This is a genomic window from Burkholderia sp. BCC1985, from assembly GCF_905339915.1.
In the GTDB taxonomy this organism is placed as follows: Bacteria; Pseudomonadota; Gammaproteobacteria; order Burkholderiales; family Burkholderiaceae; genus Burkholderia.
On the sequence record NZ_CAJPGY010000018.1, the window covers coordinates 56326 to 113996 of the forward strand.

Annotated in this window: 47 protein-coding genes (1 of these 47 running past the window's edge); 26 read left to right on the plus strand and 21 right to left on the minus strand. The window is 63.6% G+C overall.

Annotated features, from left to right (window positions below; all coding sequences use genetic code 11):
* Window positions 1-750: the 3' portion of a P1 family peptidase gene (locus U4Z31_RS19960; RefSeq protein ID WP_321811179.1), read on the plus strand. It extends 342 nt beyond the left edge of the window; 750 of the gene's 1092 nt are visible here — the last part of the coding sequence; its start codon lies off the left edge, out of view; its stop codon occupies window positions 748-750.
* On the plus strand, window positions 747-1574 hold the full coding sequence (locus tag U4Z31_RS19965; RefSeq protein WP_321811180.1) for a M55 family metallopeptidase: 828 nt from the start codon (window positions 747-749) through the stop codon (window positions 1572-1574). Before U4Z31_RS19960 ends, U4Z31_RS19965 begins: the two co-directional genes overlap by 4 nt.
* A gap of 35 nt (window positions 1575-1609) precedes the next feature.
* Here U4Z31_RS19965 and U4Z31_RS19970 read toward each other — a convergent pair whose 3' ends face one another.
* On the minus strand, window positions 1610-2389 hold the full coding sequence (locus tag U4Z31_RS19970; protein ID WP_321811181.1) for an alpha/beta hydrolase: 780 nt from the start codon (window positions 2387-2389) through the stop codon (window positions 1610-1612).
* Between the two features lie 142 nt (window positions 2390-2531).
* On the opposite strand from U4Z31_RS19970, the gene U4Z31_RS19975 reads away from it, so the two are divergent.
* Window positions 2532-3311, plus strand: coding sequence for an AraC family transcriptional regulator (locus U4Z31_RS19975; protein ID WP_044842914.1), 780 nt, complete (start codon window positions 2532-2534; stop codon window positions 3309-3311).
* A 461-nt stretch (window positions 3312-3772) separates the two neighbouring features.
* Here the strand turns inward: U4Z31_RS19975 and pcaG are convergent, their stop codons facing one another.
* Window positions 3773-4366, minus strand: a complete 594-nt coding sequence (pcaG, locus tag U4Z31_RS19980) for a protocatechuate 3,4-dioxygenase subunit alpha (protein WP_044842915.1) — start codon at window positions 4364-4366, stop codon at window positions 3773-3775.
* Between the two features lie 3 nt (window positions 4367-4369).
* Window positions 4370-5077 (minus strand): protocatechuate 3,4-dioxygenase subunit beta, encoded by a 708-nt coding sequence (pcaH, locus tag U4Z31_RS19985; protein WP_124484995.1) that lies wholly within the window; start codon window positions 5075-5077, stop codon window positions 4370-4372.
* Window positions 5078-5354: 277 nt separating this feature from the next.
* Here pcaH and pcaQ point away from each other — a divergent pair, with 277 nt between their 5' ends.
* From pcaQ to U4Z31_RS20000, 3 genes are all read left to right on the plus strand, one after another.
* Window positions 5355-6368 carry a pca operon transcription factor PcaQ gene (gene pcaQ, locus U4Z31_RS19990; protein ID WP_321811182.1) on the plus strand — a complete coding sequence of 338 codons (1014 nt, stop codon included), beginning with the start codon at window positions 5355-5357 and terminating at the stop codon, window positions 6366-6368.
* Window positions 6369-6475: 107 nt separating this feature from the next.
* Window positions 6476-6835, plus strand: coding sequence for a type II toxin-antitoxin system RelE/ParE family toxin (locus tag U4Z31_RS19995; protein ID WP_321811183.1), 360 nt, complete (start codon window positions 6476-6478; stop codon window positions 6833-6835).
* Between the two features lie 70 nt (window positions 6836-6905).
* Complete coding sequence (locus tag U4Z31_RS20000; protein WP_044842919.1) at window positions 6906-7202, plus strand: XRE family transcriptional regulator; 297 nt, start codon at window positions 6906-6908, stop codon at window positions 7200-7202.
* A 96-nt stretch (window positions 7203-7298) separates the two neighbouring features.
* Here U4Z31_RS20000 and U4Z31_RS20005 read toward each other — a convergent pair whose 3' ends face one another.
* From U4Z31_RS20005 to U4Z31_RS20015, 3 genes are all read right to left on the minus strand, one after another.
* Window positions 7299-8573, minus strand: coding sequence for an APC family permease (locus U4Z31_RS20005; protein WP_124484993.1), 1275 nt, complete (start codon window positions 8571-8573; stop codon window positions 7299-7301).
* Window positions 8574-8711: 138 nt separating this feature from the next.
* On the minus strand, window positions 8712-13214 hold the full coding sequence (locus tag U4Z31_RS20010; RefSeq protein WP_321811184.1) for a DEAD/DEAH box helicase: 4503 nt from the start codon (window positions 13212-13214) through the stop codon (window positions 8712-8714).
* A gap of 290 nt (window positions 13215-13504) precedes the next feature.
* On the minus strand, window positions 13505-14029 hold the full coding sequence (locus U4Z31_RS20015) for a metal-dependent hydrolase (RefSeq protein ID WP_321811185.1): 525 nt from the start codon (window positions 14027-14029) through the stop codon (window positions 13505-13507).
* Between the two features lie 401 nt (window positions 14030-14430).
* Here U4Z31_RS20015 and ggt point away from each other — a divergent pair, with 401 nt between their 5' ends.
* Window positions 14431-16152, plus strand: coding sequence for a gamma-glutamyltransferase (gene ggt / locus U4Z31_RS20020; RefSeq protein WP_321811186.1), 1722 nt, complete (start codon window positions 14431-14433; stop codon window positions 16150-16152).
* Window positions 16153-16276: 124 nt separating this feature from the next.
* On the opposite strand, the gene U4Z31_RS20025 is transcribed toward ggt, so the two are convergent.
* Window positions 16277-17200, minus strand: coding sequence for an alpha/beta fold hydrolase (locus U4Z31_RS20025; RefSeq protein ID WP_321811187.1), 924 nt, complete (start codon window positions 17198-17200; stop codon window positions 16277-16279).
* Window positions 17201-17536: 336 nt separating this feature from the next.
* On the opposite strand from U4Z31_RS20025, the gene U4Z31_RS20030 reads away from it, so the two are divergent.
* Together U4Z31_RS20030 and ppk2 are read left to right on the plus strand one after the other, a co-directional pair.
* Window positions 17537-17986 (plus strand): winged helix-turn-helix transcriptional regulator, encoded by a 450-nt coding sequence (locus U4Z31_RS20030; protein ID WP_124665981.1) that lies wholly within the window; start codon window positions 17537-17539, stop codon window positions 17984-17986.
* 220 nt (window positions 17987-18206) lie between these two features.
* Window positions 18207-19157 (plus strand): polyphosphate kinase 2, encoded by a 951-nt coding sequence (ppk2, locus tag U4Z31_RS20035; RefSeq protein WP_044842926.1) that lies wholly within the window; start codon window positions 18207-18209, stop codon window positions 19155-19157.
* A gap of 55 nt (window positions 19158-19212) precedes the next feature.
* Here the strand turns inward: ppk2 and U4Z31_RS20040 are convergent, their stop codons facing one another.
* A complete protein-coding gene (locus U4Z31_RS20040; RefSeq protein WP_321811241.1) occupies window positions 19213-19500 on the minus strand; it encodes an H-NS histone family protein in 288 nt (95 codons plus the stop codon).
* Between the two features lie 221 nt (window positions 19501-19721).
* Window positions 19722-20309: a YigZ family protein gene (locus U4Z31_RS20045; RefSeq protein WP_321811188.1), complete on the minus strand. Its 588-nt coding sequence runs from the start codon at window positions 20307-20309 to the stop codon at window positions 19722-19724.
* A gap of 726 nt (window positions 20310-21035) precedes the next feature.
* On the opposite strand from U4Z31_RS20045, the gene U4Z31_RS20050 reads away from it, so the two are divergent.
* Window positions 21036-22133, plus strand: coding sequence for a porin (locus U4Z31_RS20050; protein WP_321811189.1), 1098 nt, complete (start codon window positions 21036-21038; stop codon window positions 22131-22133).
* A gap of 120 nt (window positions 22134-22253) precedes the next feature.
* Window positions 22254-23174 (plus strand): LysR family transcriptional regulator, encoded by a 921-nt coding sequence (locus tag U4Z31_RS20055; protein WP_321811190.1) that lies wholly within the window; start codon window positions 22254-22256, stop codon window positions 23172-23174.
* Between the two features lie 156 nt (window positions 23175-23330).
* Here the strand turns inward: U4Z31_RS20055 and U4Z31_RS20060 are convergent, their stop codons facing one another.
* The 7 genes from U4Z31_RS20060 to U4Z31_RS20090 form a co-directional block, all read right to left on the minus strand.
* Complete coding sequence (locus tag U4Z31_RS20060) at window positions 23331-23624, minus strand: putative quinol monooxygenase (RefSeq protein ID WP_124484984.1); 294 nt, start codon at window positions 23622-23624, stop codon at window positions 23331-23333.
* A gap of 133 nt (window positions 23625-23757) precedes the next feature.
* Complete coding sequence (gene pqqE / locus U4Z31_RS20065; RefSeq protein ID WP_415750293.1) at window positions 23758-24930, minus strand: pyrroloquinoline quinone biosynthesis protein PqqE; 1173 nt, start codon at window positions 24928-24930, stop codon at window positions 23758-23760.
* The gene (gene pqqD / locus U4Z31_RS20070) at window positions 24902-25177 is read right to left on the minus strand and encodes a pyrroloquinoline quinone biosynthesis peptide chaperone PqqD (protein WP_044842933.1); all 276 of its coding nucleotides are present in this window, start codon (window positions 25175-25177) and stop codon (window positions 24902-24904) included. Before pqqD ends, pqqE begins: the two co-directional genes overlap by 29 nt.
* Window positions 25174-25926: a pyrroloquinoline-quinone synthase PqqC gene (gene pqqC / locus U4Z31_RS20075; protein ID WP_044843142.1), complete on the minus strand. Its 753-nt coding sequence runs from the start codon at window positions 25924-25926 to the stop codon at window positions 25174-25176. Before pqqC ends, pqqD begins: the two co-directional genes overlap by 4 nt.
* 103 nt (window positions 25927-26029) lie before the next feature.
* Window positions 26030-26941, minus strand: a complete 912-nt coding sequence (gene pqqB, locus U4Z31_RS20080; RefSeq protein ID WP_321811191.1) for a pyrroloquinoline quinone biosynthesis protein PqqB — start codon at window positions 26939-26941, stop codon at window positions 26030-26032.
* Between the two features lie 84 nt (window positions 26942-27025).
* A complete protein-coding gene (gene pqqA / locus U4Z31_RS20085; protein ID WP_124485082.1) occupies window positions 27026-27097 on the minus strand; it encodes a pyrroloquinoline quinone precursor peptide PqqA in 72 nt (23 codons plus the stop codon).
* Between the two features lie 399 nt (window positions 27098-27496).
* Entirely contained in the window at window positions 27497-29698 is a 2202-nt protein-coding gene (locus tag U4Z31_RS20090) for a glycoside hydrolase family 3 C-terminal domain-containing protein (protein WP_321811192.1), read from the minus strand.
* Between the two features lie 445 nt (window positions 29699-30143).
* On the opposite strand from U4Z31_RS20090, the gene U4Z31_RS20095 reads away from it, so the two are divergent.
* The gene (locus U4Z31_RS20095) at window positions 30144-30470 is read left to right on the plus strand and encodes a hypothetical protein (RefSeq protein ID WP_321811193.1); all 327 of its coding nucleotides are present in this window, start codon (window positions 30144-30146) and stop codon (window positions 30468-30470) included.
* Entirely contained in the window at window positions 30467-32896 is a 2430-nt protein-coding gene (locus U4Z31_RS20100) for a glycosyl hydrolase family 28-related protein (protein WP_321811194.1), read from the plus strand. Before U4Z31_RS20095 ends, U4Z31_RS20100 begins: the two co-directional genes overlap by 4 nt.
* 373 nt (window positions 32897-33269) lie before the next feature.
* Here U4Z31_RS20100 and U4Z31_RS20105 read toward each other — a convergent pair whose 3' ends face one another.
* Together U4Z31_RS20105 and U4Z31_RS20110 are read right to left on the minus strand one after the other, a co-directional pair.
* Window positions 33270-33620, minus strand: a complete 351-nt coding sequence (locus U4Z31_RS20105; protein ID WP_321811195.1) for a hypothetical protein — start codon at window positions 33618-33620, stop codon at window positions 33270-33272.
* A gap of 81 nt (window positions 33621-33701) precedes the next feature.
* Window positions 33702-35165: a hypothetical protein gene (locus tag U4Z31_RS20110; protein WP_321811196.1), complete on the minus strand. Its 1464-nt coding sequence runs from the start codon at window positions 35163-35165 to the stop codon at window positions 33702-33704.
* A gap of 1314 nt (window positions 35166-36479) precedes the next feature.
* Here U4Z31_RS20110 and U4Z31_RS20120 point away from each other — a divergent pair.
* Complete coding sequence (locus U4Z31_RS20120; protein WP_321811197.1) at window positions 36480-37622, plus strand: acyltransferase; 1143 nt, start codon at window positions 36480-36482, stop codon at window positions 37620-37622.
* Between the two features lie 271 nt (window positions 37623-37893).
* Here U4Z31_RS20120 and U4Z31_RS20125 read toward each other — a convergent pair whose 3' ends face one another.
* Window positions 37894-39099, minus strand: a complete 1206-nt coding sequence (locus U4Z31_RS20125; protein WP_321811198.1) for a polysaccharide biosynthesis/export family protein — start codon at window positions 39097-39099, stop codon at window positions 37894-37896.
* Between the two features lie 800 nt (window positions 39100-39899).
* On the opposite strand from U4Z31_RS20125, the gene U4Z31_RS20130 reads away from it, so the two are divergent.
* From U4Z31_RS20130 to U4Z31_RS20185, 12 genes are all read left to right on the plus strand, one after another.
* The gene (locus U4Z31_RS20130) at window positions 39900-40946 is read left to right on the plus strand and encodes a dehydrogenase (RefSeq protein ID WP_321811199.1); all 1047 of its coding nucleotides are present in this window, start codon (window positions 39900-39902) and stop codon (window positions 40944-40946) included.
* Window positions 40943-41524: a D-sedoheptulose 7-phosphate isomerase gene (locus U4Z31_RS20135; RefSeq protein WP_321811200.1), complete on the plus strand. Its 582-nt coding sequence runs from the start codon at window positions 40943-40945 to the stop codon at window positions 41522-41524. The genes U4Z31_RS20130 and U4Z31_RS20135 overlap by 4 nt, the downstream gene beginning before the upstream one ends.
* Window positions 41521-42252, plus strand: coding sequence for a sugar phosphate nucleotidyltransferase (locus U4Z31_RS20140; protein WP_321811201.1), 732 nt, complete (start codon window positions 41521-41523; stop codon window positions 42250-42252). Before U4Z31_RS20135 ends, U4Z31_RS20140 begins: the two co-directional genes overlap by 4 nt.
* Window positions 42242-42814, plus strand: coding sequence for a D-glycero-beta-D-manno-heptose 1,7-bisphosphate 7-phosphatase (gene gmhB, locus U4Z31_RS20145; RefSeq protein WP_321811202.1), 573 nt, complete (start codon window positions 42242-42244; stop codon window positions 42812-42814). Before U4Z31_RS20140 ends, gmhB begins: the two co-directional genes overlap by 11 nt.
* A gap of 171 nt (window positions 42815-42985) precedes the next feature.
* Window positions 42986-45271 (plus strand): GNVR domain-containing protein, encoded by a 2286-nt coding sequence (locus U4Z31_RS20150; RefSeq protein WP_321811203.1) that lies wholly within the window; start codon window positions 42986-42988, stop codon window positions 45269-45271.
* Between the two features lie 128 nt (window positions 45272-45399).
* A complete protein-coding gene (locus tag U4Z31_RS20155; protein ID WP_321811204.1) occupies window positions 45400-46581 on the plus strand; it encodes a glycosyltransferase in 1182 nt (393 codons plus the stop codon).
* An 11-nt stretch (window positions 46582-46592) separates the two neighbouring features.
* Window positions 46593-48026: a DUF6418 domain-containing protein gene (locus tag U4Z31_RS20160; RefSeq protein WP_321811205.1), complete on the plus strand. Its 1434-nt coding sequence runs from the start codon at window positions 46593-46595 to the stop codon at window positions 48024-48026.
* On the plus strand, window positions 48023-49261 hold the full coding sequence (locus U4Z31_RS20165) for a hypothetical protein (protein ID WP_321811206.1): 1239 nt from the start codon (window positions 48023-48025) through the stop codon (window positions 49259-49261). Before U4Z31_RS20160 ends, U4Z31_RS20165 begins: the two co-directional genes overlap by 4 nt.
* Entirely contained in the window at window positions 49258-50502 is a 1245-nt protein-coding gene (locus U4Z31_RS20170; protein ID WP_321811207.1) for a glycosyltransferase, read from the plus strand. The genes U4Z31_RS20165 and U4Z31_RS20170 overlap by 4 nt, the downstream gene beginning before the upstream one ends.
* A 132-nt stretch (window positions 50503-50634) precedes the next feature.
* The gene (locus tag U4Z31_RS20175; RefSeq protein WP_321811208.1) at window positions 50635-51837 is read left to right on the plus strand and encodes a glycosyltransferase; all 1203 of its coding nucleotides are present in this window, start codon (window positions 50635-50637) and stop codon (window positions 51835-51837) included.
* Between the two features lie 231 nt (window positions 51838-52068).
* Window positions 52069-53898, plus strand: coding sequence for an alpha/beta fold hydrolase (locus tag U4Z31_RS20180; protein WP_321811209.1), 1830 nt, complete (start codon window positions 52069-52071; stop codon window positions 53896-53898).
* A gap of 32 nt (window positions 53899-53930) precedes the next feature.
* A complete protein-coding gene (locus U4Z31_RS20185) occupies window positions 53931-55292 on the plus strand; it encodes a hypothetical protein (protein WP_321811210.1) in 1362 nt (453 codons plus the stop codon).
* Window positions 55293-55396: 104 nt separating this feature from the next.
* Here U4Z31_RS20185 and U4Z31_RS20190 read toward each other — a convergent pair whose 3' ends face one another.
* A complete protein-coding gene (locus U4Z31_RS20190; protein WP_321811211.1) occupies window positions 55397-56944 on the minus strand; it encodes a mannose-1-phosphate guanylyltransferase/mannose-6-phosphate isomerase in 1548 nt (515 codons plus the stop codon).
* Complete coding sequence (locus tag U4Z31_RS20195) at window positions 56941-57525, minus strand: drug:proton antiporter (RefSeq protein ID WP_321795991.1); 585 nt, start codon at window positions 57523-57525, stop codon at window positions 56941-56943. The genes U4Z31_RS20190 and U4Z31_RS20195 overlap by 4 nt, the downstream gene beginning before the upstream one ends.
* Between the last annotated feature and the right edge of the window lie 146 nt (window positions 57526-57671).

The window sequence follows — 57671 nt, forward strand, 5'->3', positions numbered from 1 at the left end:
TGGCCGACCGTCAACCCGCTCGTGTTCGAGTGCAACGACGGCTATCTGAACGACATCCAGGCGTTCGCGGTGACGGCCGCGCATTACGACGAAGCCTGCAATACCGCGGCGCGAGATTTCGCACGTGGCGCGGCAGGCGCCGGGCGCGGGATGTCGTGTTTCGACCTGAAGGGCGGGATCGGCTCCGCGTCGCGCGTGGCCGTCGCGGCCGGCAGGCCGTATACGGTCGGCGCGCTGGTGCTCGCGAATTTCGGCCGGCTGCCGATGCTGACGCTCGGCGGCGTGCCGGTCGGACGGATCGTCGCGCAGCGGCGTGCCGCCGCCGACGCTCAGCCGACGCACGCGGCGCCGCCCGAGCAAGGCTCGATCATCCTGCTGCTCGCGACCGATGCGCCGCTCGACGCGCGGCAACTGTCGCGGCTCGCGCGCCGCGCGGGCGCGGGGCTCGCCCGCACCGGCTCGGTCTACGGACATGGCAGCGGCGACATCGCGCTCGCCTTTTCCACCGCGTACACGATCGCGCACGATGCGTCGACCGTCGCGCTGCCGGCCCTCGTGGCCGATGCGGCGCTCGACCCGCTGTTCATGGCCGCGGCCGAAAGCGTCGAGCACGCGATCGCCGACGCGCTGCTGCAGGCCGTGACCGTGACCGGCCGCGACGGCCACGTACGGCAATCGCTGCGCGATGCGGTGCCGGATCTCGAACGGTTATTCAACGCAGGCAACGAAGGACGTCCGAGCCATTCATGAAGATTCTGATCTCGACCGACATCGAGGGTGTCGCCGGTGTGTTCGCCCTCGAGCAGACGCGTGCCGGCAATCCGGAATACGAACGCGCGCGCCGCTGGATGACCGCCGAGGCGAACGCGGCGATCGAAGGCGCGTTCGCCGGCGGCGCGAAGGCCGTCTGGGTCAACGATTCGCACGGCGGCTTCCGCAATCTGTTGCCCGACGGGCTCGATGCCCGCGCCCGCGTCGTGCTCGGCAAGCCGCGCATGCTCGGGATGATGGCGGGCCTCGAGCAGCAGCCCGACCTCGTGTTCATGATCGGCTTTCATGCGAAGTCGCAGACGCGCGGCGTGCTTGCACACACCATCAACAGCTTCGCGTTCACGCAGGTGTGGCTGAACGGCGTCGAACTCGGCGAAGCCGGGCTGTACGGCGCGCTGGCGCGCGAATACGGCGCGCACGTCGCGCTGGCGTCGGGCGACGACGTATTCGCCGAGGAAACCCGGCCGCTGTTTCCGGACGCGCGTTTCGAGACGGTCAAGACGGCCGGCGGTGCATCGAGCGGCGACACGCTCACGCCGGCCGCGTCCTGCGCGCGCATCGCGACCGCCGCACGCGAAACGGTCGCGCATGCGCTGTCGTCCGGCTGGCGCGCGACAGCGCACCGGCCCGCGCCGGCCGCTTGCACGCTGCGCGTGCAGACGGCCGCGCTCGCCGATCTGTTCTGCGTGCAGCCGTCGCTCGAGCGGGTCGATGCGGTGACGCTGCGCTTCGACGGGCCGTCGGTCGAGCACGTGGTGCGCACGCTGAACAGCCTGTCGGCCATGTCGTTCATGCTGCGGTGATGCGTGCCGACCGGATGGCGCCGATGCGCGGCGCGTCACGTACCGGGCGCGCGGTCTGCCGCCGTGTCGAGCAGGAATGCTTCCATCGCGGCGACCAGCGCGAGCGGGGTTTCGTTCATCGGGTAATGACCGGCATTGCGCAGCACGTCGACGGTTGCGCGCGGATAGCGCCGCAGATAGGTGCGCGCCATCAGCGCCGCGTCGAACGCCGGGTCGTGCTCGCCGATCAGCACCTTCACCGGATGGTGGCCCGTGATGTCGTCGCTGAAATCCGTGTCGGCCCACGCGCGGAAGTACGCGCCGAACGCGTGCGGCGACGAACAGGATGCCGAATACGCGGCTTTCCACTCGACCCAGGCGGCGGGCAACCGGCCGCCGGTGCTGCGATCGATGATGGCGCGGCGATCGGCGAGGTGGTCGGCGGCGCGTTCGAATAGCGCGCGTCGCGCGGCGTCGAACGGCAGGCCGCCGCACGGCACCGGCGCGATCGGCACCAGCGCGCGCACCCGGTCGGGCGCCGTGGCGGCGACCTTCTCGATCGCCATGCCGCCCATCGAGTGGCCGACGAGGCTGAACGTGCGCCAGCCGAGCGCGTCGGCGAGGGCGAGCGTGTCGGCGGCGATTTCGGCGATCGAGTACGCGCCGTGCGCGCCGCGCATGCCGCCGTAGCCGCGGTAGTCCATGAACACATAGGTGAAGCGTTCGTGCGACAGCCACGTCTCGACGGGCTCGAACGCACGCGCGTCGCCGAACCAGCCGTGCAGCACGAGAACAGGGTGGGGGCCGTCCCCCACGCGATGAAACGTATTGGGCATCTCCGCTCCGAAGAAGTCGCTATCCGGTCGATGCGGCCGTCGGGTCTTGCGGCCATCCGGCCGCGCAAGCGTGGAGCGGATCGTAGACCGATCGAAGGTGACCCGCCTTCGATATCGGGTCATTCATGATGGAATTCGGGCCTTGAGAAATACGCTGCTGGATCCCTACGAAGACATTCCCCGTAGCGTCGTGGTGACCGCCAACGACTACGCGGCGGGCACGACGTTTCCGGAGCACGCACACCGGCGCGGGCAGTTCGCGTTCGCGTCGCGCGGCACGATCAGCGTGTCGACGCCGCACGGCCGCTGGCTGGTGCCGCCGCAGCGCGCGTGCTGGGTGCCGGCCGGCGTGCGGCACGAAATGACGATGACCGGGCCGGTCACGATGCTCAACACGTTCGTGTCGGACGACACGGCCGAGGCCGCGGGGCTGCCGGACCAGTGCGGCGTGTACGGCGTGTCGCCGCTCCTGCGGCAACTGATCGACGATGCGATCGACCTGCCGGCGATGTACGACGTCGACGGCCGGGCGGGCAAGCTGATGGCGCTGCTGGTCGCGGAAATCGCGACGATGCCGCGGCTGTCGCTGCACGCGCCGCTGCCGGCCGACGCGCGCCTCGCGAAGATCTGCAGGCATCTGTTCGCGTCGCCGTCGATCGCGGCCGATCTCGACCAGGTGGCGACCGACGCGGGCGTGAGCCGGCGCACGTTTACGCGGCTGTTCCGCGCGCAGACCGGCGTGAGTTTCGCCGCCTGGCGTCAGCAGGTCTGCATGCTGGCGGCGATTACCCGCCTGAGCGACGGGCAGCCGGTGACGCGGGTCGCGTTCGATCTGGGCTATGCGAGCGCGAGCGCCTTTACGTCGGCGTTTCGCCGCATCCTCGGCGAAACGCCGAGCCGGTATCTGGAGGTTCGCCGCTAGCCGGAACGGAGGCTGCAGCGAGTGCGGCGGCGTGCTCCGGTCGCGGACGAAAAAAACGCGTCTGCCAGGTTTCGGTCAGACGCGCTTGAAGGCACTCGGTCAGAAAAAATGCGCGCTCAGGCAGCGGGGCAGTGTTCGCGCATTGCGGGTGAAATTGTTGCCTGTTCCGATTCAATCCAGTCGGTGTCGGGCGGATAGCAAAGCATACGCCGTGTAACGCGCAAACGATATCGTGCGGGCCCGACGATTCATGTGCTGTCGCAGCATGCGTTTCAATCGCGCGTGTGATGCCGGAGGCGGGAGCAGTCAACCAAGGGCGTCGGCCGTCCCGATCGGGCGTGCTGCGGCACGGCATCGAATGTGGGGGCCCCAAAGCGAAAACCGCCGCACGACGCGATGCCTGTCGGTATCGCGCCACACGGCGGTTCGGTGCGGGCAGCCGGCGTGCGCCGGCTCGCGCGTCACACGTCGAAGAACACGGTCTCGTCCGGCCCCTGCATGCGGATATCGAAGCGGTACACGACGGGCCGGCCCGGTTGCGCGTCGCGCTTCGCGACGAGCGTTGCGCGGCGTTCGGCCGGCACGAGGTTCAGCACCGGATCGGCCGCGTTCGCCGCGGCTTCGTCGTCGAAATACACGCGGGTGAACGCGTGCGTCAGGATCCCGCGCATCATCACCGTCACGTTGATGTGCGGCGCTTCGTCGGCGGCCGCGCGGCCCGGCTTGACCGTCTGGACAACGAAGCGGTGCTGCGCATCGGTGCCCGTGCCGACGCGTGCGAAGCCCGTGAAGCCGGACTTCGCGATGTCGTCGCGCGACGCGGGATAGCGGCCCGCGCCGTCCACCTGCGTGAATTCGAGCACCGCGTCGCTGACGACGTTGCCGTCGCCGTCGAACACCTGTCCGACCAGCAGCACGTGCTCGCCTTCGGCGTCGGGCGTGGCGATCGCCGGCGTGAACAGGCTCTTCAGGTCGTAGTCGTATTGCTGCGGGCACAGGCCGTACGCGAAGTACGGGCCGACCGTCTGCGAAGGGGTTTGCTTCAGCGTCGTCATGGTTCAGCGCTCCATCGGGGTGGCGTCGCGGCCGCGCAGCACGATGTCGAATTCGTAGCCGAGCGCATAGCCTTCTTCGGTGATGTCCATCGAGAAGCGCGAGATCAGGCGGTCACGCGCCGCTTCCGGCGTGCCCTGGAAGATCGGGTCGTACGCGAGCAGCGGATCGCCGGGGAAGTACATCTGCGTGACGAGGCGCGAGCCGAAGTAGTCGCCGAACAGCGAGAAGTGGATGTGATTCGGGCGCCATGCGTTCGGATGGTTGCCCCACGGATACGCGCCGGGCTTGATCGTCAGGAAGCGGTAGCGGCCTTCGGCGTCGGTCATGCAGCGGCCTGCGCCGAGGAAGTTCGGGTCGAGCGGCGCGTCGTGCTGGTCGACCTTGTGCACGTAGCGGCCGGCCGCGTTCGCCTGCCATACCTCGACGAGCGTGTTGCGCACGGGCTTGCCGCCTTCGTCGAGCACGCGGCCGGTGACGACGATGCGCTCGCCGAGCGGTTCGCCGTTCTTCACGGCGTTCTTCGTCAGGTCGTGGTCGAGCGCGCCGAGATCGTCGGTGCCGTAGACGGGCACGTACTGGTCGCGCAGCTTTTCCTTCAGCGGGATCAGCGGGCGGGTCGGGCCGCGCTTGACCGACGAACGGTACTCGGGGTGGATATACGCGGGATGCGACGGCCAGTCGCGCGGCGTGAGGATCGTGGGGGAATCCATCGGGCGTCTCCTGTCAGGTATTTCGCGAAGTGGATGGCAAGACTTTAGCCAATCCGGAAAGTTATGCAAAATGACCTTTTTTCGCGAATCGCATAACTGTTCGTTATGTTTGGCGGCGCTCATGAAAATCCGCCGGACAGGCGGCGTGATCGCGCTGCTGCCCGGCGACCGGATTCCATGCGCTGCGGCGTCATGCGTGGCGCCGCGCCGAATGCTTGGGCCTTTCCGGAAAGTTATGCAAAATGGCGTGATATCACCATTCGCATAACCGCCCGTTATGAATAACCGTATCGCCGACGGCCGCGTCAAATTCCGGCACCTGCAGTGTTTTCTCGCGGTCGCGCAGTTGGGCGGCGTGCAGAAGGCGGCCGAAAGCCTGTCGATCACGCAGCCGGCCGTGTCGAAGACGATCGCCGAACTGGAGTCGATCCTCGGCGTGAAATTGTTCGAACGCGGGCGGCACGGCGCGCAGCCGACCCGCGAAGCCCAACTGTTCATCCCGCACGCGAACGCGTGCGTGCTGGCGCTGCGGCAGGGTGTCGGGCTGCTCGCGCGCGAAGGCGGCGCGGCTGCGGCGACGCTCGAAATCGGCATGCTGCCGACGGTCGCGGCATCGCTCGCGCCCGCGCTGATGAAGGCGTTGACCGCACGCTGGCCGCGCATCGTGGTGCGGATCGCGACGGCTGCCAATACCGAGCTGCTGGAGCGTCTGAAGGCAGGGGCGATCGAATGCGCGATCGGGCGCCTGTCGGAGCCGGAACGGATGATCGGGCTCGCGTTCGAGCAGCTGTACAACGAACCGCTCGTCGCGGTCGTGCGCGCCGGCCATCCGCTGCTGGCGAGTGCCGCGCCGGCCGCCGAGCTCGCGCGCTATCCGGTCGTGCTGCCCCCGTTCGGCACGCTGATCCGCCAGTCGGCCGAGCAGCTGCTCGGCGCGTGCGGCGCGCCGCCGCTGGATTCGTTCATCGAGGTGCTGTCGGTGTCGGTCGCGCGTGCGCTCACGCTCGAGAACGACGCAGTCTGGTTCGTGCCGCTCTATGCGGCCGAATACGACTTGTCGGCCGGCGCGCTCGCGCGGCTGCCGCTCCCGTCCGCGGGCACCGACGAGCCGGTCGGACTCGTGCTGCGCACCGATGCGCAACCGTCTCCCGTCGCCCGGACGCTGATCGACGCCGTGCGCGACATCGCGCAGGCGCGGTTCGGCGATGCGCACGCCCATCGCGCCCCCCGTGGCGCGCGCAAGCCGGCTCGCCGCCAGCGTCGAGACGCCGGGCGGGGCGTGGACGGATGACGTCCGGCTGCCGCTCTTTCACCGTCATTCGTTAGCCATTCGGTCAGTAGCGGGTGTCGTCGTGCTTGGCGTATCGTACCGTTTTTGATACACTCGATGACACGACGATGGCGAGACAGCAGATTCAGATCACGCTCGACGTGCGGTTCTTCCGCACCGCGCGTGGCAACGAGCCGGTGCGCGAATGGCTCAAGGCGCTCGGGCAGGTCGAGCGCAGGGTGATCGGCGAAGAGATCAAGACCGTTCAACTCGGCTGGCCGCTCGGCATGCCGCTGGTCCGGAAGATGTCGCAGGATCTGTGGGAAATCCGCGTGATGTTGCCGCAGCGAAGCGCGCGCGTGCTGTTCACGGTCGTCGGCGACACGATGGTGCTGCTGCACGCGTTCTTCAAGCAGTCGCAGGCCACGCCGTCCGACGATCTCGACGTGACCGTCGCGCGGCTGAAAGCGCTGACGCGCGCCATCTGAATTCCTCCGGCTGCGCCGGCACATGCGATCGGCGATGTGCCGGCCGGCCACGCCATGCACTGGAGTACCCATGACGACCACGAACAACCCGCATATCGGCAGCGATTTCGACAGCTTCCTCGAGGACGAAGGCCATCTCGAAGCGGCCACCGCCACCGCGATCAAGCGCGTGATCGCGTGGCAGATCGGCCAGGAAATGAAGGCGCAGCACATCACGAAGACCGCGATGGCCGCGCGGATGAAGACCAGCCGCGCCGCGCTCAACCGGCTGCTCGACGAAACCGACACGAGCCTCACGCTCGCGACGCTCGCGAGCGCGGCCACCGCACTCGGCAAGCGGCTCAGCTTCGAACTGGTGCCGGCCTGACGCCCGCGGCGCAGCGGTGCGCGGCCGGTTCGCGGTGTGCCGGCGCAGCGCGGCGAGCGCACGTTTGCTCGTCCGCACACGGGCGCCGGCACGCGTTCACGTGCGTCGCCCGGCCATCCGCAGATAAAGCAGCGCACCGCCCGCAAGCAGCAGCGGGCACAAGATGAACCACCCCGTCGTCAGGAACAGCCCGGCGACGGCGACCAGCGAAATCCACGCGCAGCGATATGCGATGCCGCCGCGTGGCAGCAGTTTCAGCGCGGCCGCCGCGCCGAGTCCGTACACCATCACGAAGCATCCGGACGTGACGAGCACGAGCGGCTTCGGACCGACGTCCGAGAGCGTCGTCGCGGCCAGCGCGACGACGGCCAGCACCGCGATCACGCCAAGACTTCGGCGCGGCACGCCGCCGACCTGGCTGCCTTGTGCGAGCCACGCAGGCAGTGCGCCGTCGCGCCCGAGCGCTGCGCCGAGCTTCGCCGCGCCCGCGAAATACGCATTCATCGTGCCGAGCGTGAGCAGCAGCGCGGCCGCTGCCGCCAGCACCTGCGCGTGACCGCCGATGCCGCCCGCGATGAGTTCCGCGAGCGGCGCACCCGACGCGCCGGCCGAAGGCCCGAGCACCGTGACGCTCGCGGCCGCGACCGACAGATACAGAAAGCCGACGACCACGACCGCGATCCCGGCCGAGCGCGGCATGTCGTGCGCGGGCCGGCGGAACTCTGCCGCGAGGTGCGTGATCGCTTCCCAGCCCGCGAAGCTCCACACGAGCAGTGCGGCAGCCTGGCCGACCGCGAGCCAGCCATGCGGCGCGAACGGATGCAGGTTCACCGTGCTCGCATGCGGCGCGGACGCGAGCACGGCGGCCAGCAGCAGCGTGACGAGCAGCGCCGACAGCACGAGCTGCATGCGGCCCGACACCGTGACGCCGAACGCATTCGCGGCCGACACCGTGGCGATCAGCGCGGCAGCCGTGACGATCACCGTGACGTGTCCGCCGCCCGTGACGGCGGCGACGTACGCGCCGCCGAACATCGCGGCGGCCGGCGCGCCGGCCGGCACCGCGAAATAGAAACACCAGCCGACGATTGCCGCGGCCTTCGGCCCGAATGCGCGTCGCGCGTAGGTCGATACGCCGCCCGCGTCCGGATAGCGCGCGCCGAGTGCGGCGAAGGTGGCGGCAAGCGGCCCCGACAGCACGACGAGCGCGGCCCACGCCAGCAGCGATGCAGGGCCTGCAACCTCGGCCGCGAGCGCGGGCAACGCAATGACGCCGGTGCCGAGCACCGCGCCGATATACAGCGCGGCGCCCTGGAAAATCGTCAGCGAGCCCGCGTGATGAACGGCGGGCGAATCGGCATGCGAGGGCATGAAAGGCAGTCTCCTGAAGGCTCGTTATGGGCACGCTCGGGCGCGCAATGAATCGTTCGATGCTACCCGAACGTACGCGGTGCTGCCGCGCGGCGTTCAGTAGTCCGCGATGTGCCGTGTGTCAGCCGATGTCAGGAGTCAGTGGCGGCGTGCGAGCCGCAGGCGCGCATCCTCGCGCGCGACGGGCGACAGCTCGGGCGCGTAATGGAACGTGCCCGCCACGAGCGACGCGACCGGCACGCCGTCGCGGAACAGCACGCGATTGCCGGCCAGCGCGGGCACCTTGTCGCCGGGCAACAGCGTGCCGGCAAGGTTCAGCGGATCGGCGCCCGTCACGCACACGTACTGGCCATCGCCCGGTTGACGACGCAGCTCGCGCAGGACCGGGATCGCTTCCGGCAGCGCGAACTGCTCGCCCGCGAGCCCCGCGACGAAGCGGCCGCCGCGAATCTCGCCGCGCGCTTCGAGACGTTGCAGCACCCGCACGAGTTCGCGCCAGCTCGGCAGCCAGTCGGCTTCGCGTTCGAGCAGCCGCCAGAACACCACGCCATAGCGGCGCAGCAGCGTCCACGCGATGTGTTCGAGCGCATCGGGATCGGTCGCGGGCGCACCGCGCTTCGGTGCCGGGGTTGGCGCATCGTCAGGCGCCGACATGCGTTGCACGAGCGCCCAGCGGCCGGCGTCGTCCATCCCGCCGATCAGCGCGCCACCGCGCCGCGTGCGCGGCGCATAGGTCGCGCTGCGCTTGACCGCGGGCTTCAACAGCGCGCGCAACCCGGCGAAGCTGTCCGCATTCACGAGGCCGGCCGACACGAGTTCGCCGAGCGCCTGCTCGAGTTCGACCGGCAGCATGTGCAGTTCGTCGAGCAGCGCGTCGAAGAACATCGCGCCGTGTGCGGCAAGTGCATCGCGCACCTGCGTCGCACGCGCCGACAGCGCCGGCTGCGCGTCCGGATCGCGCAGCGCCTGCCATGCGCCGAGGTGGCGGCGCGGCAGCAGCACGACCGGCGTCGTTTTCACGGGCGTGCCGGCCGCGCGCGCCGGCGCGCCGATGCGGGTCCACACGAGTTTGCCCGAGCGGCACAGCTCGTCGAGGCCGCCGGCCGTGTAGTCGGTCAGGCGCGCGGGCAGCAGCGCGTCTTCCCATGCGCTCGCCGCGGCTTCGTAGCCTTCGAGCTGCTCGACGACGGCCGCGAGCGCGTCGCGGCCCGTGCCGCGCGTGTCGGGCGTCAGGTGCTGCCAGTGGAACAGGAAGCGCATGAAATCGGCGCGCTCGACCGGCTCGATCTCGCGGCGCAGCCGCTTGACCGTGTAGCGATGAATGCGCGCGAGCAGGTGGCGTTCGCACCATTCGTCGGTCGTGGCGCCCGGCGTGAAGCGGCCATGCATCACGTAGCCTTCGCGCTCCAGTGCGGCGAGCGCGGTCGCGATCGCCGCGGACGGCAGGCCAAGCGGCTGCGCGATGGCGTCGAGCGTCGATGGCCCGAAGCCGGTGAGCCGCGCGCGGATCACGTCGACGAGCGCGGCATCGGCTTCCCAGGGTTGCGCGCAAGCGGCCGGCACCTTCAGCGCAGGCGCGACGCGTGCGTCGGGATGCAGCGCGCGCATGCAGACCAGCCGTTCGACCGGCACCCACAGCACGGCGCCGTCCGGCGTGACGAGTTGCGTCGCACGACGGCGCTCGGCCAGTTCCGCGAGCCGTTCGGGCCAGCCTTCGTGCGCGTGCGCTTCGCCGTCGGCGACGCACGCGAGCGTGAGCAGGGCGTCGTGCATTTCGTCGGCATCGCGTACGAGCGGCCACGCTTCGTCGCGCACCGCATCGATGGCATCGGCGTCGAGCGCCCCCAGATCGTCGGCCGATTCGGGATCACTCCAGCGGCGCGACTGCACGGCCTGCGTGCGGCGCTCCTCGAGCGGCGCGTCGTCGAGGAATGCATAGGGCTTCGCGTTCAGGATCTCGGCCGCGAGCGGCGACGGCGCGGGCAGGTCGCGCGCGATCAGTTCGATCGCACCGCTTTCGATCCGGCGCAGCAGCGCGAGCCAGCCGTCGGTATCCATCGCGTCGTGCAGGCAATCGTCGAGCGTCTGGTCGACGAGCGGATGGTGCGGGATCTCGCGTTCGCCGACGACGTTCTCGACGCATGCGACCTGGTCGGGGAACACGGTCGCGAGCAGGTCGTCGCTCTTCATCCGCTGCAGTTGCGGCGCGGTGCGCCGGCCGCCGGTGAAGCGCGGCAGCGCGAGCGAGGTCGTCGCGTTCCAGCGCCAGCGCACGCCGAACATCGGCGCGTCGAGCAGCGCCTGCACCAGCACGTGCTCGGCGCTCGCCGAGCGCAGGTAGCGCCACACTTCGTCGAGCGCGAAGCTGTGCGCGAGCGACAGCGAAAGAATGATCGCGTCGTCGGTCGCGGCGGCCTGCAGCTCGAAGTTGAACGTGCGGCAGAAGCGCTTGCGCAGCGCGAGCCCCCACGCGCGGTTGATACGGCTACCGAACGGCGAATGGATCACCAGCTGCGTGCCGCCCGATTCGTCGAAGAAGCGCTCCATCACGAGCGTGTCCTGCGTCGGCAGGGCGCCGAGCGCCGCGCGCGTGCGCGCGAGGTAGTCGGCGATCTGGCGGGCCGCATCGGGCGACAGGCGGAGATCGTCGACGAGCCAGCGCAGCGCCGGCGCAAGGCGGCTTGCGGGCGGGGCGATCGCGGTGCCGGCGGGATCGCTTCGCGAATCGGTCGCGGTGTCGGCTTCGGCCGCCTTCCTGGTTTTGCCGCGCGTGCCCGACTTGCCGGCCGTGTCGCCGCCTGCGCGCTTCGGTTCGGCCGCCGCCGTGTGCCGGTCGCCTTCGGCGAACAGCCCATCGAGCCGCGCCCGCAGCCGGCCGACCGCCGCCGACAGCTCGTCGCTGCGCCCGAGCCCCTCGCCGAGCCAGAACGGAATGCCCGGCGCTTGACCTTGCGCGTCCTCGACGCGAACACGGCCGGTTTCCACGCGAATGATCCGGTAAGACTGATTGCCGAGCTGGAACACGTCGCCCGCGAGGCTCTCGACCGCGAAATCCTCGTTGACGGTGCCGACCTGGATACCCTGCGGTTCGAGCAGCACCGCGTAGTCGGCCATGTCGGGAATCGTGCCGCCCGACGTCGTCGCGGTCATCATCGCGTTGCGGCGCCCGCGCACCGTGCCGCCGACCACGTCGCGATGCAGGTACGCACCGCGCACGCCGCGGCGGCTCGTGAAGCCTTCGGCGAGCATCTTCATCACGTCGTCGAAGCGTTCGCGCGACAGGCGCGCGTAGGGCGCCGCGCGCGTGAAGCTCGCGTACAGCGCGTCCTCCTGCCATTCCGCGCAGGCGACTTCGGCGACGATCTGCTGCGCGAGCACGTCGAGCGGTGCCTTGGGAATCCGCAACGCGTCGAGCTCGCCGCGTTGCACGCAATCGAGCAGCGCCGCGCATTCGACCAGCTCGTCGCGCGACAGCGGGAACAGGCGGCCCTTCGGCACGCCGCCGACATGGTGCCCCGAGCGGCCGACGCGCTGCAGGAACGGTGCGATCCCGCGCGGCGAACCGACCTGGCACACGAGATCGACGTCGCCGATGTCGATGCCGAGTTCGAGCGACGCGGTCGCGACGAGCAGCTTCAGCTCGCCGCGCTTGAGCCGCTGTTCGGCGTCGAAGCGATGCTCCTTCGCGAGACTGCCGTGGTGGGCGGCGATCGCGTCCTTGCCGAGACGGTCGGCGAGATGGCGCGCCATGCGTTCCGCGGTGCGCCGCGTGTTCACGAACACGAGCGTCGTGCGATGCGCGGCGGCAAGCGCGGCGATCCGGTCGTACACCTGTTCCCACACGTCGGTCGCCATCACCGGCTCGAGCGGCACGTTCGGCAGTTCGAGCGCGAGGTCGCGTTCGCGCGTGTGACCGGTGTCGACGATCGTGCATTCGCGCGGCGCATCGGCCGGGCCGCCGACCAGGAAGCGCGCGACCGCGTCGATCGGTTTCTGCGTGGCTGACAACCCGATGCGCGGCAACGCGCGGCCCGTCAACGCGTCGAGGCGTTCAAGCGACAACGTGAGATGGCTGCCGCGCTTGGACGACGCAAGCGCGTGGATCTCGTCGACGATCACCGAACGCACGTTCGACAGCATCTGCCGCCCCGACGTGGACGACAGCAGCACGTACAGCGACTCGGGCGTCGTCACGAGGATGTGCGGCGCGCGCTTGCGCAGCGCCGCGCGTTCGGCCTGCGTGGTGTCGCCGGTGCGCACGGCGGTGCGGATCGCCGGCACCGGCAGGCCGAGCTGCGCGAGCGAGTCGGCGATGCCGGCGAGCGGCGCGTCGAGGTTCACGTGGATGTCGTTCGACAGCGCCTTCAGCGGCGACACATAGACGACGAGCGTCGCGTCGGGCAGCGCGCCGTCGTGCGCGAGCGCATCGCGCACGAGGTCGTCGAGCGCGCACAGGAACGCGGTGAGCGTTTTGCCGGAGCCGGTCGGTGCGGCGACGAGCGTCGACCGGCCGGCCTTGATGTGCGGCCATGCGAGTGCCTGCGCGCCGGTCGGCGCGGCAAACGTGCGGCGGAACCACGCGGCGACGGCCGGGTGGAACACGTCGAGCGCGTGGGCGGGGCGGGTGGCTGTGACGTCCATCGGAGCGTTGAAATGGGGTGCGAGCGCGCGGGCGGCCGCGCGCGAATCGTCAGTGTGCCAGACGTCGCGTGCGCGTGCCGGGCACCGCGCGCGCGGGGGACCGCGCGCCGGAGATTCAGATGAGGCGCGGCGCCGGCATTTCAACGGGCGTGCGTGCGCAACGGCACCCGCTCGTTCGCGGGTGCCGGATCGAGGAGAGAAGGAAGTCGGGTTCGACGCGCGCCGGGCGGGTGCGTAGCACGAGGCGTGACGACATGTATCGGCGCGCGACTATGCGCTACGACGTGTCACTACACGCGATGCAGCCAGCCGAGCCAGTGTTCGAGGAACGGCGAGCGCGTCCACAGCGATTGCGCGAGCCACAGCGTGCCGCCCCAGGCGGCGGCCACGACGATCAGGTCGCAATGTCCGCTGTTCCACAGGTTCAGCGAATGGCGCCGCCAGATCCACGGCACGCCGAGCGGATTCGGCCAGTCGGCGAGCAGGTGCATCACGCCGCCGCACGCGAAGCCGAACAGCGGCGCGGCCCACAGCGGATGCGGATGATGCGTGAGCCCGTGCCAGCCCAGCGCAAGCAGCGCGATCCAGCCGATGCCCCAGTGCGTGATGGTGCGGTGCGTGATCCACAAGCGGCGCTTGCGGGTCCACCACGCGACTTCGAGCCAGTCGGGCGCGGTGCCGCCCGCGACGCCGGCCGCGAACGCGGCGAGCAGGCCCGCGTGCCAGGGGCCGGTCGCGCCGGTTTGCGCGACGAGGACGGCGGCGGCGACGCCGGCCGCGAAGCCGGACGCGTGATGCGCATTGTGTGATGCCATAGGAAACGAGACGAAGAAGCGTGAAGCGGCCGCGGACGAGCGCGAACGATCGGGCGCGAAAGCGGGGCGCTATCTTCTCAGATCGGCCTGCTCAACGGGCGGTTCGATCGCATTTTTTTACATGTGCCGGAGCCGCGCAAGCGGCGCGTGCCGTGATTTCCGATCGCGCGGGTGCGCTGCGAATCCGCCGCATGCCATTTCGACTGATCCGCCGGCTCATTTTTTGCTCCGCCGTGTGACCGACCGCACACGATCCACGGCAATTCGTAGTGTGCGGCGAGTTTTCCGGCCGCATTCCCCGATTCACTACGAAACCGGCATAGGGCTGACCGTGCGCCAGCGGCTATAAGCGGATCAGGGGCTATTTCCAGCCCGCCGGAGACCTACATGGGGGACATGCAATGACTACGCTGAATCGCTTCAAATCATCCGCCGTCGTGCTCGCGACGATGGCCGGCATCGGCTTCCTGCCGAACACGCCGGCCTACGCGAAAGGGCCGCAGCCGGCGGTCCTGACGAGCTCGGCGGTCGCGGTGGCCGACAAGTACAGCGCGGACGCCGCGGAGCGGATCTTCAAGGAAGGCGGCAACGCGATCGACGCGGCCGTCGCGATCGCGTTCACGCTCGCCGTCACGTACCCTGAAGCCGGCAACATCGGCGGCGGTGGCTTCATGACGATCTACAAGGACGGCAAGCCGTATTTCATCGACTATCGCGAGCGCGCGCCGCTCGCCGCGACGAAGGACATGTATCTCGACAAGGACGGCAACGTCGTCAAGGGCATGAGCCTGTACGGCCCGCGCGCGGCCGGCGTGCCGGGTACGGTCGCCGGCATGTGGGAAGCGCAGAAGCGTTTCGGCAAGCTGAAGTGGAAGCAGGTGCTCGCGCCGGCGATCCACTATGCGCGCGACGGCTTCGTCGTCGACGAGCAGCTGGCGCAGCGCGGCGTCGACGCGTCGAAGGAGTTCGGCGGCAAGACCAACTTCGACAAGTACTTCGCGTCGATGAAGGCCGGCACGAACTTCAAGCAGCCCGATCTCGCCGACGTGCTCACGCGCATCGCGAACGACGGCGCGAACGGCTTCTACAAGGGCAAGACGGCGCAGCTGATCGCCGCGTCGATGAAGACCGGCGACGGCAACGGGCTGATTACCACCGAGGATCTCGCGCAATACCGCGCGGTGTGGCGCCAGCCGGTGCAGGCGAAGTGGAACGGCTATGACGTGATCACCGCGCCGCCGCCGAGCTCGGGCGGCATCGGCCTCGTGCAGCTGCTGAAGATGAAGGCGGACCTCAAGCAGGACTTCGAGGGCGTGAAGCTCAACTCGCCGCAATACATCCACCTCGTCGCCGAAATCGAGAAGCGCGTATTCGCGGATCGCGCGCAGTATCTCGGCGACCCCGACTTTTACAAGGTGCCGGTCGCGCAGCTGACCGATGACGCGTACATCGCGAGGCGCGCAGCCGAAGTGAGCCCGACGCAGATCGCCGACACCAAGAGCGTGCAGCCGGGCCTCGGCACGTCGATGCCGGAGAAAGCGGAGACGACGCACTTCTCGGTCGTCGACAAGTGGGGCAACGCGGTGTCGAACACGTACACGATCAACGGCTATTTCGGTTCGGGGGTGGTCGCCGACGGCACCGGGATCGTGCTGAACGACGAGATGGACGACTTCTCCGCGAAGCCGGGTGTCGCGAACATGTTCGGCGTGGTCGGCAGCGACGCGAACGCGATCGAGCCGAAGAAGCGTCCGCTGTCGTCGATGTCGCCGACGATCATGACGAAGGACGGCAAGGTGTCGCTCGTGATCGGCACGCCGGGCGGCTCGCGGATCTTCACGTCGATCTTCCAGGTGATCAACAACATCTACGACTTCAGGATGCCGTTGAAGGAGGCTGTCGGCGCGATGCGTTTCCACCATCAGCTGCTGCCGCCGAACACGATTTTCTGGGAGCCGTACCACCCGATCGAAGGCGAGCTCGCGAAGCAGATCGAGGCCCGCGGCTACACGCTGACGGGGCAGGACTTCAGCGGCGACATCCAGGTGATCAAGATCGACGGCAGGACGCCGGAGGCGATGGCCGATCCGCGTGGGCGCGGGGTCACGCGGATCATTCGGTGACGGCGAGTATCGGGTGAGTGACGCGTGCGCGAAAGCGGTCGCGCACGCGGTTCCGCGGCCGGCATGCAGTCCGGTGCCGGCCGGGCAGCCGCGTCGGATGGCTCGGACGCGCGGTGCAACGCGCTCAGGCGGTGGCGCGGATGAATCCGGCGATCCGGTCGGTCACTGCATCGGGCGCATCCTCGAAGCAATAGTGCCCGACGCCGGCCAGCCGCTCGATGGGCGCCGACGGAAACAGCGCAGTGAACAGCGGCAGGAAGTGCTCGGCGCCGAGGGTGCGATCGGCGTCTCCCCAGATCGCGAGCGCGGGCTTGTCGCGTATCGCGCGTACCGCTGCCGCATCGGGCTCCTCGAACCGGTGCGTGCCGTCGGCAAATCCGCGCGCCCATCCGATTGCGCCCAGGCAATCGGCCGGCCGCGCGAACGGCGCGCCGTACGCGGCAATCCATGTCTCGGTGACGATCGCGTGATTCTCGAAGCCGTTCAGCTTCAGCGTGCTCAGGATATTGAAGCCGAGCTGGCCGAGCACGGTTTCGAGCGAGCCGTCCGTTGCCGCGCGCACGATCCACTGGAACCACGGTGCGTCGCGACCGTTCGCGGTCACGCGCTCGACCAGATCGGGCTGGCCGAACGGCGTCGGCCCGTTCGCCGACACGATGCGCCGGATCCGGTCAGGGTGCCGCGCGGCGAGCCCCATGCCGACCGGGCCGCCGAAGTCGTGCATCACGAGCGTCAAGCGCTCGAGGTCGAGCGCGAGAACGAAGCGCTCCAGGTTGTCGATATGGTCCTGCAACCCGTAGTTGCGATCCTGCGGCGTCGCGCTTTTGCCGAATCCCATGTGGTCGGGCACGACGATGCGATGCGTCGGGCTCAGTGCCGCGATCAGGTGGCGGAACAGGTAACCCCAGGTGGGTTCGCCGTGCAGGCACAGAACCGTTTCGCCGTCGCGCGGGCCTTCATCCACGTAGTGCATCCGGAAACCGGGCGCGTCGCTGAAGTGCGGAGCGAATGGAAAGGTGCCGTCGAACGTGGCATCGGATGAAATCATCGAACGCTTCCTTCGTGTGGTCGTGGACAGTGGTTTCATGTTGAAACCATTTGGAGCGTAGGACATGAGGTTTCAAATTGCAACTGAATGAATGATCAGGACACGATCGAACGCCTCGACGACGGGATGACTTCAGGTAAGAAAAATCTGAAATTCGGCAATTTTTGGCATCGAAATGAATGAGCCGACTAACCCCGACTAACCAATTCCGATGAGGAACCCGGTTTCGTTCGTGCTCCTCGAACAATGGACGCACGGCGATTGATTTTCAGTATTGTTGGTTTTATATTGAAACCTTCATTGCCCATGGCACCATCCGCCGTTCGACTTCCATCGATGACCAGACGAACCACCCACGAAGATTCCCTTTGCGGCGTTGCCCGCCCGCTGGATGCGATTGGCGACTGGTGGTCGCTGCTGATCGTCCGCGACGCATTCGACGGGCTGCGCCGTTTCGGCGAATTCCAGAAAAATCTCGGCCTGGCGAAGAACATCCTCGCTGCGCGTTTGCGCAACCTCGTCGCGCACGGAATCATGGACATGGTGCCGGCCGCGGACGGCGGCGCACATCACGAATACGTACTGACCGAAAAGGGGCGAGGCCTGTTTCCGCTGCTCGTCGCGCTGCGGCAGTGGGGCGAGGATTTCTTCTTCGAACCGGACGAGGCGCACGTGCTTCTCGTCGACCGCAAGACCGGCTTGCCCGTCAGGAAACTGGAGCTTCGCGCGCAGGACGGCCGCGTGCTCGGGCCCGAGGACACGGTCGTGCTGCCGCCGCCCGGTTGACGCACCGCCAGCGGGCGGGCGTCACCGCGCCAGCGGCGCATGTGCGTGCCCGATCCGCTCGGGAGCGGCGGTTCGATCGCGTTCAAGTACGATCTCGGCGAGCGCGCAGCGGCCCGGATTCCGCTTCAGAGGGGCGGATCGACCCCTTTTTCATCAATTTGACGCGAGACGCTGGGATAATGGCGGTGTTTGGCTGCGTCAATTGAAGGAAGGAGGCCCCATGGGCGATAACGATACCCGCACCGAGACCGACGACTTCACCGATACGGCATCGCTCGAATCGCGCCAGCGCCGTTTTGAGGAAGACCTCGTCGACGCGTACGACGAAGAACTCGAAATGGAGCTCGACGACCGCCGCTTCGACAACGACGAGGATCTGCTGTTCTCGCCGGAGCGCCGCGAAGCGCGCAAGCAGTATTTCCGCGAGCTGTTCCGGCTGCAGGGCGAACTCGTGAAGCTGCAGGACTGGGTCGTGAGCACGGGGCACCGGCTCGTCGTGATTTTCGAGGGGCGCGACGCGGCAGGCAAGGGCGGTGCGATCAAGCGCATCACGCAGCGCCTGAACCCGCGCGTGTGCCGCGTGGCGGCGCTGCCGGCACCGAACAATCGCGAACGCACGCAATGGTATTTCCAGCGCTATGTCGCGCATCTGCCGGCCGGCGGCGAGATCGTGCTGTTCGATCGCAGCTGGTACAACCGCGCAGGCGTCGAGCGCGTGATGAATTTCTGCACCGACGACGAATACGAGGAGTTTTTCCGCTCGGTACCCGAGTTCGAGAAAATGCTCGTGCGCAGCGGGATCCAGATCGTCAAGTACTGGTTCTCGATCACCGACCACGAGCAGGAGCTGCGCTTCCAGAGCCGGATCGAGGATCCGTTGAAGCAGTGGAAGCTGAGCCCGATGGATCTCGAGAGCCGCCGCCGCTGGGAAGCGTATACGGCCGCGAAGGAAGAGATGATGCTGCGCACGCACATCCCCGAGGCGCCGTGGTGGGTCGTGCAGGCGGTCGACAAGAAGCGCGCGCGCCTGAACTGCATCCATCACCTGCTGACCCAGGTGCCGTATCACGAGGTGCCGCGGCCGACGATCGATCTGCCGCAGCGCGAGCATCACGAGGACTACATTCGCCGTCCGACACCGGACAGCATGATCGTCCCGGACGTTTATTGAGCGGTCGAGGTCGACTGCATCGACCACGGAAGCGCGCCGTGCAACGCGGCGCGCGTTACTCCCGGATCAGGAACGCGGCGCGGTCGCGCCCGGCGATCCAGGCGGGCGCACGACCGCGGCCGCTCCAGGTCGCGCCCGTCGCCGGATCGCGATATTTCGTGCCCATCGTGAACAGCTTTGCGCGATCGCTGTAACCCTGCCCGAAGATTTCCCGCGCGGTCAGCGCATGGTCCGTCACGAGCTGGCGTACCTGCACCAGTGCCGCTCGGCGTTCATGGCGGCGCGCCGCCCGGATGCGTCGATCGAGTTCCGCGAGCTGGGCTTGCAGTTTTTGCAGTTGCATGCGTCCGATATCCCCGTAGCTGAATTCTGATTGTTGGCGATCGTTGGCGACGCGCGGTGTGCCGCATGTCTGCACGCCCGGCCAGGCGTTTGCAGGACGCGTCGCGAGGAACACGGGGGAGATTAAGTTTCGGCGCGCGGGTTTTCTATCGGACGCATCTGAATTTTCACGGGAATCTGTGTGAAACCCGTGGCGGCGAGGCCGGGCGGGTTGCCCGATCCTCACAGGTCGGGGAAGCCCGAGCGCCCCTGCGTCAGGTCGAACAGTTCGGTCTTCGCCGCCGCCTCGGCCGTTTCCGGCAGCTTGATCACGAGCTTCACCGTCATCCCGTACGCGCTGTCCACCAGCGCGTAACCCGCCTGCTCGATCCAGCGGCGCACCCGCGCTTCGTCCGGGTAGCCGATTTCGATCGCGAACCGCGTGTGGCGAATGCGTTCGACGCGCTCGGCATCGAGCAGCGCCGACGCGATCGCGTCCGTATAGGCGCGCACCAGGCCGCCCGCGCCGAGCTTCACGCCGCCGTAGTAGCGGACCACCGCGCCGAGCACGCCGTCGAGATCGTGATGACGCAGCACTTCGAGGATCGGTCGGCCGGCAGTGCCCGACGGTTCGCCGTCGTCGGACATGCCGGACTGGCCGCCGGCGAGCAGGGCCCAGCACACGTGGGTGGCCGCCGGGTGTTCGTCGCGCAGGCGCTGCAGCGCCTGCATCGCGGTATCGCGGTCCTCGACAGGGATCGCGAACGCGATGAAGCGGCTCTTGCGGATCTCGAGTTCCCGGGTGTAGAGGGTGGCAAGCGAGTAAGTCATGTTCCGGGAAACGGTGAATGTATAAGAATCAAGGAGATAGGGGCTCCTGTGCGGCGCGCTTCCGATGGCAGGCGATGCATGCCGCAGTCAGGCCCGGCAGGGCGCCTGAACGGGATGAGCAACGGGTCACGACGGAATTTTACCGTGGCGCGTGTCGAGTGATTCGGCGCGGTCGCCGCGCCGGCCGCTCCGGAGCGTGAAATCGCGTGCGATGAACGCGACCGCCGGGTGACGATGGATCAACGGAGCGCTTCGCCCGGGTTCAAACATCGGACGTGAAGCGCGGTCTGGACTTTCCGGAGGACGAAAGACGGAGGAAGGAGTTCCGTGCCTGGCAAGTGGGGACCTGGCGTGCACCGGTTGGCTCGACGTGAGCGCGAAGCATCGGGCGCGGCGGAGGGTGTCGCGATCGCATGCGCAATCGATTCTCGTCGGCCACGGATGGCGGCTCGGATGGCGGCTCGGATGGCGGCGCATCTGCCGATGCACCGAACGAGTGTAGGCGAACCGCGATGCGTTGCGTAGCCGGGAGATGCAGAACATTGTGTTCTCGCGGGCCGAACGTCGAAGCGTCATTCCATGCGCTAGACTCGTGCCGTCGATGCGCGCCGCCTGTCGTGCGATCGGGTATGACGGCGGCGTGCGTGTGCGTACCTGCATTGCGCGGGATGATTGGAAGGTCCGGTCGTTGTGATTCGGATTGCGAAGCAATGAAGAAGGCGGTTCATGTTCGGAAAGCGTTTCTATGCCCCGGCCCTGTTGATGGTTGCGCATGTGCCGATCGCATGCGCGCAGAGCAGCGTCACGTTGTTCGGCGCGCTCGACGTGGGACTGAGTTACGTCAGTAACGAAGGCGGCCACGGCAATGCGAAATTCGACGACGGGATTTTTACGCCGAGCCTGCTCGGCTTGCGCGGAAGCGAAGATGTCGGCGGCGGCTCAAAGGTCATTTTCCAGCTGGTCAGCCAGATTTCACCGGGTACCGGCGCGCTGATCGGCAATGGCCTGTTCGCGCGTACCGCTTACGTCGGTGTGCAGAACGACCGGCTGGGCACGCTGACGTTCGGCAACCAGTATGAATTCATGGCCGATACGCTGTTCTTCAGCGGCACCGACGCGGCGGCCGATGTCGCCGGACTGTACAACCTGCGCAACGGACCCTTTCGCAAGCTCGCGCTGCCCGGCAATCCGACCGGCGCGTTCGACTGGGACCGGATGGCGGGCAGTCAGCGTGTAGCGAACGCCGTCAAGTTCGTGAGCCCGGTCATCCATGGGCTGAAGGCGGGCGCGCTTTATGCGTTCGGCGGCGTGCCGGGCTCGATCGGCGCGGGCAATACGGTGAGCGCCAGTCTCGACTACGAGGCCGGACCGTTCGGTGCCGCCGCCGCGTACACCAACGAGAAATATGGCGCACAGCCGGGCTCCGTCGCGACGAGCGTGCGTAACTGGGGCGCAGGGGCGCACTACCGGATCGGACGGGCGAACCTGAGCGCGCTGGTGACGACCGTTCATAACGCTGCGTCCGGTGGCTCGGTGTGGATGGCCGAGTCGGGCGGTACCTGGCAACTCTCCGGTCCGGTGAGGATCGGCGCGGATTACATGTACATGAAGGGCAATGCGGCGCTCGACAACGACCACGCTCACCAGGTCACGGCGACGGTGCAGTACACGCTGTCGAAGCGAACGATGGTGTACGCGACCGGTGTGTGGCAGCGGGCAAGCAGCGGTGCCCGGGCGCAAATCAACGGTGTGATGGATCCGGATGGCGCGTCGTCCGGCGCGAACCAGGCCATTGCCCGCATCGGCCTTCATACGCTTTTCTAGCGGTGTGCACATCGCGCAGCCGGTATCGGCGGCGGTGCTCATGCAGCGCGAACGCTGCAGGGCGCGGCACCGGTATCGGCAGGAACGGGCCGGATCGGCCAACCGGAGGCTTGCTGTCTGATGCAGATACTTCCTGACCTCGAGGCATGGGCGATTTTCGCGCACGTGCTCGAAACGGGCTCTTTCGTCCGGGCCGCGGAGGCGCTCGACCTCTCGCAGCCGACCGTGTCGAAAGCCATTTCCCGACTCGAACGCCGGCTCGGCACGGCGCTCTTTTATCGAAACTCGCGTCAGGTTTCGCTGACGGCCGCCGGCGAAATCGCCAAATCGCGAGCGATTCGCATTCTCAGCGAAGCCGCGGCGGCGGAGAACGAGGCGTCGTCGCACGCGACGGAACTGCGCGGTCTGGTGCGCGTTGCCGTGCCGATGTCGTTCGCGAGCCGCCACGTCGCGCCGCTGATCCCCGCCTTTCTCGAACGCTATCCGCAGGTGGAGATCGACCTTTGCGTCACCGACCGCATCGTCGATGTGGTCGGCGGCGGGTTCGACGTGGCGGTGCTCATCGCGGAACTCGCCGACTCGTCGCTGCGGGCGCGCCGGCTCTGCGCGGTGAATCATCCACTGGTGGCTTCGCCGGCCTATCTGAAACGTTGGGGGCGACCGACGCATCCTCGCGACCTGGCCCGGCATGCGTGTCTCGTCTACACGGGGGTGGCGACGCCCGAGTTATGGCAATTCCGTCATGCGTGCGGAGACGCGTTCGCGGTCACGGTGCGCGGCATCATCCGCAGCAACAGCGCCGACGTGATCGTTCCCGCGCTGCTGGCTGGTCGGGGCGTCGCGTTGCAACCCGAGTTCGTCGTCAGGGACGCGTTGATGCGAGGCGAACTGGTGGACGTATTGCCCGAGTGGCGGATCGATCCGGTGGGCGTGAATCTCGTGACGCCGCCGAGCAGCTTGCGGCCGTTGCGCGTGACCGCGTTCCTGGACTATCTGGCGGAGCGCCTCGCTGCCGCGCCATGGGCGGTAGCCGGCGCGTGACGGGCCGTCGGCGCGGAACGTTGCAAAAACGGATTCGATGGGTTGCCGGACACCGCGTCGCTCCCCGCTGAATCCGGGGCGACGACGCGGCGCGCGGCGAGATGTCCGGCGTCGCGCGCACGCGCATGAAACGGTGGTCAGCGCGGGAAGGGAGGGTCAGGCGAGGCGAGACAGTTTGAAGACTTCCGAGCGCTCGACATTCTTCACGCCGTTGGCGTGGAAATTCAGGATGTGTGCGCCTTGCGTGTGATGCTTTTCGCGCAGGGCGGGATCTGCCCAATGCTCGACAAAAACGAACCGGCGCGGATCTTCGCTGTCGACATGCACCTCGTAGCGCAGATTGCCTTCTTCATTCTGCGACGGACCGGCAAGGGCGATCAGGTCTTCGCGCAATTGCGCCTCCTGCCCCGCCTTGGCGTACAGCACGGCGACGATATGAAGGTCGTTCATGGTCTGCTCCGGTAATGGGTCTGACGATCGGATTCGATCGAACGAATTATAGTGAGCCGGCCCGACGCGATGCGCGAACATTGCGTTCCAAATCAGGAAACACCGGCGATCGGGGGCGAGCGCGCGGCGCCGTTCAGGTCTTCGTCAATTCACGCGAATTGCGTACGTTGCGAAACACGAGTTGCGTCATGGGTTGCAGCGGCGCGAGCGCGGCCTCGCGTGCTTTCTCGATCAGGCCGTGATGAGGCGACTTGCCGCAGACAGGATCGGTGAGGCTTGCATCGCCCGTCATCAGATACGCCTGGCATCGGCACCCGCCGAAGTCCTTCTTCTTCTCGTCGCACGACCTGCAGGGTTCGGGCATCCAGTCGTCGCCGCGGAAGCGGTTGAAGCCGAACGATTCGTACCAGATGTGTCGCAGGTCGTGATCGCGCACGTTCGGAAAGGCGATCGGCAGTTGCCGCGCGCCGTGGCACGGCAGTGCGGTGCCGTCCGGCGTGACGATCAGGAACAGGCTGCCCCAGCCGCTCATGCAGGGCTTCGGCCGCTCCTCGTAGTAGTCGGGCGTGACGAAGATCAGCCTGCATGGGTTGTTCGCGGCGGCGAGCTTCGCCCGATACGCGTTCGTGATGCGCTCCGCGCGCTCGAGCTGCGCGCGGGTGGGGAGCAGCGCCTGACGGTTCAGGTAGGCCCATCCGTAATACTGGCACGTCGCGAGCTCGACGTAGTCCGCGTCGAGCGCGATGCACAGCTCGATGATGCGGTCGATGTCGTCGATGTTGTGCCGGTGCGTGACGAAGTTCAGCACCATCGGATAGCCGTGCGCCTTGACCGCGCGGGCCATCGCGAGCTTGTGGGCGAATGCCTTTTCCGATCCGGCCAGCATGTCGTTGACCGTCGCGTCGCTCGCCTGGAAGCTGATCTGGATGTGATCGAGGCCGGCGCGGCGAAACGCCTCGATCTTCTGCTCGGTCAGGCCGATACCCGACGTGATCAGGTTCGTGTAGTAACCGAGGCGGCGCGCCTCGCCGATCAGTGCGGCAAGATCCGGACGGACGAGCGGTTCGCCGCCCGAGAAGCCGATCTGCACGGCGCCCATCTCGCGCGCTTCGGCCATGACCCTGAACCATTGTGCCGAGTCGAGCTCCGCGCCCTGGCGCGAGAAATCGAGCGGATTCGAGCAGTATGGGCACTGCAGCGGGCACCGGTACGTCAGTTCGGCCAGCAGCCACAGCGGCAATCCGGTTGCCGGCCGCGCGGCGTCGGGCGTCACCGGTTCACGCGAGTTCGATCCAGTGTTGGGCACGGGCGGTCTCCATGAAGTCCTCGACGTCGGTACCGAGTTCGGGCACGTCGGGGAATTGCCGTTCGAGATGCGCAACGATGTCCGCGACGGTGCGCGTGCCATCGATCAGCCCGCCGATCGCACTCGCGCTTTCGTTGAATCTGACCATGCCTTCGGGGTACAGCAGCACGTGCGCATGCTGGGCCGGCTCGAACTGGAAGCGAAAACCCGGCCGCCAGCGCGGCACGCGATTCCTGTCGAAATTCATGGTGCGATTCCCTTGTGCCAGACCGGCTGGTCGGTGACGGTGTGATAAGGCGGCCGATGCAGTTCGTAGGCCATCGACATCGCGTCGAGCATCGTCCACAGCACGTCGAGCTTGAACTGCAGGATGTCCAGCATCCGCTGCTGGCTCTCGTAGGTCGTGTAATGCCGCAGCGTGATGTCGAGCCCGTGCTCGACGTCGCGGCGCGCCTGACCGAGGCGCGTGCGGAAATACGCGTAGCCGTCCGGATCGATCCACGGGTAGTGGCGCGGCCAGGTGTCGAGGCGCGACTGGTGGATCTGCGGCGCAAACAGCTCCGTGAGCGAGCTGCTCGCAGCTTCCTGCCAGTTCGCGCGGCGCGCGAAATTCACGTAGGCGTCCACGGCGAAACGCACGCCGGGCAGCACGCGTTCCTGCGAGCGCAACTGCGCGCGGTCCAGCCCGACCGCTTCACCGAGCCTCAGCCACGCCTCGATACCGCCTTCGTCGCCGGCGGTTCCGTCATGATCGATCAGGCGCTGGACCCACTGGCGGCGAACCTCGCGGTCGGGGCAATTCGCGAGGATCGCCGCGTCCTTCAGCGGAATGCTGACCTGATAGTAGAAGCGGTTCGCGACCCAGCCCTGGATCTGCTCCCGGGTCGCGCGGCCTTCGAACATCGCGACGTGGTACGGGTGGTGGATGTGATAGAAGGCGCCCTTGGCACGCAGCGCCTGCTCGAACTGGGCGGGAGTGAGAGCGGGTTGGCTCATCGACGGTTCCATGACGTTGGGGACAGTGGAAGGGCGTGCGTCGTACCGCAATCGACGTCGTATGCATCACGATGCGCGTCGCGAAAGCGGGACCATGCGTTTTTTATAGCACGATGTCCATCCCGTCAAAGGCGACCTCGATCCCGCGCTGCCGCAATTCCGCGCGTTCGGGAGAACCTTCGTCGAGGATCGGATTGGTGTTGTTGACGTGAATCAATACCTTGCGCGGGCCCGGCACCCGGGCCAGCACGTCGAGCATGCCGCCCGGACCGTTCAGTGCGAGATGACCCATTTCGCGGCCGGTGCGTACACCGACGCCGCGTCGCAGCATCTCGTCGTCGTCCCACAGCGTGCCGTCCACGAGCACGCAGTCCGCATCGTTCATCCGTTGCAGCAGCGCGTCGTCCACCGTGCCGAGCCCGGGTGCATGGAACAGCGTGCCGCCGGTGCGGCGATCCTCGACGAGCAGGCCGATGTTGTCGCCGGGATGCGGATCGAAGCGATGCGGCGAGTAGGGTGGCGCCGCACTGCTCAGCGGCAGCGGCGTGAAGCGCAGGTTCGGGCAGGCCGACACGGTGAAGCTGTCGCCGAGCACGATGCGGTTCCAGACCAGCCCGCCGTTCCAGTGCGCGAGCATGTTGAACAGCGGAAAGCCGCTGATGAGGTCATGGTGGACCATGTCGGTACACCACAGCTGCAGCGGACAGCCTTCGCGCAGGCTGAGCAGGCCGGCGGTATGGTCGATCTGGCTGTCCATCAGCACGACGGCGGCGATGCCGGTGTCGCGCAGCGCACGGCCCGGCTGCAACGGCGGGAAGGCTTGCAGTTGCGCGCGAATGTCGGGGGACGCGTTGCACAACACCCAGTTCGCGCCGTCGTCGGACAGCGCGATCGACGACTGGGTGCGGGCCTGCGCGTCGATCGTGCCCGCGCGAAAACCCGCGCAGTTCGCACAGTTGCAGTTCCATTGCGGAAAGCCGCCGCCCGCGGCGGATCCGAGGATGTGTATGAGCATGACGGTGCGACGAGGGGCCGGGGGGCGAAGCAAAGAAAAAGCCTCGGCAGGCCGAGGCTTTCCTTACCGGATGGCGTGCCCGAATCAGCGATTCGACACGTACATCGTGACTTCGAAACCGAGTCGCAGATCAGTGTAGGCAGGTTTGGTCCACATAGGAGAACTCCTTTGCAATGACGACTGACGACGAAGCGCGCCCGCGGACCTGCCGACATGTTCTACCCCAACCATCGGCGACGAGACCGTGCTGCGGCTTCACTACGCTATCACATTCGTGCGGTGGGCGGCCGGTACGAAGTCCGGTAAATCGCACGTTCACATCCTACCCGAACGGGTCGCACGAGCAAGTCAATCCGGGCATCGATGGCATTCCCGGTTTTCATTCATGTGCGCATCGCGCACGCATTGCCGACACCTGGTCGACAATGCGAACGAAACACCGCGATTGCGCATTGTTTGCCGGCCGGTGGCGCCTCTTTAATCGTACGAATCGACGCGTTGTGCGTGGGTGCCGGGCGGCGTTCCACCCGACACCGGCATCGTCAGGCCGGCTGCCTAGCTGCCCTGCAGCCGGATATCGCGCGACGACGCGCCGACATACACCGTCCCGCCCTGGACGACCTTCCAGCCGTTGCGCGACGTATCCCACACGCTCTGCATCCGCGGCGACACGATCACGCGGACATGCCGTGCCTCGCCCGGGTTCAGCCGGATCTTTTCCCAGCCGACCAGCCGCTTCGGCGGCTCGTCCTTGTACGGCACGCCGAGATAGACCTGCGGCGTTTCCGCGCCGGCGACGCGGCCGTCGTTGCGCACGGTAAACGCGACGCTCAGCGAGCCGTCCCGTTGCCGCGACACCGACAACCCGGAATACGCGAAGTGCGTGTACGACAGCCCGTGGCCGAATTCGAACATCGGCTTGATGTTGCGCGCGTCGTACCAGCGGTAGCCCATGTTCAGCTTCTCCGCGTAGACGGGGTCGTTGTCGAATGCGCCGCCTTGCCCCCACGTCGGCGAATCCTGGTCGCGCGCCGGGAACGTGACGGGCAGCTTGCCGGACGGATTGACCGCGCCGAACAGCACGTTCGCGATGGCCTTGCCGCCGCCTTCGCCCGGATACCACGCCTCGACGATCGCCGACACGTTGTCCTTCCACGGCATCAGCACCGGATTACCGCTCTGGACGACGACGATCGTGTGCGGGTTCGCCCGCGCGACTGCTTCGACGAGCGCATCCTGATTCGACGGATTCGCGAGGCTCAGGCTTTGCAGATCGCCGAAATCCTCGCCGGCCGGCTGCGCGACCACGACGATCGCGACGTCCGAGCGGCCCGCGAGCGCCGCGGCCTGGTCGATTTCCTGCTGCGTGTACGCGCGGAACGGCGACTGCTGGTCGCTGTTGCCCGCGAACGTGACCTGTGCCGCCGGCGCGAGCGCGCGGATCGCCGCGACGATCGGCACGTCGACCTTGAGCCACGGATTGCGCCACCAGCTGCAGCCGGTCGACGCCCCGAACGTCAGGCCGGCGCAGCCCGCGAACGAACCGGTGACCGGATCGCGCGTGTTGCCCGAGCCGCCGCCGGAAAGCACGGCCGCGTCGGCGTGGCCGCCGATCACCGCGATGCGCGACAAGGCCGCGGCTGCCAACGGCAACTGGTTGCCGTCGTTCTTCAGCAGTACGATCGACTGCTCGGCGACGCTCTGCGCGAACCGGTTCGCGGCCGCGAAATCGATCGTGCCGCCGCCCTTGGCCGGATCGTCCATCACGCCGACGCGGATCATCACCGCGAGCTTGCGGCGCACCATGTCGTCGAGGCGCGCGGTCGATACCGAGCCGTTCGCGATCGCCTGCTTGACGGCCGCCGGCGTCAGGTAGACCGACGGGCCGACGTCTTCTTCCTCGTCGAGCCCGGCGTTGATCGCGGCGGCCGTGCTGTGCGTGGCACCCCAGTCGGATTGCACCTGGCCCTGGAAGCCCCATTCGTTCTTCAGCACGTCGTTCAGCAGATGCGTGTTCTCGCACGCGTACGCGCCGTTCAGGCGGTTGTAGCTGCACATCACGCTGCCTGGATGCCCGCGCTTCGCGGCGATCTCGAACGGCAGCAGGTAGAGCTCGCGCAGCGTGCGTTCGTCGATCTGCGTGTTGCCGCCCATCCGGCCATGCTCCTGTTCGTTGCCGGCATAGTGCTTGATGGTCGCGATGACCTTCTGCCGCTGCGTGGCGAGCGTGCGCTCCGCGAGCAGGTCGCCTGCGAGCAGCGGATCCTCGCCGAGATACTCGAACAGCCGGCCGCCGCGCGGCTCGCGCGCGAGGTTGGTGCCGCCGCCGAGACCCATGCCGAACCCTTGCGCGCGCAACTGGATCGCGACCTGCTTGCCGTAGTCGTACGACAGGCGGCGATCCCAGCTCGCGGCGACGGCGATCGTGGCGGGGAAGGTCGTGCTCGCGAGCGACGTGCTGCCGGAGCCGGTCGCGGAGTCGACCATGTTGAGATCGGGAATGCCGAGCCGCGGCACGCCCTGGATGTAGCCGGCACCGCCGTTCGGCACCTTCGACATTTCGTATTGCGAATGGATGAACTGCAGTTTCTCGTCGAGCGTCATCTTGCGCACGAGGAGGTCGGCGCGCCGCTGCGCGGCGGACGACGCGAATGCGTCGGCGGCGTCGCCCTGCGAATTGAAATCGGCGTTGCCTGCGTAGGCGGTGGTGCAGAGGGTCGCTGCCAGCACGACGGCCGGCCAGTGTTTGTCCCGCATGTTGCTCTCCATGATCGTATTGCCGGTTGTTCGGATGATGTCTGGAGCTGCGCACGTCCGGTGGATTCGCACCGGACGCATTCGGCTGGCGATGCAGGGTGGTTGCGCGTCGGCATGCCAGGCCAGGCGGGGAATCGTTACGGCCGGTTGGGCCCGATCGAACAACGCGGACGGCGACGCGGACCGTCCGACACTGCTGAATCGGATGTAGCGATTCTCTGCAGTGGCCAATCGTACGAATGTAGTTTGACTACAGCATCGGTGTTTCTACTGATACGTATGATCTTTTTTCGATGCGGGTGTCCGGTGCGGGGAAAAGGCGGTAAGCGTTCCTGATTGTGCGTGTGCAGCAGAGTAAGAAGTACCCGGGGGCGGTCGTTTCGAGGGGAGGCGGATCGGGGGCGGCGACGGGAGGCGTGTCGGGGATTCGTTGCGTGTGCATCGAATGGGCAAGTCATTCGGCCGGATCGCTCCCGCCGCTTCGCGCGCAGCATCGCTCCGTGCTTCGGTTACCGAACGCACAATTCATCGGGAAAATCGTTCTTATTCTGCAATGAGTGGGTGCGTGCGATCGTGCCTGATTTCTCTTCATGAAAACAAGAAAAAGGATATCTGGTCTGACAGGGTTGATTTGCGGCGGCGTCTTGCCTGGCAGCCGCATGCGTTCCTGCAGCTGCACCTCGAGGATTCGGAAGACGTAGCTTCCGATCGTCCAGCCGCCTTTTACTTTTGCATCGCGATTGAATTGCGATGGTATGGAGTGCTTGAATGACAGCAGAATTTCCGGCTACATACATTGTTGGCACGGCAACGGGCCTGACCGCACGACCGCTTCTGCAGGAGTTGGTCGACCTGCCGATGAGCGTCCGGCGGTTTGGCGTGAAGGGGGATGGTGTAACCGATGATACGGTTGCGCTCCAGACTGCGCTCAATGCCGGGATACCGCTGTATTTCCCGCCTGGCACTTATCTGTATAGCAACACATTGACCGCGACGGCGTCGATCATCGGCGCCGGCTGGGATTCGATCCTGCAGTGCACGACATCGCAAGGCCAAAATTCAGTGATTTACTGGCGTTCCGCCAGCAATTTCAAAATTCAGAATCTGCAGTTCTTCTCGAAGAATGCGACCGAAAATTACCCGGACGAGAATGCCGGTTCGATCAACCTGATGAACTGCAGTCAGTTCGAAATTTCGGGATGCAGATTCAACAACTCCGCCAGTGCAGGTGCGCTGATGCGCAGCTGCGTCAATGGTAAGGTGTTCGGCAATACCCTGCTCAATATCTGGCATGACGGCATTCACGTCACGAAGGCAAGCTCGGACATCACCATCACGAACAACGAAGTGATCAACGGCGGCGATGACGCGTTTGCGGTGGTGGGCTATTTCAACGAGGGCGTGCGTCCTCGTCGCGTGACGATTGCAAATAACCGGGTTGTCGGAACCAAATATGCACGCGGGATAGCGATTGTGGGTGCTCAGGACATCACGGTGGCCGACAATCAGATCTACAACCCAATGGGCGCTGGCATCTATGTCGCGTCGGAGTTGACGAGCGTTTACCAGTCGTACGGCAACGACAATGTGACGGTTGCCAATAATGTCCTGGATTCGTGTGGGGTTCAATCCAACATCGGTGCAATCGCCAATGCTCCAAATGGACCGATCGGCTATGGGGCATTGGCGGTGACCGCGACTGCTGGATTCAATAATTCGAATATCACGATCGTCAACAACACGATCAAGAATGCGGCGGGAACGCCGATCGGACTGTGGCAGCCGGGGGGAAGCAACATCCACGTCAATATTTCGCAGAACTCGATCAGCAACGCATGGGATCCGAACAACAAGAACGGATTCCCCTTGACGACGATCAGTGCGACCTCGGCATCTAAGACGCTGAACTTTGCAAACATTCCTGGCGTTGCGGTCGGCATGACGGCCTGGTATTTCAACGGATCGACCAGCGTGGTAATCGGCACGGTCGTGTCGGCGAGCGTATCGACGGTGACGCTGGACCAGAATGCGAACGTCCCGAGTGGTGCGACCGTGATTTTTTCCGGCGTCGGCTTGTTCGGCTCGACGATCGCGACGACCGCGTCCGCCGCGAGTGGCGCCACATCGTTGACGTTCGCCACGACGACCGGCGTGACCTACAACGACAACTATGGTTTCGGGTCGCCCGGTAGCGAAACGACGGGGGTATCGGTCGGGCAGAGCGTCAGCGGTACCAACATCGCGGCTGGAACCTTCGTAGTCGGCGTGACGGCGAATACGGTAACGCTCAGCAAGGCGACGACTGGCGCCATCGCGAGCGGCGCGTCCATCGTCTTTACTCCGATGGTCTGCATGACGTCTCAAACGATCACGAACTCGGCGGTGGCGGCGGCGGGAACCAATACGCTGACGTTTACGCCGTATCCGTCCGCACGCGGCTGTGCGGTGGGGCAAGGCGTATCCGGAACGAACATCCCGGTCGGTACTTATGTCACGTCGGTTTCAGGAAACGGAAATGGCCCGACCGTCACGCTGTCCAATAATGTCACGGGTAGCGGAATTGCCAGTGGCGCGTCGATCACGTTCACAGGAACCGGCGGACTGAGCGCCGTTTCCGCAATCGCGCTGTACAACACCCGAGGATGCATCGTCTCGAAGAATCAACTGTCCGGCATCTCGAAGGACGGCATCTACGTCGACGGATCCTGCACGTCGTTCACGGAGATCAGCGGCAATACCGGGGAGAATATCGGATGCTGCAACGGTTTCGCTCGGCTCATCACGGTCGGGACGCTCACCGCCGGGGCATTGCTCAAACTGCGGGGGAATTATATGGCCCAGCCGCTCAATTATCCCCGCGCGGTCGATGCGTTGATCTCGTCGAGCTCATGGGCCTACACGTCGTGGAGCGAAGACAATATCGCGCAAAACGGTTTTGTCGGCTTCGGCGTGCAACTGACGCCTGTTGTGCAGACGGTGAGTGCTTCACCGTGGACGTTCGCGAACAGCTACCCGAGTGCGGTCAGCATGTCGGTTGCGGGCGGTGCCGTGTCGTCAATCAGCGTGTCGCGAAACGGTCAGCAAGCGTATGCAACCGGGCTGACGAACGGCATGGTCGATCTCAAGCCGGGCGACGCGATGACGGTCACCTATAGCGCTGCCCCGACGGTCACGATGATTCCGAGGTTGGGTCAATAACGCTCGTCCGGCGTTCAACGCGCCGGATCGCAAGTCATGCAGCGAAGTCGCAGGAGACGCGTGAGCGGCGACTGTTGCCGACGCCGCGCATCCGGCGCTTCTGATTCCTTTGCGTGCTTGCCGACACGCGTCGGGGACCGATATGGCACTTCAACTTTAGGATCCCGTGAAGTAAACGACCACCTCCACGGGTATGGGTGTTCTGTCTCTGGCTGGCGAAAAGACGGATTCCTGAATTTTTTATCCGTATGTGCAAATGCCGACACGTTCTATTATGAGTTGCAGGCCATGAGCCGCAAGGGGAAACCGGGAATTCGGAATCAGCACGTACACGGCCGGTGGAAACTCGCTGTCGCGCACCACTGTTCTGGCTTCAAGCAACGGCGGCGCTTCCCGCCAAATTGCCGGTAAGCGCAAAGTATTTCGGCGCGAAGGGGGACGCGCGGATCGTCAATGACGGCGTAACGACAGCGGGTGCCACCGCCTTTTCGTCGGCGTCGGCTGCGTTCACCTTGGCGGGCGTGGGCAAGCGCATCGACATCGCGACCATCAATGCGAATGGCGCCGCAACGTTGGTCGTGTACAGGACGAGTCGAATGCGTTCGTGCGGGAGCCAGCGCGCGGGCTCGACGGGCTTGCCGAGATTTGTCGTCCGGACAGGCGGGGTTGATTTAACCGACATCAGCGCGCCCGCCTGCCGAGCTGACAGGCCTGATGCTTTCACATCGGTGACCTTGTCGGCGTCAGGCGGGCCATATATTTCTTACGCTGATGTTCTTCGTCACGAGGTTTCCCGCGAAGCGCCTTACTTCCTTTGAGGTGCTATCCTGGCGCCGTTCGCCGTGTCGTATCGGGCCGGGCTTGGACGCTTGGCGACTAACTGCTGATTGACGACGATGGCTTGAGAAAGTACGTTTTTCATGAATGGCTTGCCCACTGCCCTCAAATAAAACGTTCCGGAAAATCTGGTCATGGTGATATTCAGCATGGTTGCTGGAAAGGTATTCGTTAGGGCCAGCGTGCCGTCCTTGTTCTGCTCATAGAGTTCGAGATGATCGATTGTATTCACGTGTGTCAGATGAACGTTTAGAGCGTGATTCGCGTAATCCACGATCGCCGACAACGTGGCACAGTTTTCGATTCCGGTTTCGAGTTCGGTCCCTTCTTCGTAGTCGTTCCACGTAACCAGTTGCAGGAACGGAAGCTGCTTGGCGGCACTGTAATACTTGTTTATCGTCGAGAAGGTCTCCAGCCACGTGGCGCCGCATGTCTGAGGAATATATTGAGGCACTCCGACATCCCAGGCGGCAAGACTGCTGTTGAATCCCTTGAAGGTGGCGCCAACTGTGATCTGGTTCGGCTTGGTGAGAGCGTTGCCGTAGAAATAGTTCGGTTCAGCCATGCTGGCCTGTTTTTCCACAATCGGATATGGCGGGGGATCGACCCACAAAAAAGATCCCTTGCTATTCGTAATGTCGAATCCGGAGACGGAAGTCGCATTATCCAGATGGGCCCAGTAAATTTCGGGGTGTGCTGCCTGGATTTTCGTCCAATCAACTCCGGGGAGGCTCGTCAATCCGAATTCGAATACGACGGGATGGTCGTTGTATCTCAAATATTGCTGATAGGGAATGTAGACTTCTTCTATATAATCGAGGTTATAAAGAATATTGGCGGTTGCGTCGCATCCCGCGCAGGGATTGAATTTAAACGAGCCGGCGTCGATCATGATGCTGAAAGTGATGTTAGAAAATTTCTGAAGCTCCGGTATCGATGCCAGCCATGCCTTGTTGGTAAAATCCGTTTGACCATACCAGTCGATAATCAAACCGTCGACACCTCTGGAAGCAAGATCATTGAAGAGCTTGTTGATATAAACCGGATCGTCGGACTGATACCCGACACTGATGCCGCTGCGAGGCGATGCATTCCACCATGGAAGATAGTGGGCAAGTATCTTGGTGGTCGCGCCCGGATACAGTAGTGTGTGAACGTCAACCTTGGATATATTGTGTGCTCCCGATATCGTGCCGTTGTTTAATCCCGTAAAAGTCGAGCTTGCGGAGGTGTTTGGCGCGTTCAACTTGGCTAGTGTTACCTGACATTCCGCATCCCTGCAAATGAACAGGGTAACGAGAAGCATGGCTGCGACGCGAACGAAAACAAATCTGGAAATTAACGACATCATGATCTCCTTGTCGAATTTTCCATAATCAAATTCATGGCCGGGAATTTCCTTCTGAAATCGATTATTCAATGGATGATGCAATTATTCTTGTTGCATTGAATTGAATATTCGATGGAAAGATGTCCCCTGGGCATGGGCAATCCAGGGTCAAGAAAATCGCTTGACAAAAAATTCCTTGCCGATCGTTTGTGCTTGATATCGAATGGACGTCTCGTACGACCAGGGCGGAATCGGCTTGCCGCATCTTGTTTTCGTTTTATTTTTTAGAGAAAAACGATCCCCTGAATTCGCGGGGTTGCGTATTCTAGTGATGTCGTCACTTTAAGTGGCGGAAATTTCTATCGGATGCATCTCGCTCCGATGTAAGAATAATAATCTATCGGGACGGGGAGTAAATCGGACTTAAACCCCGAAGACGGCCTAAGACTTAAGTCCTCCGGGAAACTCCGAGATATTAAGACCGAAACTTCGATCGGACGTGAATCGGGTATCCGAACCGGGAGGATGAGTTTAAAGATCAGTCATCCAGAGTGATGGATGAACGATCGGGTCGCTACTCATGATCGTGCAATCGACCGGTCCGAGTCGTGATCGGTGTAGACCACACACGGTCGATGTACGGGGGGGCAATCCGCGAATCGGCTGAGTCGCGTCGATCGGCGGCAGCCATTGCGTGATGTCGTTGACATCTGCGCTGGTCAAGATCGAGGCGAACGAGGTACGTCGCCGATGATACGGGACATGGAATCGGATCGAACATGTCCACACGCCGTGTCTCGTTTTTAGACCGTCTCCAGGCTAAGTAGTCTGCCGCACGGAAATGTGCGGTCCTTATTTGATATTAAAGAAGATTCAAGAGGTGTGTCGTCGATGCCGATTGCTCGTCTCGGTGCATAAATGAATTCATGTCGTTATTGAAAGATTTTTATCGGTGGCATGAGGAGCGATGGACTGGGCGACGTCACGCGATGTGTATGTGGCATTTGTGTGCAACGCGTGGGCATGGTAACCGCGAATTGCGATGGATCTGCGGGCATGCCGCCTTCGATGCAAGAGAGTAGAGCCGTTGGCGGAACATCTTGAGCCAGAGCTTTGATCGTTCGGCACCAGTCGCTACGTGATCTCGTGTCGAAGTCGGAACGATCCGACGGCACTGCTCGAGCCGGTGCGGAGCCGGATGCTCCCGCGCATAGATCCTGTGGAATCGGGTCGATCGGCGGCAGCAGTTGTGCGACGCCGTCGACGTTCGCGTTCGTCAAGATCGGGGCGAGCGAAGGACTGGCGGCGTTGGCGACGATCCGTCGCGAGAGATGGTAACAACGGCTCAAGCAGTGTCCACCATTCGTCGTCGATGATCGGCTTGCCCATCTTCATCTCCCCGGAAAGGATTCGAGCATGTTGAATTCAGCGGATTCCAGCCGCTTTCACCACATCGACGCAATGCGTGCCGTTGCCGTGCTATTCGTCATCTGGACGCACTTTGCGGAACGGTTTGCTCCGCTGGCGGGGTCGCAAATCTTGCTCGACACGCTGCAACGTTCCGTTAACTTCGGACGAATCGGTGTCGTGATTTTCTTCGCGATCAGCGGCATGCTCATTCCGACCAGCTTGCGGGGCGAAATCGGCGAGGGTACGCGACGCTTCCTGATTCGTCGATTTTTTCGCTTGTATCCGGCTTATTGGCTGACGCTCCCTTTGGGTTATTTGATTTACTGCCATTTGTTCAATAGGCAGATGAACATCGTCGAGCTCATTGCAAACGTGACGATGATTCCCACCGCATTTGGGCAGGCGTTGATTATGCCTCATGCGTGGACTCTGGAAACGGAACTGTACTTCTACGGGTTATGCCTGCTCTTGTTCTGGTTCGGTGGGCTCCATCGAATGCGTGACCTGTATTTCGTCTGCGCGGCGCTCTGCGGCGTGTTTGTCGTGACTCTGGGGCTGGGGCTCATGCCGGCCGGCACCCTGGGGCAGTACAAGGCAATGCCGTTTCACCTTGCGATCATGTTCTGGGGCGCCTGCTTTCGCCAGGCGTATGACAGGCCCTTTCAAACGCTGCGGATTCGATGGGCCCGCGGCCCGCGTGCTCACCTGTCGTTGACTTACCGATCAGCGGTGGCCACATTGACGGTGCTGATTGTGAGCATTGCGGTGGTGGGAGCGATCAACGACTGGTTGCATCACAACATGGAGCATCTTCCGTCGTCGCTGGCATACGTTATTGGCATTGCACTGTTCGCATTGCTGGCGACCGTATTGAAGCTGCGGGTGCGCTTGTTCTCATGGCTCGGCGAAATCAGCTATTCAATCTATCTGCTGCACGGCGTTCCGCTTTACGCGACGTTATGGCTGTGCGAGCGCTTTCAGTTCGTGGGATGGCCGCTCGGCCTCTACATGGTTGTGGCGATCATTCCACTGATTCCGTTGTCGTGGGTGGGGTATCGATTTTGCGAAGAGCCCTGCGTTCGGCTCGCACATCGTTTCGCCGCAAATCGACGAGATCGCGCACCTGTACCTGGCAAGGTGAGGAGTTGATCGCATTGAGACGGACATTGCCTGCGATCCAGACAGCGACCGCGAGCATCGATGCGGGTACGGCGACCAGCCTACTGGAGAGCGGAGATTTTTCAGGGCCGGCCGACCCGCTCCCCGCGTTCAGTCGGATAACAATGCAAGCGATCGCTGATCACCGGGATGGATCGATATTTTGTATTGCGAATTAATTGAATAATGCCTGCGTGAGTGCGCCGTCTTTACAGCTCGCGCGTCAGCCCGCCATGGTCGACGCGCGAGCTGACACCCCGGATTACTTGGTGAGGAGCGCGCCGGTCAAGCCCGCGCTGATCGCAGGCAGCAGCAGATTCAACACACGGCTGGCCCGGACGAGCCCCGTGTTGTCGACATAGACGATGTCCTTCGATGCGAGCGGAAATTGGTTCGCGAGCAGCATGGAGACAGGGGATTGCATGTCGAGGTGATAGATAACGGGTGCATTGCCGTCGGTCGTACCGCCGTCGGCCGCATTGCGCAGCACGAAAACCTGCTTGGCATTCGAGGTCTGCTGGTTGAGTTGACCCGCCTGCGTGAGCGCTTCGCTCAGCGTGAGCGAACCGTCGCGAAGCGGCGTAACGGCTTGAGGCTTGATCACTTCGCCCATCACGTATACGGGGTTATCGTCACGTGCACCGACATGCAGCATGTCGCCTGGCTTCAGCATGATATCCGCCGGATTTTTGCCCGCCTTCATCATTTGGGCGACATTCACCGGATAGATTGTGCCGTCGCGAGTGATCGTGACGCGACTTTGATCCGCCGTCGGCGCAAATCCGCCGGCGCGGCTGACTGCTTCGATCAACGTCATCGGAATGTCGTTGATGGTCTGTGCTCCGGGCGTGCGCACGTCGCCGTCGATATACACCTGTGTCGCGCGGAACGATGCCACACGGACAGTTACCTGTGGTTTGATGAATACCTTGCTGAGTTCGGTTTTGACTTCGTGCTGAATTTGCGCAACGGTTTTCCCGGCCGCGCGGATGGGGCGGGGTATGTACGGGAATTGCACGTTGCCGTTGCTGTCGACGACAAAACCGGGCGCCGCGTCCGCAGTCTTCGTGTTCTGCACTGGCTGGCCCGCGGCCGTCGCGAACTCCGGATGATCCCACACCGTTATCTGTAGCACGTCGCCGGAGCCGAGCTTGTAGATGTCAGGCTTCGCGAGCAGGTTCCGCGGGATCATCATTCCGGCTGCGCTTTTTTGTGCGGTCCGGATCTGCTTGATCTGCGTCAGGTCGATCTGCCTGACCGGGATTTGCATGTCGCTGGTTACTTCGCCATTGTCGCCGGTTGTGACCGGCAATGCGGTCGAGCTCATGTGTTGGCCCGGCACCACCGCGCATGCGGAAAGCATCACTACGATCGCCAGCGAGAGCGCCGCACAAGCTCGGCGCCTGATGGGCGTGGCGGGATGGTTCATGTTCGGTATCAGCAGGCCGAACCGGTGATCATTGTTCATATCGTTATCCAGCATTGTTAAAGCAGGAGCAGATCGAACTGTGCTCCGTTGTCGAGCGCTTGCGCCATCGTCGCCGGGCGGGGAGAGCGTACCTGGCGGGGACAGGGCCCGTTTCCGTGTCGACACACCTGCTGTTGCTTCGGTCGGCGATGCAACTGCAATCAGGTAGCCGAAGCATGCGAAGTACGTGACCATGCCCGTGTTGCGCAAATCCGGCATTGGTGAGTGATATCGCACTGCCCGCCGCGCGACGAGTGTGCCCCGGTTCTTTTCATCGGTCATGGGAAGGTGCCGTTCGATATCGCATCTCGAAGGCGGCCGATCGTCATGACGAAACCAAGCTGCCCACAACCACACGCATTGTCTTGCGGCGAATCGTATGTCCGCTTTGCGTTGCATATCTTCCTGATGCGCCTTGCCCGAGTTTGACCGTGCGGTAATGGGCTCGTACTTCGGCGGCAAGTCCATGCCTGAAAAGAATTGTTAAAACTACGAATCGACGAGAGTCTCTTCGTGCGTCAAGCGAGTGAAGCGTAACGCAGGTTGGCCGCTTCCATTTCGTCGGGACGTTTTAATGTAAGCCATCGCACGCAGCATGTTGTGCGTCTGTCGCATAGTTCTCCCATCGGACATGGTCGCGTATTCCCGGAGGCAGGGCTGTCGTTGCGTGGTCATGCGAGTTTGCGGTCTGGTACGGGTGCTCGACGCGACGATTCGGGCAATCGGCCTGGCATGAACCGGGCGCAGACCAGCCGCCGTACTACCGCGCTGGCGCCGACTAATTCTCTGCGGGAGATTTCATGACACGCTTTATTGCCCGTTCGAGGGCTCCTTTGCGATTGGGTTTGGGTGGCGGCGGAACGGACGTGCCGCCTTATTCGGACCGCTTCGGTGGTCTCGCGCTCAATGTGACGATCGAAAAATTCGCTTACGCGTCGATCGCACCGCGAGATGACGCGAAGATCGAACTGGTGGCGGCCGATACGGATACGCGCTGGATCGGCCCGGTGTCGCCGGTGCTCGAGGTCCAGCACGGTCTCGGGTTGCATGTTGGCGTTTATAACCGGATCGTCAGGGATTTCAATGGCGGCCATCCGTTGGCGGTCACGATCACGACGTGTTCCGAAGCGCCGCCGGGGTCCGGACTCGGATCGTCGTCGACGATTGTCGTTGCGCTGGTGACAGCCTTCTGCGAACTGTTGTCGTTGCCGCTCGGCGAATACGACATCGCACATCTCGCCCATGACATTGAGCGAGCCGATCTCGGCCTTGCCGGCGGCAAGCAGGATCAGTATGCGGCGACATTCGGCGGATTGAACTTCATGGAATTTTACGGCGACCGGGTGATCGTCAACCCACTGCGGATCAAGCAGGAAATCAAGGCCGAGATGGAGGCGTCGTTGGTGCTGTATTACACCGGCGTATCGCGGGAGTCGGCCAACATCATCAAGGAACAGAGTGCCAATGTCGTGGAGGGCGTCGTCGATTCGGTTGCCGCGTTGCATGAGGTAAAGGAAGAGGCCGTACGCATGAAGGAAGCGGTACTGCGGGCGGATTTTGACCTCTTTGCCGCATCGATGCGGGATGCATGGGAATCGAAGAAGCGCATGGCGAAGAATATCTCGAACCCGATGATCGACGACCTGTACAAGGCCGCGGTGCGGGCGGGCGCCAAGGCGGGCAAGGTTTCCGGTGCCGGCGGCGGTGGTTTCATGATGTTCTTTGTGGATCCTGTCGAACGATCGTCCGTGATGCGGGCGCTAAGCGCATACAAAGGGGTCAACGGTGAAGTCCTGAACTGCACGTTTACTGACATTGGTGCGCAATCGTGGAGAAAGAACGCATGACGATCGGTGTGAAAAGCGAAATAGAGCAGACGCTGTCCGTCCTGAGCGGACTGCTGGCCGATCATGAGCAAATCGCGCGGATCGAGCGTGTCGCGGAGCGCGTGGCGACGGCGTTTCGGGCGGGCAACAAGGTCCTGCTCGCGGGAAACGGCGGCAGCGCCGCAGATGCCCAGCATATTGCTGGTGAATTCGTCAGTCGCTTCAATTTCGATCGTCCGGGTCTCGCGGCTTTCGCATTGACCGTGGACAGCTCGGTGATGACTGCCATCGGCAACGACTACGGGTACGAGAAGCTATTCGAGCGCCAGATTCAGGCGACGGGGCGTTCGGGCGATATCTTCTGGGCTTATTCGACCTCCGGGCGTTCGCCCAACATCCTTCGGGCGCTGGAAGTCGCGAAGGCGGCAGGCATGTTTTCGGTCGGATTCACTGGAAACGGGCCGGGCGCCGCAGAGATGCGGCAGCGTGCCGATATCTGCATCGAGATCCCGTCCGCATCGACGCCGAAGATTCAGGAAGGACATCTGGTGTGCGGTCATATCATCTGCGGCATCGTCGAAGAGCAAATCTTCGCATGAGCACGACGTTGCCGTGCCTCATCCTGGCGGGCGGCCTCGGCACGCGGCTGCGTTCGGTATTGGGCGAGGAGGTGCCGAAGGCGCTCGCGCCGATCAATGGCGAGCCGTTTCTGTGCTGGATGTTGAAAGGTCTCTTGCAGCAGGGTGTGACGGAAGTAGTGCTGTCGCTGGGTTACGGAAGTGCCAGGATCAAGGATCTGCTTCGGACTCGCAGCTTCGGCATGGCGATTTCCGTCATCGAGGAAGACGAGCCGCTCGGTACCGGCGGTGCGATCGTCCACGCGATCAGGGCCCACGGTGCGGCCGACATGATTGTGATGAACGGGGATACGTTGTCGAATCTGGATCTGCAGCAGTTGACGGCGTTCTATCGCGAGACGCGCCCGGATCTCGTTCTGGTGGCGACCTCGATGCAGGACGCATCGCGCTACGGCACGCTTCATTTCGACGCAAAGTCCCGGCGGCTGTCGGCATTCGTCGAGAAGCGTCACGGACACGGCTATATCAATGCAGGCACATATGTCGTCAATGCGCGGAAGCTGCTCGGTTTCGACTTGCCCGAGAAGTTTTCCTTCGAGCAGGCGTTCCTGAGCGAACGGGTTGCCGAACTCGACATCCGCGTGTTTCCAGAGGTCACGGAATTCATCGATATCGGTGTTCCGGACGACTATACCCGGGCGCAAACGGTCATTCCTCTGATGCTGGAGGCCGGAATCAGTGAAGCGTAAAGCGCTGTTTCTCGATCGTGACGGAGTGGTCAATGTTGACTACGGATACGTCCACCGGACGCAGGACTGCGTTTTCGTCACGGGGATCTTCGATCTGGTCCGAATTGCAAATGCGAGCGGGTATCAGGTTGTGGTCGTCACGAATCAGGCTGGCATCGGACGAGGCTATTTTTCCGAAGCGCAGTTCATCGTATTCATGGACTGGATGCGCGACGCGTTCGAAGCGCGTGGCGCGAGAATCGATCGAGTCTATTTCTGTCCGCATCATCCGGTAGCCGGCGTGGGCGCCTACAAGCAAGCATGCGCTTGCCGAAAGCCGGAGCCGGGAATGCTGTATGAAGCGCAGCGCGAACTCGATCTGAACATGTCCGAATCGATCATGGTCGGCGACAAGTCTTCGGACCTCGAGGCCGCCGCGCGGGCGGGGGTGGGGCGACGCTTCCTGTTCGCCGCCGATCGGGGGGATCACGCGACGCATGCAGCTGAAGCCGGGACGATTTTTCGCCTGTCCGACGTCGGAGCCGCGTTGGAGGTGAGCGGCGGCCGTACCGGGCAGGCGTAGCGTGCGATGCATTCTTCGCGGAGGTACGCGTGCGAGGCGAGCGAGCGTCGGAGTGCGGATTGCTGCACGTCGTGCCGGGTCAGGCAGGAGTATGCATGACGAGTTTTCATTTTTCCGGCGAGACGGAATCTTGGTCGGGCCTGAAGGGATTCCAGCCGGATTTTCAATGACATGAACGTGAACAACAACGCACGTAAAGTGACGAATTCCGTCGGTTCGTCAATTCTGGAGTTTGGCATGAAGATGGAAAGACCTTCATCAAGCGTGCACCGCAATAGGGAGCAACAGGCTGCTCCTGGAGCACTCGGATTGTCGCCGGTCGACATGCTGGAGAACGTCTTCGAAAACTGGCGCATTTTTCTGGCCGTTTTCGCTGTGTGCTTGCTGACGGCGCTCGTATATGCAATCGCGGCTGCGCCGGTGTACTCTGCGGACACGTTGATCCAGGTCGAGGAAAACAAGGCCAGCGCGCTGGGCTCGCTTTCGGCGATTTCCAAGGCGCTGGATATTCAGAATTCGGCGGTGACGGGTGAAATCGACATCGTTCGCTCGCGTTCGGTCGTCACCGAAGCCATCGACACGACGGCCGCGCAAGCCAATGTTTCGGCAGAGCACCACTTCCCGCTGATCGGCAGCCTGCTCGGTTCGTTCATGTCGAAAGACGCGGATGGTCTCGTCGCCGCGCCGTTCGGCTTGACGTCATGGGCCTGGGGCGGCGAGCGCCTCGAATTCAATGCGTTCGACGTTCCCTACGCGCAGACTGGAAAGGCGCTCGAGTTCGATTATCTCGATGGCAACCGGTTTCGGTTGAAGGACGGCAGCGGTCGGCAGGTGTTGAGCGGCGTGATCGGTGAACCGAGCTCGGCGAATGGCTATCGGGTCGATGTGTCGCGGATTGTCGCGAGGCCGGGCGCGCAATTTCGCGTGCGGAGCATTGCCAAGGATGCCTGCCTCGATGCGATCCTGAAGAAACTGAGCGTGACCGAAACGAAACGCCAGTCCGGCATCATGCTACTGAATTTCGAGGATGCCGATCCGGTATTTGCCGCCCGCATGCTCAATGCGATCGCGGAGAGCTACCTGAACTTCAACGCGAGACGCCGAGCCGGCGATGCCGAGCGCAGTCTTTCGTTCCTCAACACCCAACTGCCGATCGTCAAGGCGAGGCTGCAACAGGCCGAGCAGGCGCTGAACGCATTTCGCAACCAGCAGGGTTCGATCGATGCGCAGGGCGACATCAAACTGCTCGTGGATCAACTGGCGTTCGTCGACAAGTCGCGGCTCGAGGCGAAGCTCGAATATCATGACCTGTTGTCGAAATATGTGCCAGGCCAACCGCAGGTCGTCGCCGTAGCCAACAAGATCAAGGAACTGGATCAGCAGGCAACGGTGCTGAAAGACAAGGCCGCGCGCCTGCCGTCTCAGCAGCAGACGTATTTGCGGCTGGCACGCGATGTCGAGGTCAACAACCAGTTATATGTCGGATTGCTAAACAATACGCAGCAGCTTCAGATTGCGGAAGCCGGCACGGTCGGCAATGCGTCGATTGTCGACGAGGCGGTGGTCAGCGACAAGTCGGTTCGGCCAAAGCGCGTGCTCGTCGTCCTGATGGGCGCCGTGATCGGGTTGATGCTAGGTTTTTCGGTGACGCAGGGCCTTGCCTTGCTGTCCGGGCGCGTTCGTAATCCGGATCGACTGGAGTCGGCGATCGGCATCCCGATATTGGGTGTACTGCCGAATTCGCCGTTCGCGCTTCCGAGCGGTGCGAAACAGAAGTTCGCCCTCGTGACGAAGGATCAGTCCGATGTCCCGCTGGCCGATGCGCTCGAAAGCCTCACCCTGGCGCTGCAATACAAGTTGCGCGCGGACCGGCGCGAGTCGAAACTCGTTCTGGTTTCATCAGCGGTGCCCGGCCAGGGGAAATCGATGATTTCCGCCAATCTTGCCTATCTGTTCTCGCAGAAAGGCCTCAAGACCCTGATCGTGGATGCCAACGTGCGGTCGCCGGCACTTTGTCGCTACCTGCCCGTGACCGCGACGAAGGGATTGGTGGACGTGTTGGAAAATTCGCTTCAACCCGAGAGCGCGATCACCTGCGTGACCGACAACCTTCATGCGCTGTCCACCGGCAAGACCGGTGCGTCGGTGAAACGGTTCGCGGCTGCGGATCTCGACCGCGCGATCGCCTCGCTGCGAGACAAGTACGACATGATCATCGTGGATGCGCCGGCCGCGCTTCCCGTGGCGGACGTCGCTGCATGGTCGAGGTTTGCCGATATGACGCTGCTGGTGGCGCGGCAGGGCTCGGTCCGCATTGCGAGCATGGAGGAGGCGGTCGATGGCCTGGGCAAGGTCGGCGCACGCGTGGACGGCCTGGTGTTCAACGGCTTCGAGCCTTCGTCGCTGAGTTGCGTCGTTCGCCGTGCGGGCCAGCATCTCCACCAGCGTGACGCGTGACGCGTGACGCTGGGCGCGGCCTTTCGACGTCGAACCCGCGCGGCGCGCAATGCTGGCGGTGGGATGCGATCGGGAGCGGCCGCGGTTTGAACGGGCGATTTGAGGTTATCGGGTGCGGAGCGCATCGCATGAGTGATTCGATGGTAAGAAAAGGCATACCGCACGGCGAGGCACGAGCGGTGCGGATTGTATGGTTTCTCGGGCCGCGGCCGGCGAGCTGGAATGGCGTCATGCGCTATAGCCTCATGTGCATCGACCTGATTCCCGGCGGTGTCGGTTTCGACGTCGAAGCGATCGATATCCCGGCCGAGCCGCGTTCGCTCCGGCGTTACTGGACACAGTTCGTCATCTATCCGCTGAGAGCGGTTGCCGCTGCGCGATCAGGCAGTTTCGTCGTGCTCTACCAGGAGGATCTGGCGTTCATGATTCCGCTGATCCGGTTGGCCGGCGGGCGTGTCGGTGTCGTGTTGCACCACGTGCAACACCAGGGACAAGTGCGCGGCCTCGTCGAGAAGTTGAAGAGCGCGTACGTCCGGCTGATCCAATCGTTGATTTCCCGTGCGGACGTGGTGATTACGCCGTCGGATGTCACGGCGCAGGAAGCGGTCACGGACATTCACGTTCGAGCGGAACGGATTCAGGTCGTACCCAACGCGTTCGATGATCGCTATGCACCGATCGATGCCCGAATTCGCGAGCAGGCGCGAACGCTGCTTCTGACACGATTCGGTATCCGAACCGGTGAGGAAATGGTGCTGCTGAACGTCGGTTCGGACGAAACACGGAAGAATAACGTGACGCTCTTTCGGGCTCTGGCGTCACTCGGACGCAAGGACGTGATCGTGCTTCGAGTGGGGCGTGCTCAGAATCAGGATAACCGTAAGGAGTGCGAGGACATCGCCCGGAAGGCGGGAATCATCGCGCATTTCGTCGAGAATGTTGACGACGACGAACTCGGCTATTTCTATCAGGCTGCGGACCTGTATGTATCGCCGACGCTGCACGAAGGCTTCGGTCGCACGGTGATCGAGGCGCAGATCGTCGGCGTGCCGGTCATCGCGTCGGATCTGCCGGTGTATCGCTACACGATGGGAGACTCGTTCATTGCTGTCGCGGATGCGACGAATGCCGTCGAGTGGGCGAGTCAAATCGAGCGGGTCGCCTGCGATGCTTCACTGCGGACGGGATTGGTGCGTGACGGCCGGATGAATGCACGGCGTTTTTCGTCGTCGGCAGTCGGCTCGATACTGCATCGGGCGCTGGATAGAGTGGTGCATGCGCGGCCGGACGCCTGCCGGGCCGAAGGGTGAAGAACACCACGATGCAAACGATACGAGTCGGCACAGGGGTTGACGCGACAGTCGGCCTTGCCGGGTGGACGCTCTTCATACTCGTATTGGTTGTCAATGCGATGCTGCCTGCGCTCGGCGTGATGCAGCCGAGTGCCATCTGCACGCTGCTGGCGGCGGTGGCCGGACTGATCGTGTTGATCCGGGCGCGCCCGGTATTCACCGTGGCGATGCTTTACACGTTTTCGATCGGATTGACCGCATTCGTTGCCGGCGTCGGGATCGAATCCGGTGGGTTCCTGCGTGAAACGGACATATTTGGCGTGGCAAACGGTGCTTTCAGCCGATTATTTTTGTTCTATCTAGTTTTCGTTGCCTGCGCACTTTTAGCGTTCGGGCGCATCGTGAACGAGCGCGCTGCGCGCGCACCGATCACCGCACACATGACGCTTCGCCCCTCCAGTATTGCAATCGGCCTGGGGCTGGCTGCGGCGATCCTCGGCATCGGAGTACTGGCCGGATTGAGCGGCGGTTTCGCGCTTTTGAACGGTGTGAATCGTTATGCATTGCGCAATGACGCGTCGAACGGCGCGCTGTTCAACCTCTTCCTGAACAACCAGACGTTCGTCGCCGTGCTGCTGGGCACTTTTTGCACGAGTTCGAACCGGACCGTACGGTGGGTGTCCGTTTCCATGATCGTGGCGGACCTGGGTCTCGAGGTGTTGCACGGCGAGCAGTTCATGTCGGTATTGCATGTCTGTCTGACCATGCTGATTCCGTTCATCGCGATTCATGCGATGAACGGCAAGCCCGTGCTTCGCTATCTGGGAATCGGAGCGGGAATCGCACTCACGATGGGCACGGTTTCCGTTTTCTATGCATACAAGGGACAGGGGCTGGACGTATCCGAAACGGTCGTTTCCCGTTTCCTCGAACAGGGGCAGGTCTGGTACGTGGTGGACAGCGACGCACATACGTTCAGTGCGCCGGTGCTGGGGGGGCTCGCCGCGTTCGAGCGCTTCGTGCGATCCCTGGGTTCCCTGACGGAACCGAATTTCTTCAGCGATGCGCCGGTGAGCGGTTTGCGCGACCTGATGCTGTCATACGGAACGCCCGAGATTCTGAAGGCCTACGTGTTTGACGATGTCACGTTCACGATGGGAAATATGGCGGTGCCGGTCTACTGGTTCGGCTATGCGGGCGGCATGCTTTTCGTTGCGGTAACGGGCGCCGTTTACGGGGCGCTGAGCGCGATACTGATCCAGGTCGCGATGCGCGGCGGCGTCGTGGTGCTCTGGCTGAGCGCGAAGATCTTCGCGTACGCGACATACGCCACGCAGCAAGGCGAATATTGGACGATGTTCGGTGCGCGGACGCTTCTCTACCTGATGATCGCGGTGATCTGGTGGTATTTCATCGACGCGAGGCACTCGCGTCCTGCATCGAAGTCGGCGGGGGTATCTTGAACGCTTTCGTCAGGCTCCTGTTTTCGTCGTTCGCCGGCGTGGTTTGCGAAAAGCTGATCGGCGCGCTCGCGGCCGTCGCGAGCAATCATCTGTTTGCGAACCTCTACGGCGCGCGGCTGTTCGGCGAATTGCAGTTCGCGTTGTCGCTTGCTTACGTGATCGGCAGCGTCGCGCTGATCTTCGGTGCGCAGGTGATCCAGCCGATCCTTGGCAAACACCCGAGATTGCGGCACATGGTCGTCTACCGCGCCTTTCGCTTGCGGCTCGCGTTGACGCTGGCCGTGATGCTGATTTTCATCGGCATTGTGTCGATCGTCATGCGCCAGTCGAGCGTGTCCGAGTTGACCTTGATCGCGGCATTCGCGCTGATCGTCGAACCGATCGCACTGGGTTCCCTGATGGCTTACGCCGAATCCAAGCCGTGGGTAATCACGCGAGCGAGGGCCTATGCCAGCTGTGTTCGGGTGCTCTGGCTGTACGTGGCCGCGCATGCTTCGATGGGCGCGATCGTCGCGGCCTTGGCGTGGCCGCTGGAGGCGTGTGTCGCGGCCGTCGCGCCGTTCACCCGCTATCGCTCACTTGCCCTGCAGTCTCCGAAGTCGTTTCGCGGCAGCGCGGTCGTGACGAAGACGCTGGTCATTCGAGGGCTGAAGATATGGCCCGCCATTGCCGCCAGCGTCCTGGTGTTGAGGATGGATCGCCTATTGCTCGGCGTGCTGGTGTCCAAGGCGGATCTTGGTATATATGCGGCGGCTGCATCGCTGGTGGAGCAGTGGAATTCGGTGGGGATGACACTGGCGTTGGCATTGGCGCCGAGCATGGTTTTTTCGGCGCGCAGCGAGTCGGATGTGCGCGCGCAGGCGGTGAAACTCGGCGCGTATCTGGGGATGGTGGGCGGCGTTGCCTGGATCTGCAGCTTCTTCATTGGTCGCAAGGTTTTTCTGATGATATACGGGCCTGCTTTCGTATCCGGCGTGCCGATCATGATCTATGCAACCGGATGTTCGATTGCCACCTTCGTGGATGCGGGCCTGAGTACGTGGCTCCTGGCGGCACGCCGTTATCGGCTCGTCATGGTCAAGCAGATACTGATCGTCGCGGCCATTGGCGCGGCGCCGTTCGTCGTGCCCCGGTCGCTCATCATGTATGCGCCTTCGACAGGCATTGCCGTATCGCTTGTCGTGTTTTGGTGTGGCTTGCTTGGATACCTGATCTATAGCAAGGAGCAGTCGTGAAGATCTGCCTCTGTGCGAATCGTTTTCCACCGAACGTGGTGGGCGGTGCGGAAGTCGTCGTTCACGACCTCGCCGTGGCATTGCGCGGTCGAGGGCATCAGGTGTCCATCCTGACGTTGTCGGATACGCGCTTCGGAACGCGGACGATCGTCGACGATCTGGATGTGCGCATCATGCCGAATCTGAACTTGTACAACCAGTTTGCGCCCGCGAAGCGGAGCTGGGTGAAGAAGGCCTTGTTCGGCGTGATGGACACGCTTAATCCATTCATGTTTTTTGCGGCCTGGCGTCAGTTGAAGTCGCTCGGCGTCGACGTGCTGTGTACCAACAATATCAAGGGCATCGGGCCTGCCGTATGGCTCGCGGCCCGAATGCTACGCATACCGGTGGTTCATGTGATGCACGACTACTGGCTCATCTGTCCCGCCTCGACCCGATTCAGGAACGGAAGCGCATGCAATGGAGCATGCAATGGATGTCGCCGGATTTCGGCCCCGAAGGCCCGGTTGTCGCGGCTGGTAGACCATGCCGTCGCCGTGAGCGGATTCGTGATGGCGCGCCATCGCGAACAGGATTTCTTTCCTGCCGCCGAGCAGTCGGTTATCCACAATTCGATCCCGTCGATCGGCACGGAAGGCGAGGAACCGACGAAAGCGCATACGCCTTTTCGAGTGGGGTTCATCGGGAGAGTGGACGAAACAAAAGGCATCCGCGAGTTTTTCACGAGTGTCTACGCGGCGGCGAAGGTGGTGCCGGCCATTGAAATCCATATTGCCGGCAGGGATCACGACGGGATGTTGCCGGAACTGATGCGTGAGCATCCCGGCCTGACCGTCGTGCACCACGGTTTTACTGGCGCCGCTCGTTTTTACCGGGATGTCGATCTCGTTGTGGTGACGTCGATGTGGGACGAACCTTTCGGCGTGGTCGCGATAGAACCGTGGGCGTTCTTCAAGCCGTCGATTTCCTTTGCGTCCGGAGGCCTGGCGGAAGTGTTCGCCGCGCTGCCCGAACTGATCGTCCCGCGCGGCGACTGCAACGCGCTTGGCGCCCTGATCGTGCGACTCGCGAGCGACGAAGCGTTATATCTGGACGTTGCGCGCCGATGCCATGCCCGGCGGAAGAATTTCACGCAAACGCGGCAGGTTCGGCAATTCGAGCAGGTATTGCTGTCGACGATCGCCAAACGCAACAGACACGACAGCATGTTACGACGCAAGGGGGCGTCCCGGGATGCATAAGTTCATTTGTGTTCGGACGTTGGCTGCCGGTGGCGTCGATCCCGGCCGCCGCGGATGCCGTCGAGAGAGCGGGACCTGCGGCCTGCACGTATCGGAAACCGGATGCATGAGCCAGGCCGTCGGGGAGGTGGTGTGAAAACGCGCGTATTGATGGTGATGACGCGGGACATTCCGCGGGAAGCGTCCAATGGGCGGGAACGTACGCTTGGTTTCATCCGGAACGCGATCGGCGGGGAGATGGAAATCGCCGAATTCAAGATCCGTTCGGTCTTCGAGGATGGCGATCTGCTTGCGAAGTTCGGCGTGGGCGTTCGCCTTGGATGGGACTTGTTGCGTGGCGTGCCGTGCGCGCTGCAGGTGGCGATATTTTCCCAGCCGGGAAAGAGGGCGGCGTTGCTGAGCTCTATCGCGGAATTCAGGCCGGACGTGATCTATTTCGACGGCATTCGCCTGATCGACTATGCGGTTCTGGTTCGACGCAAGCTGCCTGAATGTCGAATCGTCATGGATTTCGACGATCTCATGTCGCGCCGGGCAGGCATTCTGCGAGAGCAGGACTTTCCATTGTCGGCAGGGTACTTGGCGAAGTCGATTCCGGGCCCGTTCGTCAGGCTTGCCAATGCCGGGATTTTTCGAAATGCATTTCTCCAGTATGAGGAGTTTGCGCTGAGGCGGCAGGAACGAGAGGCAATCAGGGCATCGAATGCCGTCACGCTTGTTTCCACGGAAGACGCCGGTGTATTGAGGGCTTCGCTTGAAGACGGCGAGGCGGCGAAGACGCATGTCATCGCTCCGCCGATGAGTTCGCAGACTCCGGTGCGTCATCCGTCGGTCCCGCATCGATTCGTTTTTATCGGCTCGGATAGACAATTGCAGAATCGACTCGCCATCGAATATCTCGTGAAACTCTGGGCACGGCTTGCCCCGTCTGTCCCGCTGGTGGTTTTCGGACGCATGGTCGGGCAGTACGATCCTGTGCCCAACGTCGTATTCGCGGGATTCGCGGAAACCCAGGCGGACGTCTATACCGGATGTTCCATTGCGTTGTGTCCGGCCTTTCTCCGCGGCGGCATCAAGTCGAAAGTCCTGGAGGCAATCTCATATGGCTGCGTTCCGGTGGGAAACACGGCGGCTTACGAGGGACTCGGGTTCCATGATGACGCGCTGGCAATGAACGAGTCGCGGCTGGAGCGATTCGTGGCTGAGCCCGCCGCGGATCTGGTTCATGTCGTGGAGGCGGCGACGCGATTCGCCGACTACTGCGAGCATCATTTCAGCATGCCGCTGTTCGAGCGGCGCTGGCGCGAGTTGATTGCACCACACGATATGTCGTGATGCGCAGGACTGCTATACCCGACGCAAGCAAGGTGCCAACTTGAAAACGGAGGGTGTTGAGGTCGTGACCAGGACGGCTGTGAAGTTTCGACTTTCGGCCGATTCCGGTCAAACCTGAATGCAGGAAAGGGGGCGGATTTTCATCCGTAGGCGATTTGTCATCAGGCGGCCGTTCGACTTTGCCGTTCGGCCGAAGGATGCAATATCTTTTTTATCGATATCCAAGAGAGAATGAGACCGATCGTATTTGGTGGGCGTTTTGGCTGGCTGCATTCGGGGGACGGAGCGCGAGGGGTCGTTCTGTGCAGCGCATTTGGCCACGAATCCGTTTGGAGCCATGCCGGCATGCGCAGCCTGGCGGATGATCTGTCAGCCCGCGGTATTCCGGTGCTGCGTTTCGATTACCGCGGAACAGGGGATTCGGCAGGGGACGACGGAGCGAGTGATCAGTTCGAGACGGCCGTGGCTGACGTGTGCGCGGCGATCGAACGGCTCAAGGCAGAAACGGGTGTCACCCATGTCACGCTATGCGGCCTGCGACTCGGGACGGCATTCATGCTGCTCGCGGCCGCTCAAGTCCACGTTGACGAACTCGTGTTGCTTGCTCCCGTGGTGAGCGGGCGCGGCTACTTGCGGGAACTGTCGATCATGCGCAACATCTGGCTCGACAAGTTGCCGGCTCCTTTGCGCGCGGCTCAGCCACACGACGCCTTGTTCAATGTGTTGGGACAGGTCTACAGCCCTGCGTTCAGTGCGCGGTTGAAGGCATTCGACGCCGTCGATGTATTGAAGAACGGCGCATTTGCCAAGAAGGCACGTACATTGATCTTCGACGCCAACCCGGCCAATAGCGAGCCGTTGCGCCAGGGATTCGAGGCGCTGGGCGGCGAAGTCGAGATCCGGCCTTTTGACGGTTACGCGGCCTTCATGCAGGAGTCGGTTTTCTCGAAGGTTCCCAGGCGGGTTTTATCTACCGTGGCCGACTGGATCACGGCCGGGGAGATCAGGCGCGAGCCTTCGCGCGGCGTACCGAACGCGGGTTGGGATTCGGATCTGATGCTGCGGACGGCCGACGCGTGCGAGCAGCCGGTGAGGTTCGGCGCCGCAGGCTTGTTTGGCATCCTGTGCACGCCGCGGGCAATGAGCGATCTCAGTTCGGTTCTTTTGATCACGAATACGTCCGCCAGCGCGCATGTCGGCGATAGCCGGCTTTCGGTGCGCATAGCACGGGAAATGGCGCGTCGCGGCATTGCCTCGCTGAGGTTCGACGGGCGGGGCATCGGCGACAGTGTCGTGCCTGGCGCCGCGGCGGCGGAAACGGCGCTTCAGCCGGTTTATTCGACTGCCGTCGTTGAGGACACCGCGACCGCCGCCGGCTGGTTAAAGGAGAGGGGGTATCGAAACGTCGTGTCGTTCGGGATCTGCTCGGGGGCGTACAGTGCATTGCGTGCCGCCTTGTATGGGCGGGCGCTGTCGGGCGTCGTATCGGTCAATCTGCAGAGTTTCCATATGCCCGACGGTGTTTCGATAGAAAGGTTGAGCCGATATCAGGCCAATTCGATGGCGGGTTATCGTTCGTCGTTTTTCGACCGGTCCAAATGGAAGCAGGTGCTGCGCGGCGAGCGAAGGATATTGCCTTTCGTCCGTCTTGTTCTGAAGCGCGCGGCGACGCCGCTGGGTACCCGGAGCGCCGCCTGGTGGCGCTGGATGTGCGGCGCTTCCGGTGTCGAGGCGATGCAGGCCGATCCGCGGGGCATCCTGCGCACTTTGCAGCGAAACGGGGTGAGTACGTTGTTCGTATGCGGTGCCTATGACAGCAGCCTGGATTTGATGACGATGCATTTCGGTCGGTGCGGAAAGCGACTGAAGCGATTTTCATCGGCGCGTACGGTCGTCCTCGATGAGGTCGATCACAGCCTTTTCGGTTCGCATGCTGTCGACCAGGTCGTGGCTTTGTGCGCGGAGTTTACCAAGGGGCTCGATGCGCGACAGGCGGCTGTCGGCAAGATGGCCGGGATCGAATCCCCGGCAGGCTGTCGGCAGTCACGAGTACCGACTTGACGCGTGTGCGGGATTGTTCTATCGGCGGGAACGTGCATGAAAATGCCCGTGCCCGCCAGAATGACAAGGTGATGATTCGTTTTCCATCAATTTTCCACCGGAATGAGGAGCGTATGCCGGCACTTCGACGAATCCTGGTTGTCGTGCTCGGCGCGCTGACCCTGTTGGTCAGTCGCGGCTACTGTGACGAGCGCGTGATGACGATTGCGCCCGCGAATACCTCCGGCAGCCGCGATTTCAAGAGCACATCCAACGGACTGCTCGCCGGCACGGCTTCCGTGTCGAAGGTCAACGTCCATACGCTCCTGTACCCGGGCAGCACGACCAAAGTACTGGCCCACTACTTGCCGTGGTGGGGGCCTGACGCGCGTGGCGTGAACGTCGGCTATCGATCCGACGATCCGCAGCAGGCCCTGCGAACGTTTGCCGATATGCAGTCGCGGGGTGTCGACGGCGTGATTGTCGACTGGTACGGCAAGGGGCATTTCGTGGACAAGGCCTGGCAGGCATCCATGCCCGCGCTGGCGAGTTTTCCCGGGATGACGTTTTCGATCATGATCGACAGCGGCACCTTCAAGTTCAATGCGTGCAGTGGATGCGATCTGACCGAAACCATTCTGTACAACCTCGAGTACATCTCGCGGGAATACTTTACGTCGAACCAGTATTTGCGTTACGACGGTCATCCTATCGTGTCCGAGTTCGGAATCGACGTCGTCGGAAAGGCGGATTGGGCCCGAATTCATGCCGCTTACCCCGACATCCACTGGATTCATACGCACCCGCAAGGATTCGATCTTCCTTATAGCAAGGGTGCATTCGTATGGGTTCAGCCGTCATCCAGGATGCTGCAACTCGTGGGAAACAAGCGTGACCAAAGCTATCGTGAACGCTTCTACGATTTCGCCAGGGAGAAACGGCCGACGATGATCATGGTCGGCGGTGTCTGGAGCGGATTCGACAATTCGAAGGCGCCGTGGGGCGCCGCTGCGCCAGGCTATCTTGCGCAATCGTGCGGCCAGACCTGGCTCGACACGTTCAAAAGTATCAACGACCGCTACAGTGCGCAGCAACAGCTCCCGTTCCTTCAACTGGTTACCTGGAACGACTACGAAGAGGGCACCGCGCTGGAAACCGGCATTGCCAGTTGCACCACTGTGGATGCCCAGCCAGCGGCAGGAAGCCTGACTGTAAGGATCAGGCATCCGGAAACCGTCGACCACCTCGAGTTATACAAGCAGCTGGGTGCGGGGGCGTTCGGGTTGATCGGCCGTTATCCGGTCGATGCAACGAGTGTTGCGCTTCCGGATACCCAGGCGGCCACTTATTTCATCAAGGCAGTCGGCAAGCCGTTCATCCAGAATATCGTGTCGGCCCCGATTGTCGTTCGATAAGGCTCCGGGACAGCCGCAACGCCGGGTCGACGGCGCTCACGACGGCATCTTCAACGGCCGTTTGGGCAAACGATGCAGGTTTATCGGACACCGTTCCGTGTCGATCACAAACGATGCACCGGCATCGGCGCGTTCGGTTCCGCAGGGGAGGCCTCGACTGTCGACCGCCCATACTGATCATCAAACCGCACGATATCGTCTTCGCCGAGATAATCACCCGACTGCACCTCGATGATCTCGAGCGGAATCCGGCCGGGATTCTCGAGGCGGTGGACCTCGCCGACAGCGATATAGGTCGATTCGTTTTCACTGAGCAGGAAGGTCTCGTTGCCGCGCGTGACCTTCGCGGTGCCGCGCACGACGATCCAGTGCTCGGCGCGGTGATAGTGCATCTGCAGCGACAGCCGCTTGCCGGGCTCGACGACGATCCGCTTCACCTGGAACCGCTCGCCGAGATCGATCGAATCGTAGTGGCCCCACGGCCGCTGCACCTTGCGGTGTTCGCTCGCCTGCGGGCGCTGCTCGGTCTTCAGGCGCGCGACGATGTTCTTCACGCGCTGCACGTCGTGCTTGTTCGCGACCAGCACCGCATCGGGTGTCTCGATCACGACGACGTCCTTCATCCCGACGCACGCGATCAGCCGGCCCTCCGAGCGCACGAGACTGTCCTGCGTGTCCTCGAACACGATCGGGCCGCGCGCGACGTTGCCCTGATCGTCCTTCGGCATGATTTCCCAGATCGCATCCCAGGTGCCGACGTCCGACCAGCCTGCGGACAGCGGTACCACGATCCCTTCGATGCCGAGTTCGGGGTGCTCCGCGAGGCGCTCCATGACCGCGTAGTCGATCGAGTCGGACGGGCACGCGTCGAAGGCCGCCGCGTCGATCCGGAAGAACGGATGCTCGGCGGTGCCCGCGCGCCATGCCGCGTCGCAGGCCGCATGGATGTCGGGTGCGAGCGCGCGGATCGCCTTCAGCCAGGTCGATGCGCGCGTGACGAAAATCCCGCTGTTCCACCAGTAATCGCCCGAATGCAGGTAGCGCTCGGCGAGCGCCGCGTTCGGCTTCTCGACGAAGCGCCCGATCGCATAGCCGCCTTGTCCGCCGAGGCGGCCGGCGCGCGGTTCGCCGACCTGGATGTAGCCGTAGCCGGTTTCCGCGCGGCGCGGCAGCACGCCGAGCGTGACGATCGCGCCTTCCTGTGCGTAGCGCGCCGCGCGCCCGACCGCTTCCTGGAATGCGGCGACGTCGCCGATCACGTGATCGGCCGGCATGACCGCGAGGATGGGATCGTCCGCGAGCACGCTGGCGTCGAGCGCCGCGAGCGTCAGCGCGGGCGCCGTATTGCGCGCGGCCGGTTCGAGCAGGATGCGGGCGGGGGCCGCGCGCCCGAGCACCTGCGCGGCGCTCATGATGCGATGCTGTTCGCCGCACACCAGCAGCAGTGTGTCGCCGAGCGCCGCGTTCGCGATGCCGTTCAGGCGGCGCGCGGTCGCCGACAGCGGCGATTCGTTCGAGGTCAGCTCGATCAGCTGTTTCGGATACTGCTCGCGCGACAGCGGCCAGAGGCGCGTGCCGGAACCACCGGCGAGTATGACGGGCAGGACGCAGGGCAGCTCGGGATCGGGAACCGGGCGAAGGTTGGCGTTCATCGATTGGCTCCGGTATCGGCAGGCAGCCGGTTGTGTGCGCGGCCGTCGACGCGCGTGTCCTCGTTGCGCGATCGCGGCGGCGAGACGGTCCGGGACAGCAGCTGACGCAGCGCGCCGGCGGCGCGGTCGGCGGGCCGGACGAGACCGACGAACGGCGCGCCCTGTTCGAGATAGGGACCGTATGCCTTTCGGAATCCGAAACGCTTATAGAAGTCCTGGCGTTGTGCGGGAACGTGCGTGCGAACCGCCACGTCGGGCCATGCGGCCTGCGCGGCCGTGAGCGCGCGCTGCATGAGTTGCTCGAGGGTGCGGTCGTCGCGACATGCCTCGCTCGTCAGCACCTTGTCGATCACGACGTCCGGATCGGCGTCGTCGCCGGGCAGCACGCGCGCGTAGGCGACGACTTCCGTCGTGTCACCCTTGTGCATGCACGCGAACACGTGCAGCGCATGCGCATCCTTGCCGTCGATGTCGAGATGCGTATGCGCATCCTCGACCACCAGCACTGCGTTGCGCGAGCGCAGGATTGCATAGAGATCGACGGCGCTCAGATGTTCGAATTCACAACAATGCCATTCCATGATGCGGTCCTCGTGTGAAGCCTTCAGCACGCCGAGCCGCATGAACGCGTTCGTCCGGTGCGGCTCGCCGATGTCCATGATGCGGATGCGGGGCGCGCCGGTCTGTTCGAAAGCATACTCACACTCTCGTTATGCCCGTTTCGTGC

What these genes read in the sequence shown, in the direction of transcription:
- U4Z31_RS19965 (WP_321811180.1), top strand. Translation starts at nt 747, where the DNA reads ATGAAGATTCTGATCTCGACCGACATCGAGGGTGTCGCCGGTGTGTTC.
- U4Z31_RS19970 (WP_321811181.1), bottom strand. Translation starts at nt 2,389, where the DNA reads ATGCCCAATACGTTTCATCGCGTGGGGGACGGCCCCCACCCTGTTCTC.
- pcaG (WP_044842915.1), bottom strand. Translation starts at nt 4,366, where the DNA reads ATGACGACGCTGAAGCAAACCCCTTCGCAGACGGTCGGCCCGTACTTC.
- pcaH (WP_124484995.1), bottom strand. Translation starts at nt 5,077, where the DNA reads ATGGATTCCCCCACGATCCTCACGCCGCGCGACTGGCCGTCGCATCCC.
- pcaQ (WP_321811182.1), top strand. Translation starts at nt 5,355, where the DNA reads ATGAATAACCGTATCGCCGACGGCCGCGTCAAATTCCGGCACCTGCAG.
- U4Z31_RS19995 (WP_321811183.1), top strand. Translation starts at nt 6,476, where the DNA reads ATGGCGAGACAGCAGATTCAGATCACGCTCGACGTGCGGTTCTTCCGC.
- U4Z31_RS20000 (WP_044842919.1), top strand. Translation starts at nt 6,906, where the DNA reads ATGACGACCACGAACAACCCGCATATCGGCAGCGATTTCGACAGCTTC.
- U4Z31_RS20005 (WP_124484993.1), bottom strand. Translation starts at nt 8,573, where the DNA reads ATGCCCTCGCATGCCGATTCGCCCGCCGTTCATCACGCGGGCTCGCTG.
- U4Z31_RS20010 (WP_321811184.1), bottom strand. Translation starts at nt 13,214, where the DNA reads ATGGACGTCACAGCCACCCGCCCCGCCCACGCGCTCGACGTGTTCCAC.
- U4Z31_RS20015 (WP_321811185.1), bottom strand. Translation starts at nt 14,029, where the DNA reads ATGGCATCACACAATGCGCATCACGCGTCCGGCTTCGCGGCCGGCGTC.
- ggt (WP_321811186.1), top strand. Translation starts at nt 14,431, where the DNA reads ATGACTACGCTGAATCGCTTCAAATCATCCGCCGTCGTGCTCGCGACG.
- U4Z31_RS20025 (WP_321811187.1), bottom strand. Translation starts at nt 17,200, where the DNA reads ATGATTTCATCCGATGCCACGTTCGACGGCACCTTTCCATTCGCTCCG.
- U4Z31_RS20030 (WP_124665981.1), top strand. Translation starts at nt 17,537, where the DNA reads ATGACCAGACGAACCACCCACGAAGATTCCCTTTGCGGCGTTGCCCGC.
- ppk2 (WP_044842926.1), top strand. Translation starts at nt 18,207, where the DNA reads ATGGGCGATAACGATACCCGCACCGAGACCGACGACTTCACCGATACG.
- U4Z31_RS20040 (WP_321811241.1), bottom strand. Translation starts at nt 19,500, where the DNA reads ATGCAACTGCAAAAACTGCAAGCCCAGCTCGCGGAACTCGATCGACGC.
- U4Z31_RS20045 (WP_321811188.1), bottom strand. Translation starts at nt 20,309, where the DNA reads ATGACTTACTCGCTTGCCACCCTCTACACCCGGGAACTCGAGATCCGC.
- U4Z31_RS20050 (WP_321811189.1), top strand. Translation starts at nt 21,036, where the DNA reads ATGTTCGGAAAGCGTTTCTATGCCCCGGCCCTGTTGATGGTTGCGCAT.
- U4Z31_RS20055 (WP_321811190.1), top strand. Translation starts at nt 22,254, where the DNA reads ATGCAGATACTTCCTGACCTCGAGGCATGGGCGATTTTCGCGCACGTG.
- U4Z31_RS20060 (WP_124484984.1), bottom strand. Translation starts at nt 23,624, where the DNA reads ATGAACGACCTTCATATCGTCGCCGTGCTGTACGCCAAGGCGGGGCAG.
- pqqD (WP_044842933.1), bottom strand. Translation starts at nt 25,177, where the DNA reads ATGAATTTCGACAGGAATCGCGTGCCGCGCTGGCGGCCGGGTTTTCGC.
- pqqC (WP_044843142.1), bottom strand. Translation starts at nt 25,926, where the DNA reads ATGAGCCAACCCGCTCTCACTCCCGCCCAGTTCGAGCAGGCGCTGCGT.
- pqqB (WP_321811191.1), bottom strand. Translation starts at nt 26,941, where the DNA reads ATGCTCATACACATCCTCGGATCCGCCGCGGGCGGCGGCTTTCCGCAA.
- U4Z31_RS20090 (WP_321811192.1), bottom strand. Translation starts at nt 29,698, where the DNA reads ATGCGGGACAAACACTGGCCGGCCGTCGTGCTGGCAGCGACCCTCTGC.
- U4Z31_RS20095 (WP_321811193.1), top strand. Translation starts at nt 30,144, where the DNA reads ATGGGCAAGTCATTCGGCCGGATCGCTCCCGCCGCTTCGCGCGCAGCA.
- U4Z31_RS20100 (WP_321811194.1), top strand. Translation starts at nt 30,467, where the DNA reads ATGACAGCAGAATTTCCGGCTACATACATTGTTGGCACGGCAACGGGC.
- U4Z31_RS20120 (WP_321811197.1), top strand. Translation starts at nt 36,480, where the DNA reads ATGTTGAATTCAGCGGATTCCAGCCGCTTTCACCACATCGACGCAATG.
- U4Z31_RS20125 (WP_321811198.1), bottom strand. Translation starts at nt 39,099, where the DNA reads ATGAACAATGATCACCGGTTCGGCCTGCTGATACCGAACATGAACCAT.
- U4Z31_RS20130 (WP_321811199.1), top strand. Translation starts at nt 39,900, where the DNA reads ATGACACGCTTTATTGCCCGTTCGAGGGCTCCTTTGCGATTGGGTTTG.
- U4Z31_RS20135 (WP_321811200.1), top strand. Translation starts at nt 40,943, where the DNA reads ATGACGATCGGTGTGAAAAGCGAAATAGAGCAGACGCTGTCCGTCCTG.
- U4Z31_RS20140 (WP_321811201.1), top strand. Translation starts at nt 41,521, where the DNA reads ATGAGCACGACGTTGCCGTGCCTCATCCTGGCGGGCGGCCTCGGCACG.
- U4Z31_RS20150 (WP_321811203.1), top strand. Translation starts at nt 42,986, where the DNA reads ATGAACGTGAACAACAACGCACGTAAAGTGACGAATTCCGTCGGTTCG.
- U4Z31_RS20155 (WP_321811204.1), top strand. Translation starts at nt 45,400, where the DNA reads ATGAGTGATTCGATGGTAAGAAAAGGCATACCGCACGGCGAGGCACGA.
- U4Z31_RS20160 (WP_321811205.1), top strand. Translation starts at nt 46,593, where the DNA reads ATGCAAACGATACGAGTCGGCACAGGGGTTGACGCGACAGTCGGCCTT.
- U4Z31_RS20180 (WP_321811209.1), top strand. Translation starts at nt 52,069, where the DNA reads ATGAGACCGATCGTATTTGGTGGGCGTTTTGGCTGGCTGCATTCGGGG.
- U4Z31_RS20190 (WP_321811211.1), bottom strand. Translation starts at nt 56,944, where the DNA reads ATGAACGCCAACCTTCGCCCGGTTCCCGATCCCGAGCTGCCCTGCGTC.
- U4Z31_RS20195 (WP_321795991.1), bottom strand. Translation starts at nt 57,525, where the DNA reads ATGGAATGGCATTGTTGTGAATTCGAACATCTGAGCGCCGTCGATCTC.